General features: G+C 66.7%; 53 protein-coding genes (2 of these 53 cut by a window edge). 28 read left to right on the forward strand and 25 right to left on the reverse strand.

What is annotated here, in order from left to right:
* Positions 1-2,446, forward strand: the 3' portion of a protein-coding gene (mprF, locus tag AWB66_RS02350; protein ID WP_087628628.1) for a bifunctional lysylphosphatidylglycerol flippase/synthetase MprF. Its footprint begins 149 nt before the window's first position; the window shows 2,446 of its 2,595 coding nt (coding positions 150-2,595); its start codon lies beyond the left edge, outside the window; the stop codon is at positions 2,444-2,446.
* A complete protein-coding gene (locus AWB66_RS02355) occupies positions 2,443-3,711 on the forward strand; it encodes a virulence factor family protein (RefSeq protein ID WP_087628629.1) in 1,269 nt (422 codons plus the stop codon). The genes mprF and AWB66_RS02355 overlap by 4 nt, the downstream gene beginning before the upstream one ends.
* A gap of 42 nt (positions 3,712-3,753) precedes the next feature.
* Here AWB66_RS02355 and AWB66_RS02360 read toward each other — a convergent pair whose 3' ends face one another.
* Positions 3,754-4,263 (reverse strand): DUF1993 domain-containing protein, encoded by a 510-nt coding sequence (locus AWB66_RS02360; protein WP_087628630.1) that lies wholly within the window; start codon positions 4,261-4,263, stop codon positions 3,754-3,756.
* Between the two features lie 70 nt (positions 4,264-4,333).
* On the reverse strand, positions 4,334-4,756 hold the full coding sequence (locus AWB66_RS35065) for an oxidoreductase-like domain-containing protein (RefSeq protein WP_407642250.1): 423 nt from the start codon (positions 4,754-4,756) through the stop codon (positions 4,334-4,336).
* Between AWB66_RS35065 and AWB66_RS02370 the strand changes: the two genes are divergently transcribed.
* The 3 genes from AWB66_RS02370 to AWB66_RS02380 all read left to right on the forward strand — a co-directional run bounded on the left by AWB66_RS02370 (position 4,749) and on the right by AWB66_RS02380 (position 10,018).
* Entirely contained in the window at positions 4,749-7,220 is a 2,472-nt protein-coding gene (locus AWB66_RS02370; protein ID WP_087628632.1) for a penicillin acylase family protein, read from the forward strand. The genes AWB66_RS35065 and AWB66_RS02370 overlap by 8 nt on opposite strands.
* Positions 7,221-7,312: 92 nt before the next feature.
* The gene (locus AWB66_RS02375) at positions 7,313-8,761 is read left to right on the forward strand and encodes a M20 family metallopeptidase (protein WP_087628633.1); all 1,449 of its coding nucleotides are present in this window, start codon (positions 7,313-7,315) and stop codon (positions 8,759-8,761) included.
* Positions 8,762-8,914: 153 nt separating this feature from the next.
* Entirely contained in the window at positions 8,915-10,018 is a 1,104-nt protein-coding gene (locus AWB66_RS02380) for a malate/lactate/ureidoglycolate dehydrogenase (RefSeq protein WP_087628634.1), read from the forward strand.
* 65 nt (positions 10,019-10,083) lie between these two features.
* Here AWB66_RS02380 and AWB66_RS02385 read toward each other — a convergent pair whose 3' ends face one another.
* The gene (locus tag AWB66_RS02385) at positions 10,084-10,977 is read right to left on the reverse strand and encodes an NAD-dependent epimerase/dehydratase family protein (protein WP_087628635.1); all 894 of its coding nucleotides are present in this window, start codon (positions 10,975-10,977) and stop codon (positions 10,084-10,086) included.
* Between the two features lie 100 nt (positions 10,978-11,077).
* On the opposite strand from AWB66_RS02385, the gene AWB66_RS02390 reads away from it, so the two are divergent.
* From AWB66_RS02390 to AWB66_RS02400, 3 genes are all read left to right on the forward strand, one after another.
* A complete protein-coding gene (locus AWB66_RS02390; protein ID WP_087628636.1) occupies positions 11,078-11,968 on the forward strand; it encodes a LysR family transcriptional regulator in 891 nt (296 codons plus the stop codon).
* 43 nt (positions 11,969-12,011) lie between these two features.
* Positions 12,012-12,404, forward strand: a complete 393-nt coding sequence (locus AWB66_RS02395; protein ID WP_087628637.1) for a RidA family protein — start codon at positions 12,012-12,014, stop codon at positions 12,402-12,404.
* A 70-nt stretch (positions 12,405-12,474) separates the two neighbouring features.
* Complete coding sequence (locus AWB66_RS02400; RefSeq protein ID WP_087628638.1) at positions 12,475-13,929, forward strand: HdeD family acid-resistance protein; 1,455 nt, start codon at positions 12,475-12,477, stop codon at positions 13,927-13,929.
* A gap of 29 nt (positions 13,930-13,958) precedes the next feature.
* Here the strand turns inward: AWB66_RS02400 and AWB66_RS02405 are convergent, their stop codons facing one another.
* Positions 13,959-15,641, reverse strand: a complete 1,683-nt coding sequence (locus tag AWB66_RS02405; protein ID WP_087628639.1) for an acid phosphatase — start codon at positions 15,639-15,641, stop codon at positions 13,959-13,961.
* A 335-nt stretch (positions 15,642-15,976) separates the two neighbouring features.
* Entirely contained in the window at positions 15,977-16,771 is a 795-nt protein-coding gene (locus AWB66_RS02410; protein ID WP_087628640.1) for a sulfite exporter TauE/SafE family protein, read from the reverse strand.
* Between the two features lie 235 nt (positions 16,772-17,006).
* Between AWB66_RS02410 and AWB66_RS02415 the strand changes: the two genes are divergently transcribed.
* Entirely contained in the window at positions 17,007-19,217 is a 2,211-nt protein-coding gene (locus AWB66_RS02415) for an amylo-alpha-1,6-glucosidase (protein ID WP_087628641.1), read from the forward strand.
* A gap of 44 nt (positions 19,218-19,261) precedes the next feature.
* On the opposite strand, the gene AWB66_RS02420 is transcribed toward AWB66_RS02415, so the two are convergent.
* Both AWB66_RS02420 and AWB66_RS02425 read right to left on the reverse strand, forming a co-directional pair.
* Entirely contained in the window at positions 19,262-20,443 is a 1,182-nt protein-coding gene (locus AWB66_RS02420; RefSeq protein ID WP_087628642.1) for a 4-hydroxybenzoate 3-monooxygenase, read from the reverse strand.
* Between the two features lie 90 nt (positions 20,444-20,533).
* Complete coding sequence (locus AWB66_RS02425; protein WP_087628643.1) at positions 20,534-21,349, reverse strand: alpha/beta fold hydrolase; 816 nt, start codon at positions 21,347-21,349, stop codon at positions 20,534-20,536.
* Between the two features lie 131 nt (positions 21,350-21,480).
* On the opposite strand from AWB66_RS02425, the gene AWB66_RS02430 reads away from it, so the two are divergent.
* From AWB66_RS02430 to AWB66_RS02440, 3 genes are read left to right on the forward strand one after another with little or no spacing between them, the layout of a single operon-like run.
* Positions 21,481-22,347, forward strand: a complete 867-nt coding sequence (locus AWB66_RS02430) for a glucose 1-dehydrogenase (protein ID WP_087628644.1) — start codon at positions 21,481-21,483, stop codon at positions 22,345-22,347.
* A 52-nt stretch (positions 22,348-22,399) separates the two neighbouring features.
* Positions 22,400-22,861: a YaiI/YqxD family protein gene (locus tag AWB66_RS02435; protein ID WP_087628645.1), complete on the forward strand. Its 462-nt coding sequence runs from the start codon at positions 22,400-22,402 to the stop codon at positions 22,859-22,861.
* Complete coding sequence (locus tag AWB66_RS02440; RefSeq protein ID WP_200818901.1) at positions 22,818-23,021, forward strand: GNAT family N-acetyltransferase; 204 nt, start codon at positions 22,818-22,820, stop codon at positions 23,019-23,021. The genes AWB66_RS02435 and AWB66_RS02440 overlap by 44 nt, the downstream gene beginning before the upstream one ends.
* Here AWB66_RS02440 and AWB66_RS02445 read toward each other — a convergent pair.
* A complete protein-coding gene (locus AWB66_RS02445) occupies positions 23,018-24,070 on the reverse strand; it encodes an aldo/keto reductase (protein ID WP_087628646.1) in 1,053 nt (350 codons plus the stop codon). The genes AWB66_RS02440 and AWB66_RS02445 overlap by 4 nt on opposite strands.
* A 254-nt stretch (positions 24,071-24,324) precedes the next feature.
* On the opposite strand from AWB66_RS02445, the gene AWB66_RS02450 reads away from it, so the two are divergent.
* The 5 genes from AWB66_RS02450 to AWB66_RS02465 all read left to right on the forward strand — a co-directional run bounded on the left by AWB66_RS02450 (position 24,325) and on the right by AWB66_RS02465 (position 27,385).
* Entirely contained in the window at positions 24,325-25,347 is a 1,023-nt protein-coding gene (locus AWB66_RS02450) for an AraC family transcriptional regulator (protein ID WP_087628647.1), read from the forward strand.
* A 115-nt stretch (positions 25,348-25,462) separates the two neighbouring features.
* Entirely contained in the window at positions 25,463-25,837 is a 375-nt protein-coding gene (locus AWB66_RS02455) for a COG4315 family predicted lipoprotein (RefSeq protein WP_235020950.1), read from the forward strand.
* Between the two features lie 21 nt (positions 25,838-25,858).
* Positions 25,859-26,014 (forward strand): hypothetical protein, encoded by a 156-nt coding sequence (locus AWB66_RS33565; RefSeq protein WP_159462870.1) that lies wholly within the window; start codon positions 25,859-25,861, stop codon positions 26,012-26,014.
* 49 nt (positions 26,015-26,063) lie between these two features.
* Complete coding sequence (locus AWB66_RS02460) at positions 26,064-26,609, forward strand: RNA polymerase sigma factor (RefSeq protein WP_087628648.1); 546 nt, start codon at positions 26,064-26,066, stop codon at positions 26,607-26,609.
* The gene (locus AWB66_RS02465) at positions 26,606-27,385 is read left to right on the forward strand and encodes an anti-sigma factor family protein (RefSeq protein WP_087628649.1); all 780 of its coding nucleotides are present in this window, start codon (positions 26,606-26,608) and stop codon (positions 27,383-27,385) included. The genes AWB66_RS02460 and AWB66_RS02465 overlap by 4 nt, the downstream gene beginning before the upstream one ends.
* Before the next feature lie 58 nt (positions 27,386-27,443).
* Here AWB66_RS02465 and AWB66_RS02470 read toward each other — a convergent pair whose 3' ends face one another.
* Complete coding sequence (locus AWB66_RS02470) at positions 27,444-27,674, reverse strand: hypothetical protein (RefSeq protein ID WP_087628650.1); 231 nt, start codon at positions 27,672-27,674, stop codon at positions 27,444-27,446.
* 330 nt (positions 27,675-28,004) lie between these two features.
* Here AWB66_RS02470 and AWB66_RS02480 point away from each other — a divergent pair, with 330 nt between their 5' ends.
* Positions 28,005-28,544: an RrF2 family transcriptional regulator gene (locus AWB66_RS02480; protein WP_087628652.1), complete on the forward strand. Its 540-nt coding sequence runs from the start codon at positions 28,005-28,007 to the stop codon at positions 28,542-28,544.
* A 48-nt stretch (positions 28,545-28,592) separates the two neighbouring features.
* Here the strand turns inward: AWB66_RS02480 and AWB66_RS02485 are convergent, their stop codons facing one another.
* Positions 28,593-29,009 (reverse strand): BspC domain-containing protein, encoded by a 417-nt coding sequence (locus tag AWB66_RS02485; protein ID WP_087628653.1) that lies wholly within the window; start codon positions 29,007-29,009, stop codon positions 28,593-28,595.
* Positions 29,010-29,172: 163 nt separating this feature from the next.
* Between AWB66_RS02485 and AWB66_RS02490 the strand changes: the two genes are divergently transcribed.
* From AWB66_RS02490 to AWB66_RS02505, 4 genes are all read left to right on the forward strand, one after another.
* Positions 29,173-29,703 (forward strand): putative glycolipid-binding domain-containing protein, encoded by a 531-nt coding sequence (locus AWB66_RS02490; protein ID WP_087628654.1) that lies wholly within the window; start codon positions 29,173-29,175, stop codon positions 29,701-29,703.
* 73 nt (positions 29,704-29,776) lie between these two features.
* Positions 29,777-30,841, forward strand: coding sequence for a selenide, water dikinase SelD (gene selD / locus AWB66_RS02495; RefSeq protein WP_087628655.1), 1,065 nt, complete (start codon positions 29,777-29,779; stop codon positions 30,839-30,841).
* 25 nt (positions 30,842-30,866) lie between these two features.
* Entirely contained in the window at positions 30,867-31,790 is a 924-nt protein-coding gene (locus AWB66_RS02500; RefSeq protein WP_087628656.1) for a cation diffusion facilitator family transporter, read from the forward strand.
* Between the two features lie 242 nt (positions 31,791-32,032).
* A complete protein-coding gene (locus AWB66_RS02505; protein ID WP_087628657.1) occupies positions 32,033-34,552 on the forward strand; it encodes a mechanosensitive ion channel family protein in 2,520 nt (839 codons plus the stop codon).
* 7 nt (positions 34,553-34,559) lie between these two features.
* Here AWB66_RS02505 and AWB66_RS02510 read toward each other — a convergent pair whose 3' ends face one another.
* Positions 34,560-34,943, reverse strand: coding sequence for a hypothetical protein (locus AWB66_RS02510; protein WP_125469646.1), 384 nt, complete (start codon positions 34,941-34,943; stop codon positions 34,560-34,562).
* A 348-nt stretch (positions 34,944-35,291) separates the two neighbouring features.
* On the opposite strand from AWB66_RS02510, the gene AWB66_RS02515 reads away from it, so the two are divergent.
* The 4 genes from AWB66_RS02515 to AWB66_RS02530 are packed head-to-tail and all read left to right on the forward strand — an operon-like array spanning position 35,292 to position 39,051.
* Positions 35,292-36,047: a MetQ/NlpA family ABC transporter substrate-binding protein gene (locus AWB66_RS02515; protein ID WP_235020964.1), complete on the forward strand. Its 756-nt coding sequence runs from the start codon at positions 35,292-35,294 to the stop codon at positions 36,045-36,047.
* 23 nt (positions 36,048-36,070) lie between these two features.
* Positions 36,071-37,189 (forward strand): methionine ABC transporter ATP-binding protein, encoded by a 1,119-nt coding sequence (locus tag AWB66_RS02520; protein WP_087628659.1) that lies wholly within the window; start codon positions 36,071-36,073, stop codon positions 37,187-37,189.
* Positions 37,182-37,841, forward strand: a complete 660-nt coding sequence (locus AWB66_RS02525; protein ID WP_087628660.1) for a methionine ABC transporter permease — start codon at positions 37,182-37,184, stop codon at positions 37,839-37,841. Before AWB66_RS02520 ends, AWB66_RS02525 begins: the two co-directional genes overlap by 8 nt.
* Before the next feature lie 34 nt (positions 37,842-37,875).
* Complete coding sequence (locus tag AWB66_RS02530) at positions 37,876-39,051, forward strand: acyl-CoA dehydrogenase family protein (protein WP_087628661.1); 1,176 nt, start codon at positions 37,876-37,878, stop codon at positions 39,049-39,051.
* 3 nt (positions 39,052-39,054) lie between these two features.
* Here the strand turns inward: AWB66_RS02530 and AWB66_RS02535 are convergent, their stop codons facing one another.
* The 3 genes from AWB66_RS02535 to flhD form a co-directional block, all read right to left on the reverse strand.
* Positions 39,055-40,386 (reverse strand): Nramp family divalent metal transporter, encoded by a 1,332-nt coding sequence (locus tag AWB66_RS02535; protein WP_087628662.1) that lies wholly within the window; start codon positions 40,384-40,386, stop codon positions 39,055-39,057.
* A 249-nt stretch (positions 40,387-40,635) separates the two neighbouring features.
* On the reverse strand, positions 40,636-41,289 hold the full coding sequence (gene flhC, locus AWB66_RS02540; RefSeq protein ID WP_087628798.1) for a flagellar transcriptional regulator FlhC: 654 nt from the start codon (positions 41,287-41,289) through the stop codon (positions 40,636-40,638).
* Positions 41,290-41,311: 22 nt separating this feature from the next.
* Positions 41,312-41,629 (reverse strand): flagellar transcriptional regulator FlhD, encoded by a 318-nt coding sequence (gene flhD, locus AWB66_RS02545; RefSeq protein ID WP_087628663.1) that lies wholly within the window; start codon positions 41,627-41,629, stop codon positions 41,312-41,314.
* A gap of 680 nt (positions 41,630-42,309) precedes the next feature.
* On the opposite strand from flhD, the gene AWB66_RS02550 reads away from it, so the two are divergent.
* Complete coding sequence (locus AWB66_RS02550; protein WP_327353452.1) at positions 42,310-46,488, forward strand: CheR family methyltransferase; 4,179 nt, start codon at positions 42,310-42,312, stop codon at positions 46,486-46,488.
* Positions 46,489-46,502: 14 nt separating this feature from the next.
* On the opposite strand, the gene AWB66_RS02555 is transcribed toward AWB66_RS02550, so the two are convergent.
* The 8 genes from AWB66_RS02555 to AWB66_RS33945 all read right to left on the reverse strand — a co-directional run bounded on the left by AWB66_RS02555 (position 46,503) and on the right by AWB66_RS33945 (position 54,011).
* Positions 46,503-47,774 carry a c-type cytochrome gene (locus AWB66_RS02555; RefSeq protein ID WP_087628799.1) on the reverse strand — a complete coding sequence of 424 codons (1,272 nt, stop codon included), beginning with the start codon at positions 47,772-47,774 and terminating at the stop codon, positions 46,503-46,505.
* A gap of 5 nt (positions 47,775-47,779) precedes the next feature.
* Positions 47,780-48,226 (reverse strand): hypothetical protein, encoded by a 447-nt coding sequence (locus tag AWB66_RS02560; RefSeq protein ID WP_125469648.1) that lies wholly within the window; start codon positions 48,224-48,226, stop codon positions 47,780-47,782.
* An 11-nt stretch (positions 48,227-48,237) separates the two neighbouring features.
* Entirely contained in the window at positions 48,238-48,846 is a 609-nt protein-coding gene (locus AWB66_RS02565) for a cytochrome c oxidase subunit 3 (protein ID WP_087628800.1), read from the reverse strand.
* Positions 48,839-50,821 carry a cytochrome c oxidase subunit I gene (gene ctaD, locus AWB66_RS02570; RefSeq protein ID WP_087628666.1) on the reverse strand — a complete coding sequence of 661 codons (1,983 nt, stop codon included), beginning with the start codon at positions 50,819-50,821 and terminating at the stop codon, positions 48,839-48,841. The genes AWB66_RS02565 and ctaD overlap by 8 nt, the downstream gene beginning before the upstream one ends.
* 9 nt (positions 50,822-50,830) lie before the next feature.
* Positions 50,831-51,853: a cytochrome c oxidase subunit II gene (gene coxB / locus AWB66_RS02575; RefSeq protein WP_087628667.1), complete on the reverse strand. Its 1,023-nt coding sequence runs from the start codon at positions 51,851-51,853 to the stop codon at positions 50,831-50,833.
* Between the two features lie 141 nt (positions 51,854-51,994).
* On the reverse strand, positions 51,995-52,498 hold the full coding sequence (locus tag AWB66_RS02580) for a hypothetical protein (protein WP_087628668.1): 504 nt from the start codon (positions 52,496-52,498) through the stop codon (positions 51,995-51,997).
* The gene (locus AWB66_RS02585) at positions 52,499-53,839 is read right to left on the reverse strand and encodes a PQQ-dependent sugar dehydrogenase (protein ID WP_087628669.1); all 1,341 of its coding nucleotides are present in this window, start codon (positions 53,837-53,839) and stop codon (positions 52,499-52,501) included.
* A gap of 4 nt (positions 53,840-53,843) precedes the next feature.
* Positions 53,844-54,011 carry a hypothetical protein gene (locus AWB66_RS33945; protein ID WP_200818902.1) on the reverse strand — a complete coding sequence of 56 codons (168 nt, stop codon included), beginning with the start codon at positions 54,009-54,011 and terminating at the stop codon, positions 53,844-53,846.
* A gap of 138 nt (positions 54,012-54,149) precedes the next feature.
* Between AWB66_RS33945 and AWB66_RS33950 the strand changes: the two genes are divergently transcribed.
* Entirely contained in the window at positions 54,150-54,308 is a 159-nt protein-coding gene (locus tag AWB66_RS33950; protein ID WP_200818903.1) for a hypothetical protein, read from the forward strand.
* Positions 54,309-54,362: 54 nt separating this feature from the next.
* Here the strand turns inward: AWB66_RS33950 and AWB66_RS02590 are convergent, their stop codons facing one another.
* The 3 genes in view from AWB66_RS02590 to AWB66_RS02600 are tightly spaced (at most 31 nt apart) and all read right to left on the reverse strand, a layout consistent with a single transcriptional unit that may run on beyond the window.
* Complete coding sequence (locus AWB66_RS02590; RefSeq protein ID WP_087628670.1) at positions 54,363-54,743, reverse strand: DUF3175 domain-containing protein; 381 nt, start codon at positions 54,741-54,743, stop codon at positions 54,363-54,365.
* 31 nt (positions 54,744-54,774) lie between these two features.
* Positions 54,775-55,383 (reverse strand): UdgX family uracil-DNA binding protein, encoded by a 609-nt coding sequence (locus tag AWB66_RS02595; RefSeq protein WP_087628671.1) that lies wholly within the window; start codon positions 55,381-55,383, stop codon positions 54,775-54,777.
* Between the two features lie 3 nt (positions 55,384-55,386).
* Positions 55,387-55,851 carry the final stretch of an FAD-dependent oxidoreductase gene (locus AWB66_RS02600; protein WP_087628672.1) on the reverse strand. Its footprint extends 1,071 nt past the window's final position, so only the last 465 of its 1,536 coding nucleotides appear in the window; the start codon falls outside the window, past its right edge; its stop codon occupies positions 55,387-55,389.

A 55,851-nucleotide genomic window follows, 5' to 3' on the forward strand; every position in this document is an offset into this window, starting at 1 on the left:
GGCCGTCGACTACAAATCGGTGATGCGGCAGTTGCGCCATCTTCCGCTCGATGCCTGGGGCGCCGCGCTCGGCGCGACCGCGCTCAGCTTCGTCGCGCTGATCGGCCGCGATGCCGTCGGGCTGCGGCATATTGGCGCGACGGTGCCGCGCTCGCTCCTGTGGGTCGGCGCGACGGTCGGCTCGGCGCTCGGCAACGCGACCGGCTTCGGCGCGCTGACGGGCGGCGCGGTGCGCTGCCGCGTCTACGGCGCGGCGGACGTGACGCCGGCGCAGGTCGGGCGGCTGACGGTGTTCACCAGTGTCACGCTCGCGCTCTCGCTCGTCCTGATGGCGGCGGCCGGCATGGTCGTGTCCGCCGACACCCTCGCGCGCATGATGCCGCTGTCGCCCGCGACGCTTCGCGCGACCGGCGCGGCGCTCGTCCTCGCGATGGCGGCGCTCGTCGCATGCTGCGGGAAAACGCCGCGCACGCTGAGTTCGCGCTGGACGTGGCTGCGTTTCACCGTGCCGGCGCGCCGCGATTTCGTCGCGCAGATCGCGCTCGCGGTCGTCGACGTCATCGCCGCCGGTCTTGCGCTGTGGGCGCTGCTGCCGCACGCGCAAGTCGGTTTCGGCGATTTCCTCACCGTCTATTCCGCCGCGATGCTGCTCGGGATGATCGGCCATACGCCGGGCGGCGTCGGCGTGTTCGAGGCGTCGATGGTGTTCGCGCTCGGCGGCAGCGTGCAAACGCCGGAAATGGTCGCGGCGCTGCTCGCGTACCGCGCGATCTATTTCGGCGTGCCGCTGATCCTCTCCGCCGGCGTGATGGCCGCGTTCGAAGGCCGCGCGCTCAAGGGCCGCTTCGCGTTCCTGCGCCCGGGCCACGTGTCGCAACTCGCGCCGCTGTTCCTCTCCATCGTCACGTTCGTGGCGGGCTCGATGCTCGTCATTTCCGGCGCGACGCCCGCGTTCGCGAAGCGCATCGCGACGCTCCAGGCCATCCTGCCGCTTTGGGTGCTCGAAGGCTCGCAACTGCTCGGCAGCGTGCTCGGCGTGCTGCTGCTGTTCGTCGCGCGCGGTCTGTTGCGGCGTCTCGACGCCGCGTGGTGGCTCGCGCTGATGCTCGCGCTCGCGAATCTGGCGCTTTCGCTGGCGAAGGGCCTGGCGTTCATCGAGGCCGGCGTGCTCGGTTTCCTGATCGTCCTCCTGCTCGCGACGCGCGATCGCTTCAATCGCCGCTCGTCGCTGTTCGCCGAGCGTTTCACGGCGACCTGGCTCGCGTCGGTGGGCGTCGTGATGGTGCTCGCGGTGTGGATCATGTTCTTCGCATTCCGCGATGTTCAATATAGCGGCGACCTCTGGTGGCAGTTCGCGTTCGATCACCGCGCCCCGCGCGCGCTGCGCGCGACGCTCGCCGCCGTGCTCTTCGCGGCCGTGTTCGCGATGTGGCAACTGCTGCGTCCGGCCGCCGGCCGCTTCGTCAAGCCGGCGCCGCAGGATCTGGCGGACGCCGCGCGCATCTTCCGCGCGCAGGAGCGCAGCGACGCCGGCCTCGCGATGATGGGCGACAAGAGCTTCCTGTTTTCCGAATCGCGCGAGGCGTTCCTGATGTACGCGAAGCACGGCCGCACGTGGGCCGCGCTGCACGATCCGGTCGGCCCGCGCCGTGAATGGGCGGAACTGATCCGCAAGTTCGTCGAACTGGCGCATTCGCACAACGGCCGCGCCGCGTTTTACCAGGTGCGCGCCGACGCCCTGCCGCTCTACCTCGACGCCGGCCTCACGCTGATGAAGCTCGGCGAGGAAGCGCACGTCGTGCTCGACGACTTCGACCTGAAGGGCTCGCACCGCGCGCATCTGCGCTATGCGTTGAAGCGCGGCGAGCGCGACGGTTTCGACGTCGAAGTGATCGAGCCGCCGCAGGTGCCGGAAAGCGTGGCGATGCTGCGCGAAATCTCCGACGCCTGGCTCGAAAGCCGTCTCGCGCGCGAGAAGAGCTTTTCGGTCGCGGCGTTCAACGAGGCGTATCTGGCCGCGCAGTCCGTGTTGCTCGTGCGCCAGGCGGGCGTGCCGGTCGCGTTCGTCACCTTCATGACGACCGACCTGAACACCGAGGCGACCGTCGGCGTGATGCGGCATTTGCCGAGCGCGTCGCCCTACGCGATGGAATATCTCTTCACCAAGCTCGCGCTGCATCTGAAGCAGGCGGGGTTCAAGTCGCTGTCGCTTGGCATCGCGCCCTTGTCCGGCATGCAGCCGACGCCGCTCGCGTCGTACTGGCACCGGCTCGCCGGGCTGGTCTGGCGGTTCGGCGGCCGTTTCTACAATTTCCGCGGCCTGCGCGGATTCAAGAGCAAGTTCCAGCCGCGCTGGGAACCGCGTTATCTCGCGGCGTCCGGTTCGGTCGGAGTGTTTTTCACGTTGGCTGATCTTTCCCTGCTGGCCGGAGGCTGGCGTTCATGAAATCGTTCTTCAAAGCCGCGGCGCTTTCGCTCGCGCTGTTGTCCACCGCCCACGCGGGCACGATCCCCGGCGGCCGTTACGGCCAGGTCACGCTGACGAAACCCGTCGGCGACATGCGCGGCTTCGTCGTGCTGTTTTCGGAGAAGAGCGGCTGGAGCCCCGCCGACCAGCAAGCCGCCGACGCGCTCGCGAAGAACGGCGCGATGGTCGTCGGCGTGGACACGGAGCATTACGCCGCGCGCCTGCACTCGCCGGCGGAGAAGGAAAGCTGCCATAACCTCGTCGGCGATGCGGAAGCCGTGAGCCATCAGCTTGAACGCGGCGTGCAGACGAGCCGCTATTTCGCGCCGATCGTCGCGGGCACGGGGCAGGGCGCCATTCTCGCCGAGCGCATTCTGGCGCAGGCGCCGGAAAACACGGTCGCGGGCGCCGTTTCGCTGGACGCCGACAAGCAGCTCGACGCGCGCTTTTCGCTGTGTCCGCCCGACCCGACGATCACGCACGGCAGGGGCCTGCCGGGCTTCGTCGAGCGCGGCGGGATGCAGCCGGGCCGCAACAAGGCCGACGCGCTCACCGCGATGACGGCGCCACATCTGAAGGCGCAGGCCGAGCACGAGGAAGACGTGTCCGACCTGCCGCTGATCGAACTGCGCGCGGCGCGCCCGACCGACATGCTCGCGATCGTGATTTCCGGCGACGGCGGCTGGCGCGATCTCGACAAGACGATCGCCGAAGCGTTGCAAAAGGACGGCGTCTCGGTGATCGGCATCGATTCGCTGCGCTATTTCTGGAGCGAGAAGTCGCCGCAGCAGACCGCGCAGGACCTCGCGCGCGTCATCCAGACTTACGGCGCGCGCTGGCACACGAATCACGTCGCGCTGATCGGCTATTCGTTCGGCGCGGACGTCATGCCGTTCGCCTACAACCGTCTGCCCGACGCGATGCGCGCGAAGGTGTCGTACGTTTCGCTGATGGGCTTCGCGCCGTCCGCCGATTTCCAGATTCGCGTGACGGGCTGGCTCGGCATGCCGGCGAGCGACAAGGCGCTGCCCGTGAAGGGCGAACTCGCCAAGCTGCCGCCCGCGATGGTCCAGTGCATCTACGGCGAGAAGGAAGAGGACACGCTGTGCCCGAAGCTGACGAAGACGGGCATCGACGTGATCAAAACGCCGGGCGACCACCACTTTGGCGGCGACTACGACGCGCTGGCAAAGCGCATCCTCGGCGGCTGGCAGAAACAGATCGCGGTGCGCGGCGGGGTCTGAAGCGCACAGGCTCCGGGTTCGCCGCCATCCGCGATCCGGGGCTTACTTGAGCGGGCCGAGATAGTCGCGCTTGCCGATCGGCACGCCGAGATGGCGCAGGATGTCGTAGGCCGTCACGACGTGAAACTGAAAGTTCGGCAGCCCGAAGCCGAACAGATAATCCACGCCGTTGAAGCTCGGCTCGAAGTCCTTGAACTTGAGCGTGATCGTGCGCGTTTCGGCGTCGTCCAACTGCTTCGCGTCGATGCTCTTCAGATACGCGACCGTCTTCGCGATGCGTTCCTGCAAGTCCGCGAAAGTTTCCTCGTTGTCCTCGAACTTCGGCGCCTCGCCGCCCGCGAGCCGCTGCGCCGAGAGCTTCGCCGTGTCGCTCGCGCGCTGGATCTGCGCGGCGAAGGCGAGCATGTCCGGCGCGAGCCGGGCGCCGATGATGTCGGCGTGCGCGATGTTCTTTTCATCGGCGAACGCGACCGCCTTTTCCAGCAGCGAAGAGAGCACGGTAAGGCCGCGAACGAACACGGGAATCGATGCGCGATACATCGTCAGGGACATGAATGTCTCCGTCGTTTGACAAGGGGTGTCAAGCATAGCGCTTCGCCCCTTTTGCTGCCCACACGCGGCCTCACCGCTTCGCGCGGCGGTCTTCCCATGCCTTCAGCGCCGCTTCGTAGCGATCGAGCGCGTCCTCGTACAGATCGAACACGCACGGATCGCAGCCGCTCTGGCAGCACTCGTCGGGCGCGGGGCGCTCGGGCGGAACTGGGCGGGGATCGGGGTCCGGGGCGTCGGGCATTTTTCCGAAAGTGAAAGACGACCCGCCATTGTGCCCCGATCGCCCCGATCGCCGCGCGCGGACTCCGGCGGCTAGGTTTTGGCGGCGCCCGACGATTCGCCCGATGGCATACTTCCCGCAGCAGTCACGAGCCGTGGCGGACGAATCACGCGGGAGAGGCCCGCCACGAGTCATTTCCTGCTCGCCGCGCACGATGGCGTCAAGCCGGGCGAGCCGCATCTCGAACGAATTAAAGGTTCCTTCGATGAACAAGACCGCCAGGTTCGCCGCCGCCACGGTGCTCGCGGGTATCGTGCTGGCCGGGTGCGTCCAGCCCCAGCCGAATCTGTCCGGTGCGCCCGACGCGCCCTACAGCGCCGAAATCCGCCGCACGCAGGCGGGCGTGCCGCACATCAAGGCCGCGGACTGGGGCAGCCTCGGTTATGGCTACGGTTACGCGCAGGCGCAGGACAACCTGTGCACGCTCGCCGATGCCTTCGTCACCTATCGCGGCGAGCGCTCCGCCTGGTTCGGCCCCGACGCGCGGCCGCCTTCGGGCGCGAGCTTCGGCCAGCCGCGCAACCTGGACGCGGACTTCTTCTTCCGACTCGTCGACGACGCCGCCGCCGTCGAGCGCTACCGCTCGGCGCAGCCGGCGACGCTGCAAAGCCTGATCGAAGGGTTCGCCGCGGGCTACAACCGCTATCTGGGCGACCTCGACGCCGGCCGGTTCCCCAGCGCGCACGCCGCCTGCAAAGGCAAGCCGTGGGTCGGGCGGATCACGTCCGCCGACGTCTATCAGCGCCTGATCGCGGCGAATCTCGGCGGCGGCGCGACGCGCTTCGTGCAGCAGATCGCCAATGCGCGGCCGCCGCGCGCGTCGTCGGCCGCCGCGCCGGGCGAGGACGAAGCCACGCAGCAGACGGCCCTCGACGACGACCCGTCGCGCTTCGACGTCGGCACGACGCCCGGCATTGGCAGCAACGCGCTCGCGTTCGGTGCGCCCATCACGCACGACGACCAGAGCCTTCTCTTCGGCAACCCGCACTGGTTCTGGCGCGGGCCGGACCGCTTCTATCAGGCGCAGCTGACGATTCCGGGCGTGGTGAACGTCGCGGGCGTGTCGTTTCTCGGCGTGCCGGTGATCGTGCTCGGCTTCAACGACAACGTCGCGTGGACGCACACCGTCTCCAGCGCGCGCCGCTTCGGCATCTTCCAGCTGACGCTCGACCCGGCCGATCCGACGCGCTACGTCTACGACGGCCGCCCCGAGCCGATGACAGCCGTGCCGATCACCGTGCAGTCGCGCCGCCCGGACGGCTCGTCCGAAACCGTCACCCGCACGCTCTACCGCACGCGCTTCGGGCCGGTGGTGGACCTGTCGCCGCTCGCGCCGGGGCTCGGCTGGACCGCGCAGCGCGCCTACGCACTGCGCGACGTCAACACCGACAACGACCGCGCGTTCCTCAACTTCTTCGCGTGGAACCAGGCGCGCTCGCTGAACGATTTCATCGCGATCCAGAAGCGCTTCGCCGCGATGCCGTGGGTGAACACGTTCGCGATCGGCCGGGGCGACGCGCGCGTCTGGTTCGCCGACATCGGCCCGATGCCGAACGTGCCGGATTCCCTCGCCGACGCCTGCACGACGCCCGCCGGCCGCGCCTTCAGCGGCCGCGTGCCGGGCGTGCCGTTCCTCGACGGCTCGAAGAGCGCGTGCATGTGGCGCGCGGACGCGTCGGCGGTGCAGGCGGATTCGCTGCCCGTCGAGCAGATGCCGAGCATCGCGCGCGGCGACTACGTCGGCAATTTCAACGACAGCTACTGGCTCACCAACGCGAACGCGCCGATGACAGGCTATCCGCGCATCGCGGGCGCAACCGGCACGCAGCAGTCGCTGCGCACGCGCTACGGGCATCTGCTCGCCGCCCAGCTTCAGCGCGAATCGGGCGGCGTCACGCGCGACGCGCTGAAGTCGGCGGTGCTGGAAAGCGGCTCGCTGTCAGAGCGCCTCTTTCGCAAGCCGCTGCTCGACGCCGCCTGCAATTTCGGCGATCCGGCCAACACTCTGCGCGAAGCCTGCGACGTGCTGCGCGCCTGGGACGGCACCGCGAACATCGACGCGCGCGGCGCCAACCTGTGGGACGAATTCTGGGTGCGCGTGACGCGCATCGCGCCCGAGCGTCTTTACGCGAACGGGTTCGACCCGGCCGCGCCGCTCGCGACGCCCGGCGGCTTCAACACGTCGAATCCGGCGGTCGTGCAGGATCTGAAGCAGGCGCTCGGCGGCGCGGTGCTCGCGCTCAAGCTCAACGGTTTCGCGCTGAATTCGCGGCGCGGCGACATCCTCTATTCGACGCGCAACGGCGCGCGCGTGCCGCTCTACGGCGGGTGCGACGAAGCGGGCTATTTCACGGTCGTCTGCGCGCGCCGGCCGCTCGACGCGCGCGGCTATCCGATGGACTTCAACGGCCACGGCGACAGTTATTTACAAGTGGTGTCGTTCGGGCAGCAGGGCGTGGAGGCCGACACGATGCTCGCGCACGCCGAATCCGACGATCCCGCCTCGCCGCATTCCGGCGACGGCACGCGGCTTTTTTCGTCCAAGACGTGGCAGCGCTTCCCGTTCACCGATCAGGCCATCGACGCCGATCCGGCCATCGAGCGCACGACGCTCACGGGAGAGCGCCGTCCGGAGCCGGTCGTGCGCGCGGTCGGACCGAGGCGCGTGCCGCAGTAAACGCCGGAAAACGGGCACGGCGCGGCGAAACTCGCGCCGAAAAGGCCACAAACGCGTCTATCATTGAGCTTTATCCGGATGGAACTACCGTCATGATTTCCGATGACACGCAGCTCGACCGCACCGCATTGACCGCCTTCGTCGAGCGCAAATGGAACGACGAGATCGTTCCCGCGCTGACCGACTACATCGCGATCCCCGCCAAAAGCCCGATGTTCGATGCCGACTGGGCGCGCCACGGCTTCCTCGAGCGCGTCGTGACGGACGCCGTGCAGTGGGTCGAACAGCAGCGCGTGACGGGCCTGAAAGTCGAGATCGTGCGCCTCGAAGGCCGCACGCCGGTGATTTTCTTCGAAGCGCCTGCCACCCGCTCGGGCAGCACGGAAACGATCGTGCTGTACGGCCATCTCGACAAGCAGCCGGAATTCGAAGGCTGGCGGCGCGACCTCGGTCCGTGGACGCCGAAGCTCGAAGACGGCAAGCTCTACGGCCGCGGCGGCGCCGACGACGGCTACGCCACCTACGCGAGCATCACCGCGATCGCCGCACTCGACGCGCAAGGCATCGAGCGGCCGCGCTGCGTCGGCATCATCGAGACGTGCGAGGAATCGGGCAGCTACGATCTGCTGCCTTACATCGACGCGTTGCGCGACCGCCTGGGCGACGTCGGCCTCGTGATCTGCCTCGATTCGGGCGCGGGAAACTACGACCAGCTCTGGCTGACGACGTCGCTGCGCGGCGTGGTGGCCGGGACGCTCGAAGTGCAGGTGCTCGACGAAGGCATTCACTCGGGCGGCTACGGCGGCATCGCGCCGTCGACGTTCCGGATCATGCGCCAGCTTTTCGAGCGTCTCGAAGACGCGGGCACCGGCAACCTGCTGCCGAAGGGCTTCCATTGTCCGATCCCGCTGCAACGTCTGCGCGAGGCGGAAGCCACGGCGCACATTCTCGGCGACGACGTCTGGAAGAAGCTGCCGTGGAGTTGCGGCCAGGACGGCGGCCAGGTGCTGCCGACCACGACCGATCCGCAAGAGGCGCTCCTCAATTCGACGTGGCGTCCGTCGCTCACGGTGACGGGCGCGGCGGGCCTCCCGCCGCTCGCCGACGCCGCCAACGTGCTCGCGCCGCGCACGGCGTTCAAGCTGTCGCTGCGCCTGCCGCCGCTCGTCGAGGCGACGCAGGCCCTCGCGGAACTGAAGGCGCTGCTCGAATTCGAGCCGCCTTACAACGCGAAGGTCACGTTCAAGCCCGCGGAGGGCGTCGCGACCGGCTGGAGCGCGCCGGATCTCGCGCCGTGGCTCGGCTCGGCTTTGAACGACGCGTCGCGCCGTCACTTCGGCGCGGACGTCGCGTATATCGGGCAGGGCGGCACGATTCCGCTGATGAACACGCTGAAGGAAGGCTTTCCGCGCTCGCAGTTCATGGTCTGCGGTGTGCTCGGGCCGAAATCGAATGCGCACGGGCCGAACGAGTTCCTGCACGTTCCGTACGGCAAGAAGCTGACGGCGGCGGTGGCCGAGGTGATCGCGTCGTCGCCTTGACCGTTTGGCGTTTCAAGGAAAGCGCGCATCGACTGCGCGCTTTTTTTTTCGACGTCGCGCGCGGACAAAGTGGTAAGGCCAGTTGATCGTCTGTAGAGTGTGGGAAGCGCGAAAAGCGCGCATTTCAACCCTCGAAAGGAGACGAAAGCAGCAATGAACGACATCAAAACGTCCGCCGCGCCCGAACTGCGCATTCCCGCCGAAGCCCTCCACGCCTACGTCCGCGCGATTTTCGAACGTGCCGGCAGCGCGCCGCGCGAGGCGGAACTCGTCGCCGACCATTTGGTGATGGCGAACCTGTCAGGCCACGATTCCCACGGCGTCGGCATGATCCCGCGCTACGTCGCGTCGCTCGCGGACGGCCAGTTGAAACTCAACGAACACGCGCGCATCCTGCGCGACGCGGGCGCCGTCTTGTCGATCGACGGCGTCAAGGGCTTCGGCCAGGTCGTCGCCTACGAGGCGATGGAGCACGGCATCGAGCGCGCGAAAAAGCTCGGCGTGTGCGCGGTCGGCTTGCGCAACGCGCACCACATCGGCCGCATCGGACACTGGGCCGAGCAGTGCGCGAAGGCCGGTCTCGTGTCGTTTCACTTCGTGAACGTCGCGGGCGATCCGCTTGTCGCGCCGTTCGGCGGCATCGACCGGCGCTTCGGCACGAATCCGTTCTGCGCGGCGTTTCCGCGCGAAGGAAAGACGCCGCTCGTGCTCGATTTCGCGACAAGCGGCATCGCGTACGGCAAGACGCGCGTCGCGTACAACAAGGGCGTGAAGGTCGCGCCGGGCTATCTGATCGAACACGACGGCACGCCGACCGTCGAGCCAAAGGTGATGCACGAGGAGCCGTTCGGCTCGCTGCTGCCGTTCGGGCTGCACAAGGGATTCGGGCTCGCCGCGATGTGCGAGATTTTCGGCGGCGCGCTGTCGGGCGGCTACACGACGCGCGAAAGCACGCTGGAGACATCGAACGCGATCATCAACTGCATGACATCGGTGATTCTCGACCCGAACGCCTTCGACGCCCCCGCCGCGCAGGCCGAAGCGGACGCGTTCGTCGACTGGGTGAAGGCGTCGCGGTTGCAGGAAGGCGTCGAGCGCATTTACGCGCCGGGCGAGCCGGAAGAAGCGCGTCGCGCGGAACGCGGCGCCAGCGGCCTGCCGATCGACCCGACGACGTGGCAGCAGATTCGCGACGCGGCCCGGACCTCGGGCATGCCGGCCGACGAAATCGAAGCGTTCGCGGCGCAACTGCGTTAAACGCAAAAAGCCGCGCCGGGCGATTCGCCCGGCGCGGCTTTTTGCTTAGCGAGCCTTCAGAAGCCTCAGATCATCTCTTTCTTGATCCACTCGACCACCGACGTGTGCTTCGGCGTCCATCCGAGCAGTTCGCGCGCGTGCCGGCCGCGCACGCGGCTGTTCGAGCCGAGCCCATACGACGCCATCTCGTAACCCCATTCCTGCTTCGCGTCTTCGAGCGGCCAGTCCTGCGGCGCGCCCAGACCGAGCACTTTGGCCATCGCGGTCGTCATCTCGCGAAACGACGCCTCGCCGCTTTCGACAAAATAGAACGTGCCGGCCGGCGTCTTGTCGAGCGCGCGGCGATAGACGTCCACCACGTCGTCGATATGCACGTTCGACCAGATGTTGCGGCCCGGCCCCACATGGCGCACGACGCCGCTTTTCTGCGCCTGTCGCAGAAGGCGCGGCAACTGCACGCTCGCGGCCGTCGGAATCGCGCCGTGTCCGTAGATCAGCGTGTTGCAGAGCACGGCCGAGCGCACGCCGCGCTTCGCCGCGTCGAGCACGAGCCGGTCGATGGCGACGCGCGGCGCCTTGTCGGCGGTCGGCTCGGGCAGGTTGTCCTCGGCGTAGATCGCGTCGGACGACTCGCCGCCCGACGCATCGCCGACGATGCTCGAACCGCTCGTGTGCAGAAACGGCTTGTTCGAGCCTTCGAGCCCTTCGATCAGCGCTTCGACCGCGCCGCGATGGTCGCTGCTGGCGGCGTTGACGACGGCATCGGCCGCCCGCGCTTCGGCGACGAGCAACGCGCGGTCGTCGAGACTGCCGAGCACCGGCTCGATGCCGAGGCGCTTCAGTTCGTCCGATTGCTCCGCGCGGCGCACGAGCCCGCGCACCTGATGGCCGTCGCGCGCGAGACCCGCCGCGATCGAACCGCCGATGAAACCGCCTGCGCCTGTGACAAAAATTCTCATGATGCTGCTCCGGTGAATGAGTCGATGGAGGCAGTATCCGTCCATTCGACTTTCGCAAAAACCGTGCTAGTCTCAAATCAATCTTGATTCAGAATCAACAATGAAGACGAACACCGACGAGTTGCAGGTTTTCGTGAGCGTGATTGACTGCGGGTCGATTACGGCGGCGGCGGAAGCCTTGCAGCAAACCGTTTCCGGCGTGAGCCGGGCGCTCACGCGGCTCGAAAGGAAGCTCGACGCCACGCTAGTGCGCCGCACGACGCGCCGTCTGCAATTGACGGACGAAGGCGAACTGTTCCTCACCCGCGCCCGCGCGATCCTCGCCGCAATGGACGACGCCGAGGAGTCGATCGCGCGGCATCGCGAGCGGCCGGCGGGGCGGTTGCGTGTCGATGCCGCGTCGCCGTTCATGCTGCATTGCATCGTGCCGCACGTGAAGACGTTCGCCGCGCTGTATCCCGAAATCGGGCTGGAGCTGACGAGCAACGAACGCATCGTCGATCTGATGGAGCAGCGCGTGGACATCGCGATCCGGCTCGGCGCGCTACAGGATTCGACGTTGCACGCGCGGTCGCTCGGCAGCACGCGCTGGCGCGTGCTCGCGAGCCCGGGCTATCTGGCCGAGCACGGCGAACCGCGTGACGTCGACGAATTGCTGCGTCAGCGGCTGATTGGTTTCACGGCGCCGGAAAGCCTGAACGACTGGCCGTTGCGCGACGGCCGCGGCGGCACGTTTGTGAGCATCACGCCGAGCGTGGCGGCGTCGAGCGGCGAAACGATCCGGCAACTGGCGTTGTTCGACGGCGGGATCGCGTGCCTGTCGGAGTTCATGACGGCCGCCGACGTCGCCGCCGGCCGCCTGCGCCCGCTGCTCGACCACGCGCTCGCGGACGTCCGCTTGCCGATCAACGCGGTGTATTACCAGAGCGCGTCGATGGCGGCGCGCGCGCGTGCGTTTCTCGATTTTCTCGCGGCGAAGCTGGCGGCGTGAGACGCGGCTGCGTATGCTTTTCCTTCCGACCTGACCGAGCGCCATGACGATGATCGAAGCCATCAACGCCCCCGACCTGCCGGTGCCCGCCGGCCACTACAGCCACGCGACACGCGCGGGCAATCTGGTCTGCGTGTCCGGCCAGTTGCCGATGCGCCCCGACGGCACGCACACCGGTTCGGAACCGTTCGCCGTGCAGGCCGAGCAGACCTTGTCCAATCTGCGCACGGTGCTGGCGGCGGCGGGCGCGGAGTTGAAGGACTGCATCGAGGTGACGGTTTATCTCGTTGGCGTGGAGCACTGGCAGGCGTTCAACGAGATCTACGCGCGCCATTTCGGCGACTGGAAGCCGGCGCGGGCGGTCGTGCCGGTCGGCGCGCTGCACTACGGCTACCTGCTGGAGATCGCCGCGCGGGCGTGGGTCGAGCGCGATTAGTTTTCGTTCAGTTTGGCGCGGCCGAACGGCGCTCTTATCATTCCGATGTCCAGTCACTACGGGTTGCTTTATGGTTCAGCTCGTCATGCTTCTCCTCGGCGTCGACTATCTGCGCAAGCGCTGGCGCACGCTTTTCGTCGTCGGGCTCATCTGGCTCGTGACGGGCGTGGGTCTTTTTGTCGACGCACTCGACGACGCCATTTACTTCCCGATGCAGCTGCTCGCCTATCTGCTGCTGGCGGAAGGGCTCGCCACGCTCGCGGTCGCCTGGACGGGCGCGGGCGGGCAACGCGTGCTGCGCTACGTGAAGGGCGTCGCCGTGGTGTTCGCGGCGGCGCTGATCCTCGCGGGACATCACCACGGCAACTTCGTGCTCTCGATGATCTTCGGCACGCTCTTTCTCGCCGATGGGTTGTTGCAGGCCGCATCGGCTTACGTCGTGCGCTATCCGCGCTGGCGCGTGGTGCTGACGCTCGCGGTTGTCGAAATCCTGCTCGCGATATTTTTCTTCCAGCCGTATCCGACGCATTACGTCGGCACGGCGCCTTACTGCCTGGGTCTCGGCCTCGCGTTCGGCGGCTGGAACCTGCTGTGGATCGCGCTGCGCGTGCGTGCGCTGCGGCGCCTTCCGGCGGAACGCAAGCGCACGCTGCGTTTATCCGACGACGTGATCGCCGATCATACGATCGCCTCCCGATCTGCCGAGGCGCGCGCCGCGACCGCCACCGATGCTGCCAACGCCGACGCCGGCGCCGATACGCCGTTCGAATGGGACGGCCCGCCCGGGCCCGATGAAAAAGCGCTGACGGTTCACGTCTGGACGCCGGTCGGATCGGCGCGCACGCAGGCGCAGCGCGCGCTCATCGTCGATCGCTACATCGCGGCGGTCGATGCCAACGGCGTGATCTCGACCGGACACGCGGCGCTGGAGTCGCCCGAGGGCATTTACATCAGCCTGTATCCGGGCGTGGAGATCGACCGCTCGCCGGACGAATTCGGCCGCATCCTGCGCGCGACCCGTGAAAACGACGTGCCGGGCATCTTCCAGCCGGACTACGCGACGGAATCGAAGGCCTGGTGCGAATCGACGACGAAGGTGCGCATTCGCAATTACAGCCCGGCGCGCCTCGATGAATTCTGGGACGCGTACCGGCAGGACCTGACCTACAACCTCACGTACCGCAACTGTTCGAGCACGGTGTCGAATGCGCTGGAAGCGGCGCTCGAAGGCTCGGTCGGCAACTTTCATGGCCGCGACACGGGCTGGCGCGCGTTCTGGCGGCTCATCGTGACGCCGGAACTGTGGGTCGCGGCGCAACTGCGCAAGCGCGCCGCGACGATGGCCTGGACGCCCGGCCTCACGCTCGACTACGCGCGGGCGCTCAGCATGCTCGCCGATCCCCGCCCGTTCGGCTGGCTCAAGATGGCGCGGCTCGCGCTGCGGCGGATGATGCGCACGCGGCGCGGCTGGCGGCAGGAAGCCGTCGATGCGGCGGACGCACGAGCGGGGCGGGCTTCGTCATAGCACGCCCGCGTTCGCGCTGACGCCGCCCGCTACGCCAGATCCAGTGCCGATGTCATGTCGCCGAGCGGCGCTTCGCCATTCGCGGCGAACGCGCGGTCGCGCGCCGCCACGCCTTCGAGCGGCGGGAGATCGTGCACGCGCGAGATGAAGCGCAGGATCGAGTTCGTGTCGTAGACCGTATGGTCGACGAAACCCTTCTTCGCGTAAGGCGAGATCACGAGCGCGGGGATGCGCGAACCCGGTCCCCAGCGATCGCCCTTCGGCGGCGAGACGTGGTCCCACCAGCCGCCGTTTTCGTCGACCGTGACGATCACCACGGTGTTTTCCCACTGCGGCCCGCGCCGGATATGCTCGATCACGTTCGCGATATGCCGGTCGCCGGACTCCACGTCCGCGTATCCGGCGTGCATGTTCAGATTGCCTTGCGGCTTGTAGAACGTGACGGCGGGCAGGCGGCCGGCGTCGATGTCGGCGAGCAGTTTGTTGGTCGACGGATCGTCGCCGATACCGCCGTCGCGCAGATGCTGCGCGCGCGCCTGCGTGCCCGGCGCGAAATTGCGGAAGTAGTTGAACGGCTGGTGGTGATACTGGAAATCGGGCACCGAACCCGTGTCCGCATGGTCGAGCGCGTACTGCCACGCGCCGCTGTACCACGCCCAGTCGACGCCCTTGGCCGAAAGCCGGTCGCCGATCGTCGCGTAATCCTGCGGCGGCAGCACGCGCGGATTCGCAGGATCGGCGACCATCGGATCGCCATGCTCGGCCGGGCGCACGTTGCTCGGCTGAAACGGCGGCGCCATTGTGTTGACTGCGTAGCCGTCCGCGGTCAGCGCGCCGTCGCGCACGAATTTGGGCGGCCCTTCGAGCGCCGATTTTGGCGAATCGGGTGCGAGCTTCAGGCGCGTGCCGGTGAGATCGCCGCCTTCCACGATCGAAACGAGCTTTGCCGCAGGTCCGCTCTCCACGTTCGGGTAAAACGGCGCCTGCGCCGAAATCAGGAAAATGTGATTGAGCCACGAGCCGCCGAACGCAGACATGAAGAAGTTGTCGCAGAGCGTGTACTGGCTCGCCAGGCCCCAGAGGCGCAGCGTATCGGCGGAATTGCGGTAGTGGCCCATCACGAGGCCGCCGGAATCGCCCCACGCGGCGAACTGGTTGTTGCGCCCCGCGTTGATCTGCATCTGGTTCTGATAGAAGCGATGGACGAGATCCCGCGTGATGACGCCGTTCGGCAGCGGCTCGCCCTGGGCATCAACGAGGCGGAACGGCGAATTCGCGAGCCCCGCGATCTGCTTCTCCGAGATCGCATAGCGCTTGCCGTTCACCTCCTGCGCCTCGGGCACGAGGCCGCCCCAGATGGCCGGCAGCGTGGGAAGCGGCGTGCGGCCGTCGCGGTCGAGCTGGACATAGCGCGCTTGCGGCACCGACGCGAGCGGATACTGAACGCCCGGAAAGTCGCCGTACAGGTTCGTGAAGCTGCGATTTTCCGCATAGATCACGACGATGCGGCGCACCTTTGCCTGTAGCGTGCGGTCGAGCGCGAGATCGGCGGCGGTCTTGGGCGCGGCCGGCTTCGGCTCGAACAGGTTGCAGCCGCCGATCGACAAGCCCGCGAGACCGACGCCGGCGGCAAGCAGGCGCCGGCGCGCGGGGTCCGCGGGCGCGTCGCTTTCAGGAGGGAGGTCGTCACGCGGATCGTCGTTCTGGCTCATCGCTGGCTCCTTACGCTGGTCCCAAGCAAGATTTTGCGTGGACGCGCGGCGGCGCGCGCCAGGCATTATGGTCAATCCGGCCCGACGCGCCAACCGATCAGAACCCGGTGCTTACCCCGGCGCGCCGCCCGCAACAGCAGGTGAACCGCATCTTGCCCGGAAAGCGCGGCGCCGAAAAGCTGGCCGAATGGAGTACGCCAAAATGCACAAAAGCGTCCAGAAGCGCGCAAAAGTCAAAAATTCGAAACGAATGTGCGATTCGCCTATGCCTTTTGGCTGACTGGAAACCGTCATCGCACGCGACTACTATCAACCAAGCGACCGAATTCGGCTGATCAACTGAGCACGAGCTTCACGCCAACCAGAAGGAGCGTCGCGGCAAGCACGTTGCGCAGCAAGGCTTCCGGCGCCTTCGAAGAGAGCATGCTGCCGATCGCGATGCCGGGCAGCGAGCCGACGAGGAGCGAAGCGAGCAGCGCCCAGTCGACCGAACCGAGCAGCCAGTGGCCGGTGCCGGCGATCAACGTGAGCGGCACGGCGTGCGCGATGTCGGAGCCGACGATGCGCGCCGTCGCGAGGCGCGGGTAGAGCAGCAGGAGCACGGTCACGCCGATCGCGCCCGCGCCGACCGACGTGATCGAAACGAGCACGCCGAGAATCGCGCCGGTCAGCATGGTCCACGCGGCGGTGCGCTGCGGATGTTCCGGGCGGCCCGTTCCCTTGCGATAGGCGAGGCGCGCGAGTTGCGGCCGGAACACGAGCGAAACGGCGGTGATGAGGAGCGCTGTGCCAAGAATCAGCTGGATCACGCGGGCTGCGCCGGGCGAGTGCGCGCCGTAGTAGTGCAGCAAAACGAGCGTGATCGCGGCGGCTGGCACACTGCCTGCGGCGAGCCGGCCGGTGATGCGCCAGTCGACCGAGCCCTTGATGCCGTGCACGAGCGTGCCGGCCGTCTTGGTCGCGGCGGCGTAGAGCAGGTCGGTGCCGACTGCGGTGGCCGGGTGGATGCCGAACAGGAGGACGAGGAGCGGCGTCATCAGCGAGCCGCCGCCCACGCCCGTCAGGCCGACGAGAAACCCGACGGCCAGCCCGGACGCAGAATAAAGTAAGTCGATATGCGGAAATGACATTCGCGCGGAGAACCCGTTAGGCGTGAGCCGGTCGAAAAACCGTCGATGATAGCCGGTCGGCGGCCTGCCCGCTCCCGGTGGGCCGGAGTTGGCCTGCGCGGGCCCGATGCAGGGCAGCGGCCGACGGCTTCTTGTGCGCAAGCCAATCCGAGCCGGCAAGCGCGCGCCAAGGCGCAGAATAGGGCGACTCGACGCGCGGTTTCGCGCTCGTTCACGATCATGCAGGAAGGTGCAAATGGAACCAAAGCAACCCACGCCGCATCCCGACGACGCGTTCATTCCGACGGAGCACGCGAATATCGCGAGCGAGCGGCAGTTCGTGCTGAAATCGGGCAACACGTTCGCCGTCAACGATGCGAACGGCGACATCCGCGGCACCGACGACGGCCTGTTCGTCAACGATACGCGCGTGCTCTCGGAACTGGTGCTGACTTTCGGCGGCCGCGCGCCGTCGCTGCTGTCGGGCAGCGTGTCGAGCGACAACGCCGTCTTCACCGCGCATCTGACCAACAATCCGCTGCCGCCCATCGGCGGCGCGCGTACGCCCGAGGGCGTGATCCACGTCGAGCGCAAACGGGTGCTGTCGCGTCACGTGCTGCACGAAAGCATCGTGCTCACCAATTACGGAACAGAGCCGGCCACTGTGCCGCTGTCGATTTCGTTCGCCGCCGACTTCCTCGACATGTTCGAAGTGCGCGGCGCCACGCGCAAGAAGCGTGGCACGGTGCGGCCGCCCGTCGTCGAGAATGGTGAGGTCGTGCTGCAATACACGGGCCTCGACGAAGTCGAACGCACCGCGCGCATCCAGTTCACGCCGTCGCCGGACGCGCTCTCGCCGAGCCGCGCCGACTACACGCTCGACATCCAGTCGGAAACGGCAATTTCCATCTATCTTTCGGTCACGGCCGTCACCCGCGCGCTCAGCGACGCAAGCGAACAGAGCAAGCTGAACGCCGCCGAAGCGCCGGAATGCGCGCCCGAATCGGGACGTTCGGCGATCCGCGAGGCGCTTGCCGAGGCGCATCAGCGCATGCGCGAGCGGCGCCGCGCGACGGCGCGGGTGAGGTCGAGCAATCCGCTTTTCAGCGAATGGATCGACCGCTCGCTGTCCGATCTGGGCCTGCTCACCACCGATCTGGAAACGGGCCCCTATCCCTACGCGGGCATTCCGTGGTTCTCGACGGCGTTCGGGCGCGACGCGATCATCACGTCGCTGCAGATGCTGTGGCTGCAGCCGTCGCTTGCGCGCGGCGTGCTGCGCTTTCTCGCGGCGCATCAGGCGCGCGAGGACTCGGCGTTTCGCGACGCCGAAGTCGGCAAGATCATGCACGAAACGCGCAAGAGCGAAATGGCCGCCACCGGCGAGGTGCCGTTCGCGATGTACTACGGCGGCGTCGACAGCACGCCGCTCTTCGTCGTCCTCGCGGGCGCCTATGCGGAGCGAACCGGCGACCGCGCGCTCGTCGACGAACTGTGGCCGTCGCTGCAACTCGCCACGCAATGGATCGCGCGCCACTGCGACAAGAACGCGTTCGGCCTGCTCGATTATCAGCGCGCGTCCGAACACGGTCTCGCGAACCAGGGCTGGAAGGACAGCCAGGATTCCGTGTTTCACGCAGACGGCCGCTTCCCCGACGGCCCGATCGCGCTCGTCGAGGTGCAGGGTTACGCGGCGACGGCCTTCGCGACGATGGCGCGTCTCGCCCGCCAGCGCGGCGCCAAGGACGACGCGATCGAATACGAGGCGCGCGCGCAGAACATCCGCGATCGCGTCGAGGCGATGTACTGGATGCCCGAGTCGCAGTTCTACGGCATCGCGCTCGACGGTCACGGCGAGTTGTGCCGCGTCCTGGCGTCGAATGCGGGGCATCTGCTCGCGTTCGATCTGGTCGAGCGCGAGCGCGGCGAAGCGGTTGCGCGGCAACTGGAATCGACGCTGTTTCACACCGGCTGGGGCGTGCGCACGCTGGCCGCGAGCCAGCCGCGCTTCAATCCGATGTCGTATCACAACGGCTCGGTCTGGCCGCACGACACCGCGATGTGCGCGCGAGGCCTGGCCCGCTACGGCGATCGAGGCGGCGCCGTGCGGCTGTTGCAGGCGTTGTTCGAAGCGGCGGTGACCTTCGACATGAGGCTGCCCGAACTCTTCTGCGGCTTCACGCGCCAGCGCGGCGAGAAGCCGATCGCTTATCCGGTCGCGTGTTTGCCGCAGGCGTGGGCGGCGGGCGCGCCGTTCATGATCCTGGAAGCGTGTCTCGGCCTGACGATCGACGCCGCGCGCGACGAAGTGCGGATCGACCGGCCGCAACTGCCGGATGGCATCGACTGGCTGGAAATCGGCGATTTGCGCGTCGGCGAGCGGACCGTGTCGATCACGTTCCGGCGCGTGGGCGGGCAGGTCGTGCCGTCGGTGGAGGGGGACGTGCGCGTTATCGCGCTGCTGTAACGGTGGGTGGCTGCGCACGGGAACGTGCGCAGCCACCGTCGCGGTCAGACCGCCACGCTACCCACGTAATTTTCCGCGAGGGCCGTCGCGGCGGCGCGCGAAGTCGTCACATGTTCCAGTTCCGCCACCTGCAGACGCTGCTCGAACGGCGACGTGTCGTCGAGCTTGTGCAGCATGCGCGTCATCCACCACGAGAAATGCTCCGCGCGCCAGACGCGCTTGAGCGCCGTCTCCGTATAACCGGCGAGCCTGTCGCTGCGGCCTTCGTCGTAGAACGAGACGAGCGCCGCCGTCAGCACCTTCACGTCGGAGACGGCGAGGTTCAGGCCCTTTGCGCCCGTCGGCGGCACGATGTGCGCGGCGTCGCCCGCGAGGAAGAGCTTGCCGCACTGCATCGGCGTGGAAACGAAACTGCGCATGCCGACGATGTTCTTCTGGAAGATCTTCCCTTCGGTGATCTGCCAGCCGTCCGCCGTATCGACGCGCGCGTGGAGTTCCGCCCAGATGCGATCGTCCGACCACGCGTCGACCGTATCCTTCGGATCGCACTGGAAGTACATGCGCTGGATGCCGGGCGAGCGTGTGCTAATGAGCGCGAAACCGCGATCGTGCCGCGCGTAGATGAGTTCGTCTGACGAGGGCGGCGCTTCCACCAGAATGCCGAACCAGCCGAACGGATAGATCTTCTGGTAATCCTGGCGCAGCGCCTGCGGAATCGAGCCGCGCGCAACGCCTTGCGATCCATCGCAGCCGATGATGAAGTCGCATTCCAGTTCTTCGTCGCGGTCTTCGTGGCGATATTTGATGCGCGGTTTGGCGTCGGCGGCGGCGTCGAAGTCGTGCACCGAAACGTTCGAGACGTTGAATTTCAGCGCGCCGTCCGCCGCGATCCGCGCCGCGACCAGATCCTTGATGACTTCGTGCTGCGCGTAGACGGTGATCGAATGGCCGGTCAGGTCGGTGAGCGCAATGCGGCGGCGCTGTCCTTCGAATGCCAACTCGAAGCCGTGGTGCAGCGCGCCTTCGGCCTGCATCCGAGCGCCGAGGCCGGCCTCGTTCAGCAGGTCCATCGTGCCCTGTTCGAGCACGCCGGCGCGGATCGTCGATTCGATGTCGTGCTGGCTGCGCGCTTCGAGCACGACCGAGTCGATGCCGCGCTGATAGAGGAGATGGGAGAGCAGAAGGCCAGCAGGGCCCGCACCGATGATGCCGACTTGAGTACGCATGATTGTCTCCATGAATGCGTGTGATTTTGTGAAGACAGTGTCATGCCGCCCACCCGTATCGCGCAACGCGATACGGCGGATAGCGCCTATCTAATTTTGAGATAAAGGGGTGCGGCGCGCGATGAAGCGCACGATCATATCGACCAGCGCCTCTCTGTTCGCGGGCGGCGCGGGCGGGATTTCCAGCGGGCAGGCGCGTGTTGCATGCAGCCGAAGCGCATCGAGATGACGGGCGGTGCCGTGGTCCTCGTCGGCGTTCGCGGAAAGGGCGAGCAGTGGGCAGCGGACCGCATCCAGTTCGCTTTCGAGGTTCCAGTTGACGAGCGATGGCTCGGGCGGCGTCTTCGCGGGCGGGGCGTCATGTGTCGCGAGGGCATCGCCGTGGAAGCGCCCGAGGCGTTTGTGCAAATTCGTCGTTTCGAAGGTGGCGCGCGCGCCGAGCAAGTCCTCCGTGCGCGCCGGTTCCGCGAAAACCTGCGGCGCGATCAGTGCCGCGCCCGCCAGCGCGTCTGGATGCGCGATCGCATAGAGCAACGCGATCGTGGCGCCGTCGCGCGCGCCCACGATCCACATGCGGCGTCGGCACGCGGGGTCGATATCGAAGGCGTCGAGCAGTCCGGGCAGGATGTCGCACGCTTGCTGGCGCAGCAGGTCGATCGGCCAGGAGTGCGGGTGAGCGTGTACCGAAGCGGGCCAGCCGCTGTCCGGCCGGCGAAGAACCAGCCCCCGAATGCCAAGCGCGCGATTCAGCGCGCGGCCGAGCGCGATCGGCCAATCATCGGGCGCGCCGCCTTCGTGCAGCAACACGGCGATGGGCGCGTCGCGGCTCTCGTCGGCGAGCCATTCGTATTTGACCGTAACGGCGTCGCGTGAAACGGTCGCGGCAAGGGTGACGGAATCGGTCATGCGTGAGGTTCGCGCCCATTCGAGGAGGTTGCGTATCAACGAGTCTAGGCGTTCGGCGCGACCGCGACAGGCCCGGCGCTTGCTGAAAACAGGTCCGGGTATCACTTCGACAACCGATCAGGAGAACCGCCATGACCGAGCATTCCTATCCGACCCCGCCGTTTCCCGATCAGCAGCAGGACCGCCAGCCCGGCCTGACCGCGCCGATGAACCCGCAGCCCGACCACGGCGAGAAATCCTACAAGGGCAGCGGACGCCTCGCCGGAAAAGTCGCGCTCGTCACGGGCGCGGACAGCGGCATCGGCCGGGCGGTCGCGATCGCCTACGCGCGCGAAGGCGCCGACGTCGCCATCGCCTATCTGAACGAAGACGACGACGCGCAAGAAACCGCGCGCTGGGTCGAGGAAGCGGGGCGCCGCTCGCTGCTTTTGCCCGGCGACATCACGGATCGCGCGCACTGCCGCGATCTGGTCGCGAAAACGGTGGAGAAGTTCGGCGGCATCGACGTGATCGTGAACAACGCGGCCTATCAGATGACCTACGACGGCCTCGAAGACATCAGCGACGACGAGTGGGACAAGACCTTCTCGACCAACATCGGCGCGATGTTTCGCATCATCAAGGCCGCGCTGCCGCATCTGAAGCCGGGCAGCGCGATCGTCAACACGAGTTCGGTCAACGCCGACGCGCCGAATCCCGGCCTCATCGCCTACGCGACGACCAAGGGCGCGATCCAGAACTTCACCGGCGGCCTCGCGCAACTGCTCGCCGAAAGGGGCATCCGCGCGAACTGCGTCGCGCCGGGTCCGATCTGGACGCCGCTGATTCCGTCGACGATGCCGCCCGAGAAGGTCAAGAATTTCGGCTCGCAAGTGCCGATGAAGCGCGCCGGCCAGCCGGCCGAACTCGCCGCCGCCTACGTGATGCTGGCCTCCGACGAATCGAGCTATACCTCGGGCGCGACGGTCGCCGTGACGGGAGGCAAGCCGATCATCTGAGAAAAATGGCGCCACCCGGTATGATGACCAGCCTCAATGCCCAGGTGACGCCATGCAAATTCTCGTCGATGCCGACGCGTGTCCCGCCGTCGTCAAGGACATCCTGTTTCGAGCGGGGCCGCGCGTCGAGGTGTCGGTGACGCTCGTCGCGAACCAGTATTTGCGCACGCCGCCGTCGCCGTTCATCCGCTCGGTGCAGGTGCCGTCGGGCTTCGACGTGGCCGATGCGCGCATCGTCGAGATGGCGGCGCCGGGCGATCTCGTGATCACCGCCGACATTCCGCTGGCGGCGAGCGTGCTCGCGAAGGGCGCGCATGCGCTCGACCCGCGCGGCGAATGGTTCAGCGCGGAGAACATCGAGGAGCGGCTGACCATCCGTTCGATGATGGATCAGTTGCGCAGCACGGGCGTCGAGACGGGCGGTCCGTCGCCGTACAGCCCGCGCGACGGCAAGCAGTTCGCCGCGCAACTTGACCGCTTTCTGTCGAAGTACCGCGCATCCCGGCCGAAATGAACGGGTCCGCATTCACGTCGCGCCGGACAACGAAGCGGCCATCCGGCTCTATCGCGCGGCGGGTTTCGAGCCGTTCGCCCGCGAACCGCGCGCGCTCAAGATCGACGGCGTCTATCACGATTCGCTGCTGATGACGCTGCCGTTCGGCAAAATGGCTTAATAATCAGCCGCTTCTCTCAACTGCTTGAAACGGTATTCGCCGACGCGCGCCAGCATCCAGCCCGGATATTCGGCCGGCAACTGGCTCACTTCATCGAGCGCGGCGAGTTCGTCTTCGTTCAGGCGCACGCGGGTCGCGGCGATGTTGTCGTCGAGTTGCTCGACGCGCTTCGCCCCGATGATCACGCTCGTCACCGCCTTCTGATGCAGGAGCCACGCGAGCGCGATCTGCGCGACCGAGACGCCTTTCGCTTCGGCCATTCCGCGCATCGCGTCGATGCAGTCGTAAGCGCGCTCGACGTTCACCGGCGGGAAATCGAACTTGGTGCGGCGGCTGCCTTCTTCCTTGCCGCCTTCGCGCGTGTACTTGCCCGAGAGCAGGCCGCCCGCGAGCGGACTCCACACCAGCAAGCCGACGTTCTCGCTGTTCAGGAGCGGCACGACTTCGCGTTCCAGGTCGCGCCCGGCGATCGTGTAATACGCCTGTAGCGACTCGAAACGCGCCAGCCCGAGCCGCTCGGAAATGCCGAGCGCCTTCGCGATCTGCCACGCCGCCCAGTTCGACACGCCGATGTAGCGCACATGGCCGTGCTGCACGAGATTGTCGAGCGCGCGCAGCGTCTCTTCGATCGGCGTGGCCGGATCGAAGCCGTGAATCTGATACAGGTCGACGTGATCGAGTTGCAGGCGCTTGAGACTCGCCTTCACGCCGTCCATGATGTGAAAGCGCGAGCCGCCGCGCGAATTCACGCTTTTCGTGCCGGTTTCGCCGTGAATCTTCGTCGCGACGACCACGTTCTCGCGCGGCACCTTGAGGTTTTTCAGCGCTTGGCCGGTGATGATCTCGGACTGGCCGTCGGCGTAGACATCGGCGGTATCGATGAAATTGATGCCCGCGTCGAGCGAGCGGCCGATCAGCGTGTCGGCGTCCGCTTGCCGGAGCTGACCGATGTTGTCCCAAATGCCGCCGCTGCCGCCGCCGAAGGTCATGGCGCCGAGGCACAGTTCCGAAACGAAGAGACCGGTATTGCCGAATTTTCTGTAGCGCATGGACTGCTCCTCAATGGCTGACGGGGGATGCCGTCCGGGTGACATGGCCGCGTCGCCGCGACGTTGCGCGTGCTGAATGCGGGCATGGCCGGACCGGCGCCCGTGCAGTATCGTCCCGCCGATGGCGGCGGCCATAGCCTGATCCTGTCGGATCATTGCCTGTTCCTGCAAAGCCAGCGGGGCGCGGTGAGCGAACTCGCGCACGCGCGAGTAAGCTACCTACAGTCCCTGAAACCTCCTTCTTTCGCGAAACCATGGCACTGAACGAGACCCTTTCGCACGACCAGCCGCATCCCCTGAACGGCCACGACGGCCACGACGGCCACGACAGCCACGACAGCCACGACAGCCACGATCCCCACCGCGCGCCCGATCCGTCCCTCGACGGCGCACGGCTCGAACTCGTCGCGCTGCTCGACCGCTTTACCGTCGGCTGCGAAGGCACCGTCGAGACGTCCGTGCCCGGCTTTTTCCTGCATCGCGTGATGAATCCTGGCGGGCCGAAGCACGGCATCCAGACGCCCGCGCTCGCGCTGATCGCGCAGGGTTCGAAGCGCCTGATGGTCGGCGACGACGTGTACGTCTACGATCCGCTGCACTACCTCGTTTCGTCAGTCGATCTGCCGGTGATGGGGCAAGTGACCGTCGCGAGCGAAACCGAGCCGTATCTCGGGCTGCGGCTCGACCTCGACGTCGAGGCGATAGCCGAGCTGATCCGCGACGAAAACCTGCCGCCCGCCTCGCACTCGGACGCCGCGCGCGGGCTGTACGTCAACCGGCTCGGCGCGTCGATGCTCGACGCGGTGCTGCGCCTGTTGCGCCTGATCGACACGCCCGAGGACATCCCGATCCTCGCGCCGCTCGTGAAGCGTGAAATCCTGTATCGCCTGCTGATGAACGGGCAGGGCGCGCGGCTGCGCCAGATCGCGCTCACCGACAGCCAGACGCAGCGCATCGCCCGCGCGATCCTGCTGCTGCGCCAGAACTTCGACCAGCCGCTGCGGATCGAATCGATCGCGCGCGACGTGCATATGAGCGTGTCGTCGCTGCATCATCATTTCAAGGCCGTCACGGCGATGAGTCCGCTGCAATACCAGAAGCAGTTGCGCTTGCAGGAAGCGCGGCGGCTGATGCTGCTCGATATCGCCGATGCCGCGACCGCCGCGCATCGCGTGGGTTACGAGAGCGCGTCGCAGTTCAGCCGCGAGTACAGCCGGCTGTTCGGCGCGCCGCCGCTCAGGGACACGCGTCGCTGGCGCGAAGAGGCGGGCGCGTAAGGGTTTGCGCGCCCCGGGAACTCGGTCAGAGCGGAACGCAGCTTTTTTTCGTCAACTGCGGAATAGTTCGGCGCCGCCGAACGTTCTACGGTTACTTCACCAGAGAGGAGATGAAATGAAGAAGCCAATCGCGATGGCTGCAACGGGAGGTCTCTTGAGCGCGCTGATTCTGTCGGCGAGCGCTTTCGCGGCGCCGCCGAAGGCGGACAACGGGATGTTCGTCGACGAAAAGGGCATGACGCTCTACACCTTCGACAAGGACACCAAGGGCGGTCCGAGCGCGTGCTCGGGCGGTTGCGTGCAAGCGTGGCCCGCTGCCATGGCGACCGATTCCGACCAGCCGTCGGGCAAGTGGACGACGGAATCGGCCGAGGGCGGCAAGCAATGGGCCTACGACGGCAAGCGGCTCTACCGGTTCGCGAAGGACACGAAGCCAGGCGACAAGAACGGCGACAACTTCCGCGACGTATGGCACGTCGCCAAACCCTGAGCGTTGAGTGAAGAGGCGGACATGCTGCGATCGATCAGAATTCTCGCGTTGGTGTCGGCGCTCGGCCTGGCGGTGCTCGCGGCCGCGTGTGCGAGCGGCACGGTGAGCGGCGGCGTGAGCAGCGGCGGCGCTAACGGCCCCGGCAACGTGCCGAAAATGGGCGGCGGCGGGTACTGACAATGCGTCATGTCTGCGCTCACGCATGCAAGCTGGCGGGCGGTGCGTCTTGAGTTTCGAGACCGAACTGCTCGCCCATCTGCCGCAGCTGCGCCGCTACGCGCGCGCACTGACGGGCGACCGCGCCTGGGCCGACGATCTCGTCCAGGACGCGACCGAACGCGCGCTTGGCCGCTCGAAGGCGTTTCGCGCCGGGACCAATCTGCGCGCGTGGCTGTTCACGATCATGCGCAATCTGTATATCGACCAGTTGCGCGGCCGCCGCGACATCGCGGTGGACGACGAAACCGCGCCGTGGCGGCAGATGGCGGCGCCGGTCGGCGAAGTCGATGGGCTCGTGCTGCGCGACGTGCAGCGCGCGCTCTATTGCCTGCCCGTCGAGCAGCGCGAGGTGATGCTGCTCGTGTGCGTCGAGGAAATGAGTTATCAGGAGGCTTCCGTGGTGTTGAACGTGCCGGCCGGAACCGTGATGTCGCGGCTTTCGCGCGCGCGCGAACACATGCGCGTGCTGCTCGGTGAAGAACCGCAGCGCCGCGGGTCGTCGTCGGTGTCGCCGGCGTCGGCTTCGTCGTTGAAAGTGGTGAATCGCACATGACGACTCCGGACCGCCCCGACCGTCCTGACCCGCCCGAGGAGAGGCAGGATCTCCAGCCGTTGTCGGCGTATCTCGACAGCGAACTCAGCGACGAACAACGCGACGCCGTGGCGGAGCGCATCGCGCGCGATCCGGCGAGCGCCGCGACCGTTTCGGCGTATCGCGCGCAGGACAATGCGCTGCGTGCGCTCTTCGCAAGCGAGGCCGTGGAGCCGCAGGTCGTCGTGATGCGTCCGCGGCGGCGCGAGCGGTTCCTGATGGCGGCGTGCTGGGCGTTCATCGGCGTGGCTTGTGGCTATTTGTTACACATGCTGCTGCCCGCGCTCCACGACGAACGGCCTCCGTTCGCGCAGCGTGCCGACATCGCGTACGCGGTCTATGCGCCCGAGCAGCGTCATGCGGTGGAGGTGGTGGCGGCGCAGCAGGATCATCTGGTCAACTGGCTGTCGAAGCGGCTCAATCGCACGCTCACGATTCCGTCGCTTGCCGAATATGGATTCCAGCTCGTCGGCGGGCGCTTGCTGCCCGGCGAGGAAGGGCCGGCGGCGCAGCTCATGTATCAGAACGCGGCCGGCGAGCGCATCACGCTCTACACGACGACCGTCTCGCGCAACCAGTCGAAAATCCGCATGCTGCGCGACGGACCGCGCACGACGTATTACTGGGCGGCGAATCGCGCGGGCTATGCGCTTTCCGGACAGATCGGCGAAGAGAAGCTGCAGGCCATCGCCTACGACACCTGCAAGGAACTCGGCGGCGATCCGAAGAGCTGGTAACGACGCGCACGCATGCAAAAAGCCGGGACACGTCCCGGCTCATCGAAGCATCAATGCATCAGTAGTAGCGATGCGTCGGCGCGTGATGGTAGCTCGTCGGATGACGGCGCTCCCAGTCGTGGCGCGACCAGTAGCGATGGCCGTCCCAATAGCGGTCGCCGTGCCAGCCTTGTGCGACGGTATGGACGTAGCCGGGGCGGTGATCGTCGGCCGAGGCGACGTTCATCAGTCCCATGCCGAGTGCGGCGGCGAGCGTGGCGAGCAACAGGCTTTTCTTCGTCTTGTTCATGGTCGATCTCCCTGAAGGTGTGTGGGTGCGCGTGATGTCTTAGCGGTACCAGTCGTGATGATGGTGATAGCCACCGCCATCCGGCACGATGATGCAGCCGCCGAGCGAAGTGCCGAGCAAGGCGGCGAGCGCTGCGAGGATCGCTAGTTTTTTCATTGGTTTCTCCGTGTAGATCAGTTTGAATCCGCGTGTGATTGCGTGAAGCCAATTTAGCCAAACGGCAAATGACAAGCGGTGTGCGTTTGTAAGCAAACGTGTGGTTTGAAATATTCGGGTTGTTCCAGCAAGCGACCTCGGCGTGAATGAGGAAACCAGTCGACCGGAGTGGACATGTCGCACATCAGCACGGGCGTGGAGTACGCGTTGCATTGCATGCTCTATTTGACGGAGCCGCCGCACGGCGTGCGCGATGCCAGCGTGCGCGATCTCGCGGAGCTGCAAGGCGTGCCCGTCGATTACGTCGCGAAGCTGTTCACCAAGCTTCACAAGGCGGGACTCGTGATCGCGACCGAAGGCGCGAAGGGCGGCTTCGCGCTCGCGCGGCCGCCCGCGCAGATCAGCGTGCTCGATGTCGTCGATGCGATCGACGGCGACAAGCCGATCTTCGAATGCAGGGAGGTTCGCGCGCGCTGCGCGGTGTTCGACGAGGACCCGCCGCCGTGGGCGACGAGCGGCGTCTGTGCGATTCACGCGGTGATGAGAAACGCGGAGAAGCGCATGCGCGAGGCGCTGGCGGGCGACTGTCTCGCCGATCTGGCGACGCGCATCGTGGCGAAGGCGCCGCGGGGTTATGGTCCGCAGGTGGTCCGGTGGCTCGATGAGCGCTCGTTCAACAAGCGGGTTGCGCGCAGTGAGCAGGATGGGGCGTGAGGCTTTGCGCTGCTCGCTGGTCGTTCCACCGAAGCGCAGAGGCCACGGTCATCGAACAACGATGGGCTTGACGTTCGGCGTCAGCGAAACCCCGACCACGTGACCATCGCGCACACCGCACTTGCTATCGACGCGTGTCCACTGCGGCTTGCCGCGCGACTTCGCGAACGCGCGCATCACGATTATCTTGTCGACGGGAATGGGATTGCCGACGCTGAAGATCGGCGAGTCGCTTTCGATCTTCGCCGCGAGCACGCGGCGATCGGGCACGATGAACGTGTCGTACTTCGGCGTGAGTTCCACCCAGTGATCGAACGCGGCGACGCATTGAATGACCGCGCTCGGCACGTGCATGCGGGTGAGGTAGTCATAGTCCTTCGACAGATCGGGCGATTCCTGCGCGTGTACTGCCTGGTACAAAAAAGCCGACAGCGCCAGCGCGACGAGCGGAAAGAAAGCTTTCATGCGATGAGGAAACTCGTTTGAATGAAGCGTGACATGGAGACGGAGTATACCGCGCGAATCTTTCCACTGACCTTCGTTCGCTGAAAAAGTGCCTGTATCAAGGCACTTTCTTCGATCTCGCCGCGTCATACGCGTGAAGCTTCGCCACGAATGGAGACGCGCGATGAAGACGATCCGATGGGAGCCCGCCGACGGCAACGGTCTCGAACATCTCGAAGTCGATCTTCGGCGCGAAGGCATCGTAGCGGAGAGCGCGCTCGCCAGCGAGGGCTTCGGCGCGGTGTACCGGATCGAATGCGACGCAGCATGGAATGTCACGCGAGTCGTCGTTAAGCGCATCGGCGGCGGCACGCTCGACCTGCTGAGCGACGCGCAAGGCCACTGGACCGACAGCAACGGCACGCCGCGCGACGACCTCGCGGGCTGCATCGACATCGACATCTCGGCGACACCCTTCACCAACACGTTGCCGATCCGCCGCCTGAAACTAGCCGAAGGCGAACGCCGCGTGATCCGCGTCGTGTATATCGCGCTGCCCGAACTCACGGCGGCGCCCGTGGAGCAGGCCTACACCTGCATCGAGCGCGACCGGCGCTATCGCTATGAAGGCATCACGTCGCGTTACACGGCCGAGCTTCCCGTCGATACAGACGGCTTCGTCATGGATTATCCCGCGCTGTTCCGGCGCCTCTGAAGCGTGGCGCCGGGCGGCCTCCGCCGCGAGCGGCGATAATATGGCTTTATCTCCACGAGCCGAACGCCGCCCGATGAACGACACCACGCAGACTCCCCGCACCGCGCCCCGCCTGACGAGCCTCTCGCATGGCGGCGGCTGCGGCTGCAAGATCGCCCCCGGCGTGCTCGCCGATCTCCTGAAGCGCAGCACGCCGATGCAGGCGTTTCCGAACCTGATGGTCGGCAACGACACCGCCGACGACGCCGCCGTCTACAAGCTCAACGAAGAACAGGCGATCGTGGCGACGACCGACTTCTTCATGCCGATCGTCGACGATCCGTTCGACTTCGGCCGTATCGCCGCGACCAACGCGCTCTCGGACGTCTACGCGATGGGCGGCAAGCCGATCCTCGCGCTCGCGCTCGTCGGCATGCCGATCAACGTGCTGCCGCATGAAGTGATCGCGGAGATCCTGAAGGGCGGCGAGTCGGTGTGCGCCGAGGCGGGCATCCCGGTGGCGGGCGGCCATTCGATCGATTCGGTCGAGCCGATCTACGGCCTCGCCGCGCTCGGCATCGTGCATCCGAAGCTCGTCAAGCGCAACGCGGCCGCGCGCGCGGGCGACGTGCTCGTGCTCGGCAAGCCGCTCGGCGTCGGCGTGCTGTCGGCGGCGCTGAAGAAGGAGCAACTCGACGCGGCCGGCTACGCCGCGATGATCGCCGCGACGACCAAGCTCAATCGCCCGGGCGCGGACCTCGCGCTGCTCGAAGGCGTGCACGCGCTCACCGACGTGACGGGCTTCGGCCTGCTCGGCCACACGCTCGAACTGGCGCGCGGCGCGGGACTCACCGCGCGCATTCGCTATGCGGACCTGCCGTGGTTGCCGGGCGTCGAGGCGTTCGCGAATGCGGGCGTGTACACGGGCGCGTCGGGACGCAACTGGAGCGCGTATGGCGCGGCCATCGGACTCGCGTCGTCGCTCGACGATGTGGCACGCGTCCTGCTCACCGACCCGCAGACCTCCGGCGGCCTGCTCGTATCGTGCGCGCCGCAAGCGGTGGACGAGGTGCTCGCGATCTTCCGCGCGGACGGTTTCAATGATGCTGTCGTGATCGGCGAAATGATCGACGGCGCGAGCCGCGTCGAGGTCGCCTGATCGCAGCCTCAACTCAAAGGACCTCATGAACGACGAATCGCCGAAGGCCATCTTTTATGCGCTCGCCGCCAACTTCGGCATCGCCGTGTGCAAGTTCGGCGCCGCGGCGTTCACCGGTTCGGGCTCGATGTTCGCCGAGGCGATTCACTCCACCGCCGACTGCGGCAATCAGCTTCTGCTGCTGTTCGGCCTGAAGCGCGCGCAGCAGCCGGCCAACGCGCTGCATCCGCTCGGCTCGGGGCGCGAGATCTATTTCTATGCGCTGATCGTCGCGTTGCTGCTGTTCTTCGTCGGCGGCGCGTTCTCGGTGTACGAAGGCGTGCATCGCATGCTGCATCACGAACCGTTGAGCAATCCAATCGTCGCGCTCGTGATCCTCGGCATCTCGGTCGTGCTCGAAGCGTTGTCGCTTGCGGGCGCGCTGCGCGAGATCCGCAAGGGCGCGCCCGACAAGGCTCTGTGGCGCTGGTTTCGCGAGACGCGCGAGTCGGAACTGCTGGTGGTCGCGGGCGAGGACGTCGCGGCGCTCGCGGGTCTCGCCATCGCGTTCTGCGCCGTGCTGCTCACGATGATTACCGGCAATCCCATGTGGGACGCGGCGGGTTCGATCGGCGTCGGGCTGCTGCTGATGGTGGTCGCCTACGTGGTCGCGCGCGAAGTGAAGTCGATGATTGTCGGCGAATCGGCGAGTCCGGAAGTGCGCCGTGCCATCGACGCGCATCTGCGCGCGCGGCCCGAAATCCTGCGCATCATCAGCCTCATCACGCTGCAATGGGGCAAGCATGTGGTGGTCGCCGTGCAGGCGGAGATGATCGACTATCCGAGCGGCCGCGCGCTGATCGATGCGATCAACGTCATCGAGGACGACTTGCAGAACACGTTCCCGCAAGTGCGCTGGGTGTTCTTCGAGCCGGACATCGTGCGTGAAGGCGCGCGCGCGGGCGCCTGAACGCGACCGCGTTTCGCGCACCGTGAAACGGGGCGGGCGCGCGACGTGCTACCGCAGAACTACCTCCGTTAACGGACTCGACGCGCGGCCTTGCCCGAGAATCCGGCTGCGTCACCCGGCTGCACCATCATGGCAGTTCCTCGATCCTTATTCGATCGAAGCCGTCTAGCACGATTCGTTCCGGCTCGAGCCGATCGACATCATCCGTCGAGTCCCTGAACCCTGAGTTCCTTATCTGGCCCATGCGCAAATCCCTGCTCGTCCTCGTTCTCCTTGCCCTGTCGATGCTGACTCCGGCGCTCGCCAACGCTGCGGCGGGCCATGCGAATCCGGCCAGTTCCGCGAATCCCGCGGCGCCCGTCACGCTCACGCCGCAACAGGCCCGCGACGCGCTCGCGGTCCTCAACGACCCGGCTCGCCGCGCGCAATTCGCGGATACGTTGCGCGCGCTCGCCGCAGCCGGCGCGCTCGCCACGCCGCCGCAGGCGGCGTCGGCTTCGGGCGCGTCGTCGGCCGAACCGGCGAGCGGCGCGTCGAGCGTGCTCGCGAAGTCGCTGACGAGCAACGGTCTCGCTTCGCAGATTTCGCATCAGGCCAGCCACTGGCTCGTGCAGTTCGGCTCGGGCCTGCGGCATTCGATGTCCGCGCTGCTCGACTACGGATCGGTGCTCGAATGGTGGCGCGAACGCACCGCGACCGCCGACGCCCGCCAGTTGCTCGAACACGTCGCGTGGACCGTGCTGGTCTCGCTCGTGCCCGCCCTGCTGCTGGAACTGCTCGCCGTGCGCTTGCTGCGCGGTCCGCGCGGCCGGATCGCGGCGCGCGGCATCGTCGATGTCGACGAGGAGAGTCCCGACCTGGCCCGGCAGGAAAACGCAGCGGTGCGCGAAGAGGCCGCCGCCGAGCGCCGTGGCGACGAAGCCGCGCTGCATGTCGCGGAGAAGAAGACGGACACGGTGCGCGGCAAGCGTCATGCCGCGCGGCACTGGACGCTCCTGCAACGCCTGCCGAGCGCGCTCCTGCATGCGTTCTTCTCGGTCGTGCCGCTCGCCGTGTTCGTCGCGGCGGCGACGCTCCCGATGTCGGTCTTCATCGACGACAACACGCCCGAAGCCCGCGTGGCGGGCGCGCTGATCGACGTGTACCTCGTGTGCCGCGCGATCCAGATCGTCAGTCTCTTCTTTCTCGCGCCGCGCGCGCCGGGCTTGCGGCTCATTCAGATGCGCGACCGCTTCGCCGCGTTCACGCACGGCTGGGTGATGCGCATCGTCTGCGTGGGCGGCGCGGGCGTCGCGATCGCGAATGCCGCAGAGCCGCTCGGTCTCTCCGACGAAGCCCACATCGCGATCCTGAAGGCGGTCACGTTCGTCGTGCACGCGATGATCGCGTATGTGATCTTCGAATGCAGGACGCCGGTCGCGGCGCGCATCCGCCAGCGCATGCAGGGGCATCGCCCGGTGTCGCTGGTCGGCAACTGGATCGCGGACATCTGGGCCGGCGTCGCGATTTTCTTCGTGATGGCGCTGTGGTTCGTGTGGGCGCTCGACGTGAGGAACGGCTATCAGACGCTGTTCCATCTCGGCGGTCTCTCGGTGGCCGTGCTGGTGGCGGCGCGCGTGGTCGCGATCGTCGCGTTCGGCGGGCTCGGCCGCGTCTTCCGTAGCGATGCGGAAGATGGCTACGCGAGCCAGTCGATCGCGCATCGCCACGCTTACCGCTATTACCCGATGCTGCGACGCATCGTGCAGACGGTGATCGCGGTGGCGACCGTTGTCGCGCTGTTGCAGGTGTGGGGCATCGACATCATCGGCTTCTTCACCTCGGGCGGCGTCGGCAACCGGCTCGCCTCGGCGCTGATCACGATCGCGATCGCGGCGGTGTTCGCGGTGCTCGTCTGGGAAGCGGCCAACGTGATGGTCGAGCGCCGCCTCGAAGCCTGGACGACGAGTGGCGAGCGCCTGCGCGCGGCGCGTCTGAGAACGCTGCTGCCGATGATGCGCACGGCGCTCTTCATCGTGATCGCGCTGGTGGTCGTGCTGACAGGATTAAGCGAGATCGGCGTGAACACGGCGCCGCTCTTGGCGAGCGCGAGCATCTTCGGCGTCGCGCTCGGCTTCGGGTCGCAGAAGCTCGTGCAGGACCTCATCACCGGCATCTTCCTCCTGATGGAGAACGCGATGCAGGTCGGCGACTGGGTGACGCTCGCGGGCGTATCGGGCACGGTCGAGTATCTGTCGATCCGCACGGTGCGTCTGCGTGCCGGCGACGGTTCGCTGCACACGGTGCCGTTCAGTTCGGTATCGACGGTGAACAACACGAATCGCGGCATCGGCAATGCGGCGGTGCGCGTGTCCATCGCGCTCGGCCAGGACGTCGATCTCGCGATCTCGACGCTCAAGGACATCGGCGCGTCGCTCCAGCGCGACGATGCGTTCAAGGACGGCATTCTCTCGGACTTCAGCTTCTGGGGCGTCGATGCCGTCGACGGCTCGACCGTCACGCTCGCCGGACAGATCCAGTGCCGCGACAGTTCGCGCTGGCCGGTGCAGCGCGAATTCAACCGGCGCATCCTCAACGAGTTCACGGCGCGCGGCATCGAGATCGCGAATCCCCAGCGCAACTTCGTGATCATCGACGGCGGCGAGCCGCAGGTGAAGGACGAAGCGCAGGCGTCGGCGGATCAGCGCGCGGAGCCGTCGCGAGCCGCGCAGCATCCGACGGCGGAAGCGTCGGCGGGCAATTCGGGCAGCGCAGCCGTTTGAGCGGTTTTCAGCGCGGCGAGCGCACGAGCACGGGCGAGCCTTCGAACTCGCCGCCGCTGCGCTCGAACCCGAGCCGCTCGTAGAACGCTTCGAGCGCGGCGGCATCGGGCGCATGGCGATCGACCGGTGGCGCGTGCACGCCGTCGCCCTTCACGTCGAGCGGACGCGGCACCAGCGTGATCATCACGCGATGCGCGTCGGCGAGCCCGACGAGCCGCTCCATCGCGACGCGCGCGTGTCCGCGATGATGCGCGCCTTCCGACCAGATCGCTTCCAGCGCGATGGCGCAGTCGCCGGTTTCTTCGAGCCACAACTCGACCTGCTGTTCATCTTCGACGCGCGTGCGATGGAACGCGTCGATCATCGTGGCGGCGGTGGAGGGCGAAGGCATCGGTTCGAGTCGCGTGACCGGAAAGCCGCACTATAGCGTGGGCGGCCCAGGCTCGCGCGGCGTATATCCGCTTTAGCGATTTCGATCGGAAAATCGCTTCGTAGACCCGCGACGTTACGCCTTCTATGATGGCCTTCACTTGAATCAGGAGAGGGCGATGAATCGTCTGCATCTGCACTGTCGGCGCTCGACCGGCAACTAGCTTCGCGTTTCATTCATCCTTGCGCAACGTCGCGCGCTCATCGTTTTCCTTTGGACGAGTCCATCATGAAGAATGCCAATGCCGCATTGCGCGGCGTGTCCCGGCGCGTGCGCGCCACCCTGCTCGTCGTTGTCGCGGCGTTCGCGATGTCGTTCGCCGCTTCGTCGTTCGCCGCCGATGCCACGCTGAAAATCGGCACCGCGACGAGTCCGCAAATCGATGCGCTGAAGGTCGCCGTGAAGGAAGCCAGGGCGCAAGGGCTGGACGTGAAGCTGATTGAATTCACCGACTGGAACACGCCGAACGCCGCGCTTGCGAACAAGGACATCGACGTCAACTACTTCCAGCACGTGCCGTTTCTGGAGAACGCGAAGAAGCAGGGCGGCTACGACTTCGTCGCGATCGCGCCGGGCACGATCATGAAGATCGGCCTCTATTCGAAGAAGGTGAAGCGCTTCGACGAACTGAAGGACGGCGCGAGCGTCGCCATCGCGAACGATCCGGTGAACGGCGGGCGTGGCCTCTTGCTGCTGCAGCGCGCGGGCCTCATCAAGCTGAAGCCGGGCGCCGATTACCGCGCGACGACGCTCGACATCGTCGAGAACCCGAAGCATCTGAAGATCGTGCAGCTCGAAGCCTCGCAACTCGCCCGCTCGCTCGACGACGTCGATCTCGCGCAAGGCTATCCGAGCTTCATCAAGCTCGCCGGCACGGCCGATCCGAACAGCGCGCTGCTCTTCGACGGCGTCGAGAACAAGCTCTTCGCGATCCAGTGGGTCGTGCGTCCCGACAGCGTGAACGATCCGCGCATCCGCAAGTTCATCGCGATCTACCAGCAGTCGCCCGCCGTGCGCGCCGCGCTCGACCAGGCGTTCGGCACGCTCTACGCGGTCGCGTGGTGAGTCGTTCAACGGAGGCTTGCATCATGGCGGATGTGATCATCGAGGAACCGCGCGTGAGCGAAGCGCGTTCCGGCACACAGGCGAAAAGCGTCGTGTTCGCGGACGTCGGCAAGGTGTTCGGCGGATCGACGGCGGCGCTCTCGGGCGTCGATTTGTCGGTCGCGAGGGGCGAGGTGTTCGGCATCATCGGACGCAGCGGCGCGGGCAAGTCCACGTTGCTGCGGCTCGTGAACGGCCTCGAAAAACCCACGCGCGGCGAGGTGCGCGTGAACGGCGTGTCGGTCGGCGCACTCGACGAACGCGGGCTCGTCGGGTTGCGGCGGCGCATCGGCATGGTGTTCCAGCACTTCAACCTGCTGTCGGCGAAAACGGTGCGCGAGAACATCGCGCTGCCGCTGAAGATCGCGGGCGTCGACAAGCGCAGCATCGACGCGAAAGTCGATGTGCTGCTCGAACTCGTCGGCCTCACGGCGAAACGCGATGCGTATCCGCGCAGTCTTTCCGGCGGCCAGAAGCAGCGCGTCGGGATTGCGCGGGCGCTGGTTCACGACCCCGACCTCCTGCTCTGCGACGAAGCCACGTCCGCGCTCGATCCGGAAACCACGCAGCAGATTCTCGCGCTGCTTCGCGACATCAACCGACGCCTCGGCCTCACGATTCTTCTGATCACGCATGAGATGGCGGTGATCCGCGAAGTCTGCGATTCCGTCGCGGTGATCGAGGCGGGCGAAGTCGTGGAGACCGGTGCGGTGTGGCGCGTGTTCGGCGACCCGCGCCACGCGGCCACTCAGGCGCTCTTGCGCACGCTCGTGCACGATTTGCCCGCCGATCTCGCCGCGCGGCTCGCGAGTGCGCCGCGTGACGATGCCGACGTGCTGCTCGACGTGCGCTTCACCGGCGAGTCGCGGCACGAGCCCGATCTGGGCGCGCTCGCGGTGGCGCTCGGCGCGCTCGGCGGACGCGTGAACTTCGTGCATGGCGGCATCGACCGGATTCAGGGGCATGCGCAGGGACGGCTCGTCGTCGCGGCGCATCTGCACGCGCACGGCGCGAACGAAGCGGGGCTGCGCGCGCATGTCGAGGCGCTCGTCGCCGGCGCGCGGCGTCACGCGGACAAAGTGGAGGTGCTCGGCTATGTTTGAAATCTGGCTGCCCGAATTCCTCGACGCGATCCGCGACACCGTCGTGATGGTCGGCGTCTCGGCGCTGATCGCGCTCGTCGCCGGCATTCCGCTCGCGCTCGTGCTCGTCACGACGACGAAGGGTGGCATTTTCGAGCGGCCGGCCGTCAATTCGACGCTCGGCTCGGTCGTCAACGCATTGCGCTCGACGCCCTTCATCATCCTGCTCGTCGCGCTCTTGCCGTTGACGCGCCTTCTCGTCGGCACGACCATCGGCGTGTGGGCCGCGATCGTGCCGCTTTCGATCGCCGCGACGCCGTTCTTCGCGCGCATCGCCGAGGTGAGCCTGCGCGAAGTCGACCGCGGGCTGATCGAGGCCGCGCAGGCGATGGGCGCCGAACGCCGCCATATCATCCGGCACGTGCTCCTGCCCGAAGCGTTGCCGGGGATCCTCGGCGGCTTCACGATCACGGTGGTCGCGATGATCGGCTCGTCGGCGATGGCGGGCGCGGTCGGCGCGGGCGGTCTCGGCGATCTCGCGATACGCTACGGCTATCAGCGCTTCGACACGACCGTGATGGTCACGGTGATCGCGCTGCTGATCGTGATCGTCAGCGCCGTGCAGTGGGGCGGCGATCGCCTGGTGCGGCGCATCACCCGGCGCACGGGATGATAATGACGGCAACCGCATCGACACCGGAGACAGCATGAACGCCCCTCATCGGCCCGATTCCCTGCCATTGACCGAACTGCTCGCCGCGTTGCGCGAGACCGCCGAAGCGCGCGACCGCGAAGGCGGTCACGCCGCGCGCGAAAAGCAGCTGATCGCCGACGCGGGCCTCCTGACGATCGCCGTGCCGCGCGAATACGGCGGCGAGGGCGCGCCCTGGGTCCACGTGTATCAGACGATTCGCGCGATCGCACGCGTCGACGCCGCGCTGGCCCATCTGCTCGGGTTCACTTGCCTGCAGGTGGTGAGCGTCGCGGTGTGGGGCAGCGAGGCTCAGCGCGAGCGGTATCTGCGCGGCACGGTCGAAAACCGCTGGTGGTGGGGCAACGCGGTGAATCCGCTCGATACGCGGCTGATCGCGCATGCGACGGGCGACGGCGGCTATCGTCTGTCGGGCCAGAAGGGCTTTTGCTCCGGTACGCGCGGCTCGCAGATGATGACGCTCTCCGCGCAGGACCCGGCCACGGGCAAGCCGGTGTTCGGCGTCGTGCCGACGGGGCGCGCGGGCATCACGGTCAACGAAGACTGGAATCCCATCGGCCAGCGTCAGACGGACAGCGGCAGCGTGGCCTTCGACGACGTCGAATTGCGTGCCGAGGAAGTGCTGCACCGCTCCGAGGCGCCGCCGACGCCGCGCGGCTCGCTGCGCACGCTCGTCTCGCAACTGGTGCTGACGAACCTCTTCGTCGGGATCGCGGAAGGCGCGCTCGCGGAGGCGCGCGAGTATGTCGCGAAGTCCGGACGGCCGTGGATTCATTCGAACGTGGCGAGCGCCGTCGACGATCCGTATCAGTTGCATCGGTTTGCGGAGATGCGGCTGAAGGCCGTGAGCGCGGAAGCGCTCGCGACGCGCGCCGCCGGGGCGCTCGACCGCGCGTGGGATCGCGGCGACGCGCTGACCGCCGAGGAGCGCGCGCACACGGCGCTCGCGGTGGCGGAAGCGAAGGTGCTGGCGCACCGCGCGGCGCTCGACGTCAGCGAGGCGCTCTTCGACGCCTGCGGCGCGCGCTCGACGCACGGTCCGCTCGCGCTCGACCGCTTCTGGCGCAACGCGCGCGTGCACACGCTGCACGATCCGCTCGATTATAAACTGCGCGACATCGGCCGGTTTGCGCTCGCGGGCGTGCTGCCCGAGGCGAATCTGTACAGCTAGGCGTCAGCCGGTTACAAAACCGACCGTCTGCACCACGAGCCAGAGATTCGCCGCGCTGATCACGCCGAACAGCATCCACGCGACGCCCTTCGTCCACGCGCGGTTGGCGAATTCGCCCATCAGCCGACGGTCGCTCGTCATGCGGATCAGCGGGTAGAGCGCAAACGGCAGTTGCAGGCTCAGCACGACCTGGCTCGCGACCAGCAGCTTGCCGACCGCGCCGTTGCCCATCATGCCGACGCCGATCAGCGCCGGAATCAGCGCGAGCGCGCGCGTGATGAAGCGCCGCTGATAGCACGGAATCTTCAGTTTCAGGAAGCCTTCCATGATGACCTGCCCGGCAATCGTGCCGGTGAACGTCGAGCTCTGGCCCGACGCGAGCAGCGTCACCGCGAAGAGAATCGCGGCAAGCCCGGTGCCGACGATCGGCGCGAGCAGCCGGTACGCGTCCTCGATTTCGGTGACCTGCGTGTGCCCCGTCGCGTGGAACGCCGACGCCGCGAGAATCAGGATCGCCGCGTTGATCAGGAGCGCGAGGAAGAGCGAAACGATGGTGTCGAGCCGCGACAGACGGATCGCCGACAGCAGGCTCGCTTTCGTGCGCGAGACGATGCGCGTCTGCACGATCGACGAATGCAGGTAGAGGTTGTGCGGCATCACGGTCGCGCCGAGGATGCCGATCGCGAGATAGAGCGGCTCGCGTTCGGAAATCGCGTGCCACGACGGCACGAGCCCGCCGAAAACCGCCGGCCAGTGCGGCTTCACCAGCGCTAGTTCGACGATATAGCCGAGCCCGATCGTCGCGATGAGGCCGAGCATGATCGCTTCCAGATCGCGGAAGTTCTTGCCTTTCAGGCCGAGCACGATGAGCGTGTCGAACGCCGTGAAGATCACGCCCCACATCAGCGAGCAACCGAACAGCAGGTGAAACGCGAGCGCGCCGCCGAGCACCTCCGCGAGATCGCACGCGATGATCGAAATCTCCGCGAGCGCCCACTGCACGCGCGCGACCGGTTTCGAATAACGCTCCGACGACAGCTGCGCGAGATCGCGTCCGGTCACGATGCCGAGGCGCATCGCGAGACACTGGAGCGCCATCGCGGCAAGGCTCGACAGCACCACGACGAACAGCAGCGTGTAGCCGTAGCGCGAGCCGGCTTCGATGTCGGTCGCCCAGTTGCCCGAGTCCATGTAGCCGATCGAGACGAGCAGGCCCGGCCCGGCAAACTGCGCGAGCTTCTTCCAGAGCGGCGCGCCCGCGGGCACGTCGACGGAACCCTTGACCTCGGACGGGCAAAACGGAGCGGTGGCGGTGGTCGGCAGCTTGAACGGCAATGGTGAAGTCCCCGTCGGTTCGATGGTGCGGCGGCGCTCGCTGGATAAAGGCGATGCCGGAATCACGGCATTATTGTCGAAAAGAACGGAACGCGTGGCGCGCGCGCCGCCTGCGCGCCGACGAAAAAAAGGGCCCGCCGAGATCGGCGGGCCCTTCAGAGAATTCGGTCGAGAAGGAAAACGGTAGCGGCATTGCCGGCTGTCCACCGCCCGAGAGCGGTCCTCGAGGACGGCCGGCGCCGCTACCGTTCAAGCAGCCCGTGCGACCGGGCCTTGTGTGCGCGGCGTAAAGAGCGCCGCATTGTCGAGCACCGATGATTCGTCCGGCACTTCATTCTGGCTCACCACCTCCAGAGCGGCTTCTTCGGTCGCCTGACGGGCGGCCGCCGCTTTCTTGGTCTTCCCCGCGCGTGACGGCGGCTGGCAGGCCCCGCACACCACGTTATTCTGCAAATCATGTTTGTGCGCAACGAACTTGCCGGTGCAGCGGCAGCAGCGCGTGAGCTGCAGCATGTCGGCGTCGAAGAAGCGCACGAGAGTCCAGGCCCGCGTCAAATCCAGTACAGCCTCGGCGCCGCTATGGTTGCAGTGCTCGAGATACAGCCGGTAACCCTTGGTCAATGCGTCGAGGTGCGAGCAGCCCGCTTCGTTCTTCAAGAACACGTAGGTGTTGTAGAACAGCGATGCGTGGATATTCGCGAGCCACGTCATGTACCAGTCTGCCGAGAAGGGCAGCATGCCCTTCGGCGGCGATACGCCCTTCACTTCGCGATAAAGACGGATCATGCGGTCGCGCGAGAGCGTCAATTCGCTTTCCAGAACCTGCATCCGCGCGCCGAGTTCGATCAGTGCGATAGCGCGGAACACTTCCTGTGCGTCTTCGGTCAGGCTTTTCTTCAGCATCGTGGTCATGGCTGGTCCCGTCTCAAGCGAACTGTTCGGCCGGCTGGCCGGCGAGCAAGATGGCTGCGTGCGTCGACGCAATGTCCGCGTGCTTCGCGGGTTGCGTCAATGCCGACAGCATCGTGTGATCGTTGAAGCGGAAAAAGCACAAGAGCTGGTCCGATCCCGCGAGCTTCACGACTTGCGGCAGCGTGAGGCCGGCCAGCAGATCGGCGAGCTCGGCCGACAGGCCAAGCCGGAACATGCCGATGGCACGATCCTCGCGCAACATCCGCTGCGCGAGCATGATGTACGACAGGTTGATTTCGCGAATCGATTCCAGCGTTTCACGACCGTTCATAATTTTGCTACTTCCAGTAATTCCCCGAACCTGGCCGGCATTTTTTGCCGATATCTTTTTTTCTGCCTTGCCGGACTCTAGTCCGGCCGGCTACTTCAATTTTGATACAGCGTGTTACAACTTGTAACAACACTGTGAAACGGATTGTAAGTACCGCCAGATGGGAAATCAAGCACATCTCAATAATAATTTGACAGAAAACAACACGTTGATTCGGTAAGTTTTTCAGTCGTTTAACACGGGTTTGTAACAGGAAAAAGTAACCGATCCCTTTTACTTTTTTTGCCCGTTCGTTATGTCATTACCGAGTGTCTGTAACAAGGTGCAAACTGGTAATTTCAAGACAGAAACGACGCGATTGGCCGGCGCGTTGACAAAGTGAAAAAGAATTAGCGGGGCCGGAAGGCCGAATTACCAAAAGCGCCGCGCGGGGCCTAATTAAGCAAGTCAATCCGAGGCGGGACGATAAGACGAAGGTATTGGAGACGCGTTGCAATGAGGGCTTCCCGCCGGAAGGCAAAAGGTGGAACGCAGGCGCCGTCTGACGCGCCGCGTCACGGGCTTTGGCCGGACGGACGTTCGATAGGCCCGGAATATGCGCGCAAATGGTATCTTCGACGACGGCCAGCGTAGTTCCGGCCGCTCCATTCCGAATACTCACAAGCAAAACAGGATTCGTAGTGACCGATAACACTACAACGCCGGAGCCGCCCCTCGATCCATCCGAAACCGCTGACGCCGGCGACACCGCGCTCACCCGAAGCGCGCTCGATTTCCCCGTCGTGGGGCTCGGCGCCTCGGCGGGCGGCTTGCAAGCCCTGATTCGCTTCTTCGAGAACGCGCCCGCCGACATGGGCATGGCGTTCGTCGCGGTATTGCATCTGTCGCCGAATCACGTCAGCACCGCCGACGAAGTGTTGCGCCGCGCGACGCGCATGCGCGTCGTCCAGGTCAGCGGGCCGGTCCGGATCGAGCCGAACCACGTCTACGTGATCGCACCGGCCAAGAGCCTGACGATGATCGACGGCCATCTGCGCGTGCGCGACGCGGCGCCGTCGGGCGGGCGTCCGGTCACCATCGACACGTTTTTCCGCAGTCTCGCCGACGCGCACGGCCAGCACGCGATGAGCATCGTGCTTTCGGGCACCGGCAGCGACGGCGCCGTGGGCCTCGCGCGGGTGAAGGAAGTGGGCGGGATCACGTTCGCGCAGGAGCCCAACGACGCCGAATACGGCGAGATGCCGCAGAGCGCGATTGCGACGGGCCAGGTCGACCTGGTGCTGCCAGTCGTCGAGATGCCGCAGAAGCTGCTCGACCTCTGGGCCAATGCGAAGCGCATCAGCCTGCCCGCGCTCGAACCGCGCACGGCGAAGGCGGCGCCCGGCACGGACCCCGGCGCGCACGCCGAAGCAGCGTTGCAGGACATTCTCACGAGCCTGCGCGCGCGCACCGGCCACGACTTTCGCCACTACAAGCGCGCGACGATGCTGCGCCGGATCGAACGGCGGCTGCAGGTGAACGCGCTGCCCGATCTCGTCACGTATCGCGATTTTTTGCACGGCAATCCGCGCGAAACGGGCGCGCTCCTCGCCGACATGCTGATCGGCGTGACCAATTTCTTCCGCGACCGCGAGGCGTTCGAGGCTTTCGCGCGCGACGTGCTGCCCGACATCTACGAGCGCAAGCGCGATCACGACCAGGTGCGCGTCTGGGTGGCGGGGTGCTCGTCGGGCGAAGAGGCGTATACGCTCGCGATGCTCTTCACCGAGTACCAGAACGCGGCGCGCTCGCCGGCCGCGCTCCAGGTTTTCGCCACCGACATCGACGAGACCGCGGTCGCGAAGGCGCGCACCGGCGTCTATCCGGACTCGATCGTCACCGACGTCCCGCCGGACATCCTGCGCCAGTTCTTCGCGAAGAGCGCGAGCCGCTACGAAGTGCTGAAACCGGTGCGCGAAAAGATCCTGTTCGCGCTCCACAACGTGCTGCGCGATCCGCCGTTTTCGCGGCTCGACGTCGTGTCGTGCCGCAATCTGCTGATCTATCTCGACCGCACGGTGCAGCGCCAGGTGCTGGAGATGTTCCACTTCGCGCTCTATCCGAACGGGTATCTGTTCCTCGGCAGCTCGGAATCGGCGGATTCGGTGGAGGACCTCTTCAGCGTCGTCGACAAGAAACACCGCATCTATCGCGCGAAGGCGGTCGCGCACCCGCGCCGGCCCTCGATGATGCCGCCCGCCAGGGCCGGCGAGCCGGCGCAGCCCGCCGTCGCCGATCCCGCGTCCGCGCTGATTCCCGCGCGCCGCAACTTCTCGTTCAGCGCGCTGCACCAGCGCGTGCTGGAGCAGTACGCGCCGCCCAGCATCATCGTGAACCGCGATTCGAAGATCGTGCACATGTCCGAGAACGTCGGACGCTTCTTGCGCTATGTGGGCGGCGAGCCGTCGAGCAACGTGATCGCGCTGGTGCTGCCGGAACTGCGGCTCGACCTGCGCACCGCGCTCTTCCAGGCGCTGCAGACGGGCAACAGCGTCGAGGCGCGGCGCGTGCGCCTCGTGCGCGACGAGCGCCCGTGCTACGTGACGATGACGGTACGTCCCTTCCACGACGCCGACGCCGACGCCGATTTCGTGCTCGTGCTGTTCGACGAAGTGCAGGAGGCCATGACCGACGGGCCCCCGACGACCGATCAAATCGGCGCCGATACCGTGCTGATGCAGCTCGAACGCGAGGTCCAGCGCAGCAAGGAGCAGTTGCAGCGCACGATCGAACAGTACGAGACGTCCACGGAAGAACTGAAGGCGTCGAACGAGGAATTACAGGCGATCAACGAGGAGCTGCGCTCGGCGACCGAGGAACTCGAAACCAGCAAGGAAGAACTGCAGTCGGTGAACGAGGAACTGGTCACCGTCAATAGCGAGCTGCAATCGAAGATCGAGGAAACCGGCAAGGCCAACGACGATCTCCAGAACCTGATCGCGTCGAGCGACATCGCGACCATCTTCGTCGACCGCGCGATGCGCGTGAAACGCTATACGCCGAGCGCGACGGGCGTCTTCAACCTGATCGGCGCGGACGTGGGCCGCTCGCTCTTCGACATCACGCACCGGCTGCATTACCCCGAACTCGCGGAAGACGTCGCCGCGACCTTCCAGTCGCTGCGGCTGATCGAACGCCAGGTGGCGAGCCGCGACGAGCGCTGGTTCATCGCGCGGCTCCTGCCGTACCGCACGGGCGACGATCGCATCGACGGCGCGGTGCTGACGCTGATCGACATCACCGCGCGCCGGCGCGCCGAGGAAGAAGCGCGCGAAGGCGCGGAGCGGCTGCGGCTCGCGGCCCAGACGACCAACGACTACGCGATCATCGTGCAGGACCCGGAAGGCGTGATCCAAAGCTGGAACGCGGGCGCCGAGCGCGTGTTCGGCTATACGGAGAGCGAGGCGGTCGGCCGCAACATCGAGATCATCTTCAGCGCCGAGGACCGCGCGCAGGGCGTGGCCGCGCGCGAGCGCGAGACGGCCGCCGCAGAAGGCCGCGCCGACGACGAGCGCTGGCACGTCGCGAAAAGCGGACGCCAGGTGTTCTGCAGCGGCGTGGTGACGCCGTTGTCGGACCCGAAATTCACCGGCTTTGCGAAGATCGCGCGCGATCTGACGGACCGCAAGTCGGTCGAGGACCTGCGCCAGGTGCAGCTTTCGCAGGAGCGGCTCGTGCGCGAGCGCGCCGAAGCCGCGAATCGTCTGAAGGACGACTTCCTCGCCGTGCTCTCGCACGAACTGAAACATCCGCTCAATCTCATCAACGTGAAGGCGCAAATGCTGCCGCGCCTGCCGGAGTCGCGCGGCGCGCCGGCGATCGTCGAGGCTGCGGACGCGATCCAGCGCGCGGTGCTGAGTCAGGCGCAGATCATCGACGACCTGCTCGACCTGTCGCGCGTGCGCACCGGCAAGCTCGCCCTGACGCTCGCGCTCACCGATCTGGCGCCGACACTGGCGTCGATCTGCGATGCGATGGAAGGCGACGCCGCCGCGCGCGGCGTCGCGCTGTCGCTGACGGCCGCCGCTCAACCGGCGCTCGCGAAAGTCGATCCGGTGCGCTTCGAACAGATCGTGTGGAACCTGCTCAGCAACGCGCTGAAGTTCACGCCCGCGGGCGGCAAGGTCACGATCGGCCTGACGCGCGACGGCGCGGACCTGTGCATCGAAGTGGCGGACACGGGCGAGGGCATCGAGCCGGAATTCCTGCCGCACATCTTTGACATGTTTTCGCAGGCGAACGAGGCGCGGCGCAAGTCGGGCGTCGGGCTCGGCATCGGACTCGCGCTCGTGAAGCAACTGGTCGAGATGCATGCGGGGCGCGTCGCGGTGCGCTCGGACGGCCACGGCAAGGGTACGTGCATCACGGTGTGGCTGCCGCCCGCAAGCGACGACGCCGCGCTGCCCGGCGCGCTGCCGGGCGAATCGAGCGTGCTCGCGGGATTGTCGCTGCTCGTCGTCGACGACGATGCCGAAACCGGCCACGCGCTCGGCTCGCTGCTGACGCTGGAAGGCGCGCGGGTGGCGACGGCCACGAACGGCGCCGAAGCGCTCGCCGCGCTCGGCCGCGAGCGCTACGACCTGCTCGTCTGCGACGTGGGCATGCCGGTGATGGACGGCTATCAGCTGATGCGCGAAGTCCGCTCGACCTCCGTGCTCGCGGGACTTCCGGCCGTCGCCGTGACCGGATACAGCGGCGTGGCGCAGGAACAGAAGACCTTCGACGCGGGGTTCGACGCGCATCTGACCAAGCCGGTTTCGCTCGCCGCGTTGATCGGCGCCGTGGAGCAGGTCATGCTGAAGCGGCCGGCGAGTGCCTGACGCGGGCTCGGCGCTCACTTGTGCAGCGCGTGCCGGAGTGTGGTCACGTCGCGCTGGGTGACGGGGCGCGCGTCGTTGCCCCACGACGTGCGCGCGAACGTAATCACCTGTGCGATCTGCAAGTCGGTCAACTGGCCGGCGAACGACGGCATTTTTTCGCGCTTCGGCCCGCCTCGGGTTTCCGGGCTGTTTCCGCCTTCGACGAGCAGACGCACGAGCGACGTCGTTTCGGCGGAAAGCACGGCCGGATTGCCCGCGAGACGCGGATACTTGCGCGGCTCGCCGCCGCCGTCCGCCCGATGACATTTCGCGCAATAGGCGAGATAGATGCCCGCACCGGGCCGCGCCGGTTCGCCCGTGCGAAGCGCCTGCGCGCTGACTTTCGCCGCGAGCGAACGCGGCGCGTAGGCCCCGGCGCTTTCGCGCGCGGGCAGGCTCTTCAGATAGACGGCGATTGCGTTGAGATCGTCGTCGTTCAGATACTGCGTGCTGTCCTCGACCACCTGCACCATGCTGCCGAACGCGACTTGCCCGCCGCCGTGGCCGCTCTTCAGGAACGCCGCAATATCCGCCGCGCCGAGCCTTCCCAAGCCCGCGCCGGGGTCGCCCGTGAGGTTGGGCGCGAACCAGTGATCGTTCGTTCCGCCCGTGAGAAACCGCCGCGACGACTCCGTATAGCCGCGCTCCTCGAACGCCGGGCCGCGCGGCGTGTGGCACGCGCCGCAATGCCCGAGCGACTGCACGAGATACGCGCCGCGGTTCCATTGCGCGTCGCGGTCGGTGCGCGGCGCGTAGCGGCCCGACGGCGCGAACGCGAGATTCCACAGCGCGAGCGCCCAGCGCTGGTCGAACGGAAACGGCAGGCGCGTCGGCGGCGCGGCGACCGGCACGGGCGCGACGCCGTGCATGAAATACGCGTAGAGCGCGCGCATGTCGTCGTCGTCGATTTTCGAGAACGACGGGTAGGGCATCGCGGGGTAGAGATGCTTGCCGTCCGGCGCCACGCCTTCGCGCAACGCCCGCGCGAAATCCTCGAAGCGGTACTTGCCGATGCCCGCGACGGGGTCCGGCGTGATGTTGCTCGTCATGATCGTGCCGAACGGCGAGCCCATGCCGAGCCCGCCCGCGAACGGCGCGCCGCCTTTGGGCGCGGTGTGGCAGCCAGCGCAGTCGGCGGCTTTCGCGAGATAGGCGCCGCGCGCGACGAGCGCCGCGTCCTCGGCGCCCGCGACGAGCGGCACAAGGAGCGTCACGGCGAGCAGCAGGTAAAGCACGGCGCGCTTCATCGCGATCACCACGGCTTGCAAGGCGACACGATCAGCGCCGCCGCCGCCGTGGCCAGCACGCCGAGCACGAAGATCGAACTCGCGATCACGCCGACGAGCGCCAGAAAGCGCATCGGCCCCTGGATCGGCTGCGCGGTGCGTGCGCTCGCGAGCTTCGCCTCGCGTTGGGTGGCGCGCAGGTTACCCCACGCGGTGGCGAATCCGCCGAACGCGACGGCGAGGCATACCGCGCTGACGCCGCCGATCAGCGGAGCGAGCGACGGCACGACGGGCCGCGCGAGCGGTGTCTGGAGCGGATAGCACGTCTGCGCGGCGAGCGCCTCGCACACGCAGATCTGCACGATCCACGCGAGCGGCGCGCCGAGCAGACCGTACAAGAGGCTCAGCCAGTGCGAAGACGTGTGCCGGATCGCGAATCGGGAGCCGGGCGGCCGGGCGGATGGCGGATTCACGAACGGTCTCCTCAAAGGACGAAGGGGCTCAGATACAGCGTCGAAAAAATGAACAGCCAGACGATGTCGACGAAATGCCAGTACATGCCGCCGATCGTGAGTGGCGCGTGGCGCGCTTCGTCGAAGTAGGCGAGCGCCGTCCAGACGAGAAGCAGCGTCAGCACCACGAGTCCGACGATCACGTGCGCCATGTGAAAGCCGGTGATCGTGAAGTAAAGCGACCCGTAGAGATGCGTCGACGGCCCGTAAGGATGGTCGCGCCACTCCTTCAATTGCACGCCGACGAACACGATGCCGAGCACGATCGCAACCAGCATCGCGCAGGCGGCGTGCTTCGGCCTGCCGCGCACGACGAAGCGCTCGCACAGCCACACGAAGCCGCTGCTCGACAGCAGCACGACCGTATTCCACGCGGCGGGTGCGATCTTCGGAAGGCCTTCGGGCGGCCAGTGCGTGCCGCTTTGCGAATAGAGGTACAGATACGAGAAGATCAGATAGCCGAACAGCGCGGCTTCGGTGCCGATCAGCGTCCACATGCCCCAGTAGCCGCCGGGCCGGCGTCCCACGCTGCCGACGGGCAACGCGCGCGAAGGATCGTATGCGCCGAGCGGTTCAGCCATGCGCGCCTCCATGCACTTTTACGCCTTCCGGTTCGCGTTGATGCAGCGCGCGTTCAGGCCACAGCCAGGCGATCAGCGACGCCGCGCAGCCGACGATCGACAGCGCGCACCCCGTCCATGCATGCAAGGCCATCGCGCCGAAGAGACACGCCGCGAACACGCCCAGCACGAACGGCGCGAAGGAGTCGGACGGCATGCGCAGGATCGCGTCGGGACGCGCTTCGAGCGGCGTGGTCGCGAGCGCTTCGCGGCCGTGGTCGAGGATATAGCCTTCGTCGAGTTGCGAGCGCGCCGCGCCGGACGGCGTGTCGAGCCGGTCTTCCCACAGCGGATGACGGCTCGCGACGAAAGGCAGCGTCGCGAAGTTGTACGGCGGCGGAGGCGAAGCGACGGACCATTCGAGCGTCGGTGCGTCCCACGGATTCGCCCCCGCGAGCGGTCCGCGCCGATAGCTCCACGCGACATCGACGATGAAGACGAGCACGCCGAGCGCAAAGACGAACGAACCGATCGAGGTGAGCAGGTTGACCGTGTTCCAGCCCATGTCCGGCGCATACGTATAGATGCGGCGCGGCATGCCGAGCAGCCCCGCGATGTGCATCGGAAAGAAGCCGAGATTGAAGCCGATGAACATCGTCCAGAAGCCGAGCTTGCCGAGCCGCTCGCTCATCATGCGGCCCGTGAACTTCGGAAACCAGTAGTAGACGCCGCCGATCACCGGAAACACGTTGATGCCGAGCAGCACGTAGTGCAGGTGCGCGACGACGAAGTAGGTTTCGTTCAGTTGCCAGTCGAGCGGCACGGCGGCCGTCATCACGCCCGACACGCCGCCGATCACGAACAGCAGGATGAAGCCCGCAAAGAAGTAGAACGGTGTCTTGAAGACGGGGCGTCCGGTCCAAAGGGTCGCGAGCCAGGCGAAGGTCGCGACCGCGCTCGGGATCGCGATCACCATGCTCGCCGAGCCGAAGAACGCAAGCGCGAGCGCGGGAATGCCGGTCGCGAACATGTGATGAATCCACACGATGAAGCCGATCACCATCGTCGCGACCGTCGAGAGCGCGACCGGCGTGTAGCCGACGAGCGGTCGCCGGCAAAAGACCGGCAGCGCATCGGAGACGATGCCCATCGCGGGTAGCACGATCGCATAGACCCACGGATGCGCGAACATCCAGAAGAGATGCTGCCAGAGGAGCGGGCGCCCGCCGTTCAATACGTCGAAGAAATGCGTGCCGAACTGACGGTCGAACCAGAGCAGCAGGAACGCGAGACTCACCGCAGGCACCGCGAGCAGGTTGCCGCCCGATGCCGTTAGCGTGCCCCATACGAGCACCGGCACGCGGTCGATCGACATGCCGGGCGCGCGCATGCGCAATAACGTGACGACGAAGTTCGCGGAACCGACCGTCGTCGAGATGCCGAGCAGGACCATGCCGAGCGCGTAGATATCGATGTTGGGACCGCTGTTGTATTCGAGGCCCGCAAGCGGTACGTAGTTGAACCAGCCCGCGTTGGGCGCCTGCCCGAACGGAAAGCTCGCATAGAGGAAGACGCCCGCAAACAGAAAGAGCCAGTACGAAAGCGCGTTCAGGCGCGGGAACGCCATGTCGCGCGCACCGAGCACAAGCGGCCAGATGTAGTTCGAGAAACCCGAGAGCACCGGCAGCGCGTAGAGGAAGATCATCGTGACGCCGTGCATCGTGAAGAGCTGGCTGTACTGCGCGGGCGTGAGCACGGTCGCGTCCGGTCGCGCGAGTTGTACGCGCATGATGAGCGCCTCGACGCCGCCCATCAGCAGGAACACGAACGCGGTCACGAGATAGCGCAGACCGATCGACTTGTGATCGACCGTCGAGAGCCAGCCGCGCCAGCCAGGCTCGGTTTCCCAGAGCCGTTGCAGACGCTGCTGCGTCTCGCCCGCGAAGGGCGCGCGGCCGTGCTCGGGGACGCGCATGTTCGGATTGCGGCGGTTCATCGTCGTTCGTCAGTTGAGGGTGGCGAGATACGCCGACAGCTTTTCCGCTTCGTCGCTCGTCAGCGCGATGGATGGCATCAGCGATTCGGGTTTGATCGACTGCGCGTGCGCGATCCAGTCGAGCTGGTTCTGCGGCGTGTTCTTCAACGCGCCCGCCGCGATCAGGCGGCGCGAGTTCAGGTGCGTCAGATCGGGCGCCTGCATGCCGTTCGCATCGGTGCCGCGAATCGCGTGACAGCCCGCGCATTTGTCGACGAAGAGCTTGTGCCCCGCGAGCGACGATGTATCGGACGCGACGGGTCGTGCCTGCCGGTCGAGCCATGCGGAGAACGCCGCGCGGTCCTGCGCGACGACTTCGAATGCCATGTGCGCGTGCTGGGCGCCGCAGAACTGCGTGCACTGTCCGCGATAGACGCCCGGTGCGTCGGCCTGCACCCACTGCTCGTTGGTCTGGCCGGGAATCGTCTGAGTCTTGCCCGCGAGCCTCGGGACCCAGAACGCATGAATGACGTCCGCGCTGCGCAGCACGATGCGCACGGGCTCGCCCGTCGGGATATGAATCTCGTTGGCCGTGACGAAGCGGCGCGCGGGATCGGGCGAATCGTCGTAGGCGACTTTCCACCACCAGTCGTAGGCCGTCACCGTGATGGTCAATGCGGGTGTGGCGGGCGGCGTCGCGACGCGTTCGAGCGTCACGAGCGCATGCGCGAGCATCGCGGCGAGCACGAGCGTCGAGACGCCCACGCCGATCACGATCCAGCGCATGCCGCTCGTGTGGATCAGTCCGCGCGCGGGCAACTCGGGCCGCCTGCGCACGATGCCCGCGATGAGCAGCACCGCGACGATCACGCAGACGGCCGTGCAGATCGCCGTGAAGATCCAGCCGAGCGTGAGCGTGGGCGCGGCGGCCGGCCCGGCGGCGTGCAGGAAATAGTTGAGCGGGGCGGTGTCGTCGGCGTGCGCGGCGACGGACGCCATCGACGCGATGACGCCGATGACCTTCGCGGTATGCGCGATCTCAATGCGTGGCATTGCCGAGGCGATAAACGTCGTCGGCGCGACGATGGCTGGGCGGTGGCATGATTCGGCTCCGATGACAGACGCGGACTTGGGGCGCCTGTCATCGGAGCAACAGGCATGCCCGTCGGGATGACGTAAGGCTGGGCCTCGCGTTCAGTCCTTCGAGTCCTGGCGAACCGCGCGCGCCTTGACGAGCGGATTGAAACCCGCGCGCTTGCGCGGCGCGGGCTCCGGTTCCTCGGCGCGTGGTTTGCCGCGTTTTGGCGCGGCGCCCGAAAGCTGGTTCAGCAACTCGTCGTCGTCCTCGTGCTCGGGTTCGCTCTCGCTTTCGCTTTCGCTTTCGCGCACAGTCGCGCCTGCGTCCGCGAGATGCGCGATCACCGTCAGAAAGTCCTTGCGCGCATTGCGGAGCGCGCGGCCCGGCATCATCGTGAGCACGACGACTTCATGCAGCGAATGATCGTCGACGCTGCGAGCGTGCGGCTCTTCGTGCCAGTCGATATCGCGATCGGCATAAGCGGCGATCACGTGATGCAGTACCGCGGGCGACAGCACGCCGGCGTCGTAAAGACCGAGCACCTGCCGCTCGGCGAGCGCGAAGAGCCCGGCGCTCCGCGCGGCCGGGTTCGCGGTCTTTTTCGCGGCGCGCGCGGCCATCTACTTGCTGGCGGGCGCCACCCGCCACACCGCGTTGCCGACATCGTCCGCGACGAGCAGCGCGCCGCCATGATCGACGGCGACACCCACCGGCCTGCCACGCGCGTGACCATCCGGCGAGAGAAATCCCGTCAGGATGTCTTCGGGCGGACCCGACGGCTTGCCGTCCTGAAACGGCACGAACACGACCTTGTAGCCGCTGCGCGGTTTGCGATTCCACGATCCGTGCTGGCCGATGAACGCGCCGTTCCAGTAGTGCTGCGGGAACGCCTGCGCATCGTAGAACGTGAGGCCGAGCGACGCGGTATGCGAGCCGAGCGCATAGTCCGGCGGTATCGCGGACTGCACGAGATCCGCACGCTGCGGCTTCACGCGATCGTCGACATGCTGGCCGTAGTAGCTGTACGGCCAGCCGTAGAATGCGCCGTCTTTCACGGCCGTCATGTAGTCGGGCACGAGATCGTTGCCGAGTTCGTCGCGCTCGTTGACCACCGTCCACAGCGCGCCGCTTTGCGGCTGCCACGACATGCCGTTCGGATTGCGAAGCCCGGTCGCGAAGAGCCGAGACTGGCCGCTCGCGATATCCACTTCCATGATCGCGGCCCGTCCGCGCTCGGCGTCGATGCCATTTTCGGCGGCGTTGCTGTTCGAACCGATCGTCACGTAGAGATGCTTGCCGTCGCGGCTCGCGATCAGGTTCTTGGTCCAGTGATGATTGATCGGACCGGCGGGAAGATCGACGAACTTCTCGCCCGGCTCGGCGATGCGCGTGTCGCCCGCGTGGTACTTGAAACGCAGGATGGCGTCGGTGTCGGCCACATAGAGGTCGTCGCCGACGAGCGCCATGCCGAACGGTGAATGCAGTTTCTCGATGAAGACGGTGCGCGTTTCGGCGATGCCGTCGCCGTTCGAATCGCGCAGAAGCACAATGCGATCGGGGCTCGGCACGCCCGCGCCCGCACGCTTCATGACCTTCTTCATCACCCAGCCCTTGATGCCCGCGTTCGCGTCGTGCTGCGCGGGTGCGTTGCTTTCGGCGACGAGCACATCGCCGTTCGGCAGCGTCGCGAGCCAGCGCGGATGATCGAGACCGGTCGCGTAGGCGGTCACGTTGAATCCGGCGGGCGCGGTCGGCTTCTCGCCTTCGGCCCACGGCGACGCGGGCGCGATGTTGACCGTCGGCATCAGCGACTTCTTCTGGGGCGCCGGCAACTCGGGATCGGGACCGAAACCGATCGTGTCCTGATCGGCGGCGTGGCTGCTTACGGCGAGCGTCAGGGCGACGAGCGAAGCAGCAACGGCGGCGAGCGGCCGCCGCGCAAACGAAGTGGGTGGACGCATCGGCTCAGCCTCCGCCGACGCCCTGAATCACCTTGCCCGTGCCGCCGCACGCTTCGCATTTCGCGCCGTCCTTGTTGCCCGAACCATTGCAGACGGGACACAGGTCCTCGCCGGTGCCGGGTGTGCCGGGCTCGGCTTCGTCGCCGGGATTGAGGGGAGGTTGTTGGGCCATGGTTCGCTCCTTGCGCGGTGGCTCGATAGTGAGAGCGATGCAGCAAAGAACATTCCAGCGTCGCGCCGTCACCGGGAACGTCCGATGCTTCAGTTAATGTGCGGCGAAAGCCGCGCACTGGCTGACACAGGAGGCACTATGGGCGACAACACGCAACACCAGCAGTCGGGCAATCAGCCGTCGCATCCGAATCAATCGGACAAGCAACCGGGGCAACAGCAGCAAGGCCAGCAATCCGGCCAGAAGCAGCAGAACCAGACGCCGCCGCAGCATCAAGGCGGTCAACGTCAACCGTGACGACGGCGCGCGGCCTCGCCGCCTGGCGGGGCCGCGCGCGTTCCCGCGCTTCCATCAGGGCTTGCGCCCGAACGCTTCGCGCAGCCGCTTCTTTGCCAGATCGAGCGTGTTGCGGCGCGTCTTAGGCAGATTGCGCCCCGCGCGATTGATATAGAAGTTGAGCATCGACATGGCGGACTGGAACGGCGTGCCCTTGCGCCGCTTGCTTCGTTCCGACGATCGCTTGAGCGAATCCGCGATCTCCTGCGCATTGCCTTTCTTGAAGATGTCGCCTTCGATATCCATCGCATCGCTCGCTTCCATCACGTGATGCGACCATCGTTTCGGGCTCTTGGCGGTCTTCTTCGCCGTCGATGTTTTCTTCTTCGCACTCGCCAGTGCGTGACGCTGGCGCGTGCCGCGCGTCGTCTTCGATGTTTTGCGGCTTGCTGGCATCTGTGGAACTCCCAGTGTTATCGAATGGTTGTTACCCGATCAGCTTGTGCGCCTCGCGCAACGCTTCGACAATCGCTCGGTAGGCCTTTTCGCGCGACTCGGGATCGGGCGCGCGCAACACGAACGAAGGATGGTAGGTCGCGACGACCACGCGGCCGTCATGCTCGATGGCATGTCCCATCGACGCTTGCAGTTTGGCGCCCGAGCTTTGCAGCACGGACTTCAGCGCCGTCGCTCCCAGCGCGACGATCACCTTCGGACCGATCTTGCCCGTTTCCTTTTCGATCCAGTAGTGACAGGCGTCGATCTCGCGTTGCGCCGGCGTCTTGTGCATGCGCCGCTTGCCGCGCGGCTCCCATTTGAAATGCTTGACCGCATTGGTCACATAGACCTTCTTGCGCTCGACGCCCGCTTCTTCGAGCGCGCGATCCAGCATCGCGCCCGCCGGCCCGACGAAGGGCTTGCCCTGCAGGTCTTCCTGATCGCCGGGTTGCTCGCCGACGATCATCAGCGGCGCATGTCGCGGCCCTGCGCCGGGCACCGCCTGCGTCGCGTCCTTCCATAGCGGGCAGCGGCGGCACGCATCGAGCGATGCCGGTTCCTGATCCGGTTCGAAGCCGGGAAGCGTTCGGGTCGCCATCGTTCAGCCCTTCGCGGCCTCGCGGGCGGCATCGAGCGTGAGCGTTTCGCGCATGGCTTCGGCGAGCCGCGCGGTCTGGTCCTCGCGCTCGCACGCGACCACCGCGCCGACCTTGCCATCCTTCAGCAGATACGCGACGAACTGCTGCGCGTCGAGGTCGCCGTCGATGACGACGTCGTCCGGTTCGGTGACATGCCCGAGATAGTCGAAGCGCTTGCCGAAGTGATAGGTCCAGAAGTACGGGACGCCTTCGTACACGCGGCTCGCGCCCGCCATGTTGTACGCGGCGACGCGCGCGTGCTGCTGCGCGACGCGCCAGTGTTCGATACGCAGCCGGGTTTGCGCGCGCGGCAGCGTGAAGCGCGCGACGTCGCCCGCCGCAAAAAGTCCGGGCGCCGCGCGCATGCCCGAATCGACGTCGATGCCGCCGTCGTCCGCGAGCGCGATGCCCGACACGAACGACGTCGC

The organism is Caballeronia telluris, from assembly GCF_001544495.1.
GTDB lineage: Bacteria > Pseudomonadota > Gammaproteobacteria > Burkholderiales > Burkholderiaceae > Caballeronia > Caballeronia telluris.

What these genes read in the sequence shown, in the direction of transcription:
- AWB66_RS02355 (WP_087628629.1), top strand. Translation starts at nt 2,443, where the DNA reads ATGAAATCGTTCTTCAAAGCCGCGGCGCTTTCGCTCGCGCTGTTGTCC.
- AWB66_RS02360 (WP_087628630.1), bottom strand. Translation starts at nt 4,263, where the DNA reads ATGTCCCTGACGATGTATCGCGCATCGATTCCCGTGTTCGTTCGCGGC.
- AWB66_RS02370 (WP_087628632.1), top strand. Translation starts at nt 4,749, where the DNA reads ATGAACAAGACCGCCAGGTTCGCCGCCGCCACGGTGCTCGCGGGTATC.
- AWB66_RS02375 (WP_087628633.1), top strand. Translation starts at nt 7,313, where the DNA reads ATGATTTCCGATGACACGCAGCTCGACCGCACCGCATTGACCGCCTTC.
- AWB66_RS02380 (WP_087628634.1), top strand. Translation starts at nt 8,915, where the DNA reads ATGAACGACATCAAAACGTCCGCCGCGCCCGAACTGCGCATTCCCGCC.
- AWB66_RS02385 (WP_087628635.1), bottom strand. Translation starts at nt 10,977, where the DNA reads ATGAGAATTTTTGTCACAGGCGCAGGCGGTTTCATCGGCGGTTCGATC.
- AWB66_RS02390 (WP_087628636.1), top strand. Translation starts at nt 11,078, where the DNA reads ATGAAGACGAACACCGACGAGTTGCAGGTTTTCGTGAGCGTGATTGAC.
- AWB66_RS02395 (WP_087628637.1), top strand. Translation starts at nt 12,012, where the DNA reads ATGACGATGATCGAAGCCATCAACGCCCCCGACCTGCCGGTGCCCGCC.
- AWB66_RS02400 (WP_087628638.1), top strand. Translation starts at nt 12,475, where the DNA reads ATGGTTCAGCTCGTCATGCTTCTCCTCGGCGTCGACTATCTGCGCAAG.
- AWB66_RS02405 (WP_087628639.1), bottom strand. Translation starts at nt 15,641, where the DNA reads ATGAGCCAGAACGACGATCCGCGTGACGACCTCCCTCCTGAAAGCGAC.
- AWB66_RS02410 (WP_087628640.1), bottom strand. Translation starts at nt 16,771, where the DNA reads ATGTCATTTCCGCATATCGACTTACTTTATTCTGCGTCCGGGCTGGCC.
- AWB66_RS02415 (WP_087628641.1), top strand. Translation starts at nt 17,007, where the DNA reads ATGGAACCAAAGCAACCCACGCCGCATCCCGACGACGCGTTCATTCCG.
- AWB66_RS02420 (WP_087628642.1), bottom strand. Translation starts at nt 20,443, where the DNA reads ATGCGTACTCAAGTCGGCATCATCGGTGCGGGCCCTGCTGGCCTTCTG.
- AWB66_RS02425 (WP_087628643.1), bottom strand. Translation starts at nt 21,349, where the DNA reads ATGACCGATTCCGTCACCCTTGCCGCGACCGTTTCACGCGACGCCGTT.
- AWB66_RS02430 (WP_087628644.1), top strand. Translation starts at nt 21,481, where the DNA reads ATGACCGAGCATTCCTATCCGACCCCGCCGTTTCCCGATCAGCAGCAG.
- AWB66_RS02435 (WP_087628645.1), top strand. Translation starts at nt 22,400, where the DNA reads ATGCAAATTCTCGTCGATGCCGACGCGTGTCCCGCCGTCGTCAAGGAC.
- AWB66_RS02445 (WP_087628646.1), bottom strand. Translation starts at nt 24,070, where the DNA reads ATGCGCTACAGAAAATTCGGCAATACCGGTCTCTTCGTTTCGGAACTG.
- AWB66_RS02450 (WP_087628647.1), top strand. Translation starts at nt 24,325, where the DNA reads ATGGCACTGAACGAGACCCTTTCGCACGACCAGCCGCATCCCCTGAAC.
- AWB66_RS02455 (WP_235020950.1), top strand. Translation starts at nt 25,463, where the DNA reads ATGAAGAAGCCAATCGCGATGGCTGCAACGGGAGGTCTCTTGAGCGCG.
- AWB66_RS33565 (WP_159462870.1), top strand. Translation starts at nt 25,859, where the DNA reads ATGCTGCGATCGATCAGAATTCTCGCGTTGGTGTCGGCGCTCGGCCTG.
- AWB66_RS02465 (WP_087628649.1), top strand. Translation starts at nt 26,606, where the DNA reads ATGACGACTCCGGACCGCCCCGACCGTCCTGACCCGCCCGAGGAGAGG.
- AWB66_RS02470 (WP_087628650.1), bottom strand. Translation starts at nt 27,674, where the DNA reads ATGAACAAGACGAAGAAAAGCCTGTTGCTCGCCACGCTCGCCGCCGCA.
- AWB66_RS02480 (WP_087628652.1), top strand. Translation starts at nt 28,005, where the DNA reads ATGTCGCACATCAGCACGGGCGTGGAGTACGCGTTGCATTGCATGCTC.
- AWB66_RS02485 (WP_087628653.1), bottom strand. Translation starts at nt 29,009, where the DNA reads ATGAAAGCTTTCTTTCCGCTCGTCGCGCTGGCGCTGTCGGCTTTTTTG.
- AWB66_RS02490 (WP_087628654.1), top strand. Translation starts at nt 29,173, where the DNA reads ATGAAGACGATCCGATGGGAGCCCGCCGACGGCAACGGTCTCGAACAT.
- selD (WP_087628655.1), top strand. Translation starts at nt 29,777, where the DNA reads ATGAACGACACCACGCAGACTCCCCGCACCGCGCCCCGCCTGACGAGC.
- AWB66_RS02500 (WP_087628656.1), top strand. Translation starts at nt 30,867, where the DNA reads ATGAACGACGAATCGCCGAAGGCCATCTTTTATGCGCTCGCCGCCAAC.
- AWB66_RS02505 (WP_087628657.1), top strand. Translation starts at nt 32,033, where the DNA reads ATGCGCAAATCCCTGCTCGTCCTCGTTCTCCTTGCCCTGTCGATGCTG.
- AWB66_RS02510 (WP_125469646.1), bottom strand. Translation starts at nt 34,943, where the DNA reads ATGCCTTCGCCCTCCACCGCCGCCACGATGATCGACGCGTTCCATCGC.
- AWB66_RS02515 (WP_235020964.1), top strand. Translation starts at nt 35,292, where the DNA reads ATGTCGTTCGCCGCTTCGTCGTTCGCCGCCGATGCCACGCTGAAAATC.
- AWB66_RS02520 (WP_087628659.1), top strand. Translation starts at nt 36,071, where the DNA reads ATGGCGGATGTGATCATCGAGGAACCGCGCGTGAGCGAAGCGCGTTCC.
- AWB66_RS02525 (WP_087628660.1), top strand. Translation starts at nt 37,182, where the DNA reads ATGTTTGAAATCTGGCTGCCCGAATTCCTCGACGCGATCCGCGACACC.
- AWB66_RS02530 (WP_087628661.1), top strand. Translation starts at nt 37,876, where the DNA reads ATGAACGCCCCTCATCGGCCCGATTCCCTGCCATTGACCGAACTGCTC.
- flhC (WP_087628798.1), bottom strand. Translation starts at nt 41,289, where the DNA reads ATGCTGAAGAAAAGCCTGACCGAAGACGCACAGGAAGTGTTCCGCGCT.
- flhD (WP_087628663.1), bottom strand. Translation starts at nt 41,629, where the DNA reads ATGAACGGTCGTGAAACGCTGGAATCGATTCGCGAAATCAACCTGTCG.
- AWB66_RS02555 (WP_087628799.1), bottom strand. Translation starts at nt 47,774, where the DNA reads ATGAAGCGCGCCGTGCTTTACCTGCTGCTCGCCGTGACGCTCCTTGTG.
- AWB66_RS02565 (WP_087628800.1), bottom strand. Translation starts at nt 48,846, where the DNA reads ATGGCTGAACCGCTCGGCGCATACGATCCTTCGCGCGCGTTGCCCGTC.
- ctaD (WP_087628666.1), bottom strand. Translation starts at nt 50,821, where the DNA reads ATGAACCGCCGCAATCCGAACATGCGCGTCCCCGAGCACGGCCGCGCG.
- coxB (WP_087628667.1), bottom strand. Translation starts at nt 51,853, where the DNA reads ATGCCACGCATTGAGATCGCGCATACCGCGAAGGTCATCGGCGTCATC.
- AWB66_RS02580 (WP_087628668.1), bottom strand. Translation starts at nt 52,498, where the DNA reads ATGGCCGCGCGCGCCGCGAAAAAGACCGCGAACCCGGCCGCGCGGAGC.
- AWB66_RS02585 (WP_087628669.1), bottom strand. Translation starts at nt 53,839, where the DNA reads ATGCGTCCACCCACTTCGTTTGCGCGGCGGCCGCTCGCCGCCGTTGCT.
- AWB66_RS33945 (WP_200818902.1), bottom strand. Translation starts at nt 54,011, where the DNA reads ATGGCCCAACAACCTCCCCTCAATCCCGGCGACGAAGCCGAGCCCGGC.
- AWB66_RS33950 (WP_200818903.1), top strand. Translation starts at nt 54,150, where the DNA reads ATGGGCGACAACACGCAACACCAGCAGTCGGGCAATCAGCCGTCGCAT.
- AWB66_RS02590 (WP_087628670.1), bottom strand. Translation starts at nt 54,743, where the DNA reads ATGCCAGCAAGCCGCAAAACATCGAAGACGACGCGCGGCACGCGCCAG.
- AWB66_RS02595 (WP_087628671.1), bottom strand. Translation starts at nt 55,383, where the DNA reads ATGGCGACCCGAACGCTTCCCGGCTTCGAACCGGATCAGGAACCGGCA.